The sequence below is a fragment of the Fodinicola feengrottensis genome (genome assembly GCF_010993775.1).
Lineage (GTDB): Bacteria > Actinomycetota > Actinomycetes > Mycobacteriales > HKI-0501 > Fodinicola > Fodinicola feengrottensis.
In genome coordinates this window covers 53,965-110,888 of sequence record NZ_WOTO01000021.1, presented here as the reverse complement: position 1 = coordinate 110,888, position 56,924 = coordinate 53,965, and the positions used below count along the sequence as shown (strand labels likewise).

General features: G+C 66.0%; 53 protein-coding genes and 15 pseudogenes (1 of these 68 running past the window's edge). 27 read left to right on the top strand and 41 right to left on the bottom strand.

All coding sequences use genetic code 11. The features are described from left to right. The 9 genes and pseudogenes from pstA to GNX96_RS20545 form a co-directional block, all read left to right on the top strand. Nucleotides 1-371 carry the end of a phosphate ABC transporter permease PstA gene (gene pstA, locus GNX96_RS20585; protein WP_279580948.1) on the top strand. It extends 733 nt beyond the left edge of the window, so the window shows 371 of its 1,104 coding nt (coding positions 734-1,104); the start codon falls outside the window, past its left edge; the stop codon is at nt 369-371. Between the two features lie 111 nt (nt 372-482). Then, nucleotides 483-1,244: pseudogene (locus GNX96_RS20580) on the top strand (phosphate ABC transporter ATP-binding protein). 278 nt (nt 1,245-1,522) lie between these two features. After that, nucleotides 1,523-1,969, top strand: a complete 447-nt coding sequence (locus GNX96_RS64245) for a substrate-binding domain-containing protein (protein ID WP_390624078.1) — start codon at nt 1,523-1,525, stop codon at nt 1,967-1,969. Further along, entirely contained in the window at nt 1,966-2,565 is a 600-nt protein-coding gene (locus tag GNX96_RS64240) for a substrate-binding domain-containing protein (protein ID WP_163569328.1), read from the top strand. The genes GNX96_RS64245 and GNX96_RS64240 overlap by 4 nt, the downstream gene beginning before the upstream one ends. Before the next feature lie 335 nt (nt 2,566-2,900). After that, nucleotides 2,901-3,422: a hypothetical protein gene (locus GNX96_RS20565; protein ID WP_163569327.1), complete on the top strand. Its 522-nt coding sequence runs from the start codon at nt 2,901-2,903 to the stop codon at nt 3,420-3,422. Continuing rightward, the gene (locus GNX96_RS20560; protein WP_279580946.1) at nt 3,338-4,072 is read left to right on the top strand and encodes a substrate-binding domain-containing protein; all 735 of its coding nucleotides are present in this window, start codon (nt 3,338-3,340) and stop codon (nt 4,070-4,072) included. The genes GNX96_RS20565 and GNX96_RS20560 overlap by 85 nt, the downstream gene beginning before the upstream one ends. An 80-nt stretch (nt 4,073-4,152) precedes the next feature. Further along, nucleotides 4,153-5,157 (top strand): hypothetical protein, encoded by a 1,005-nt coding sequence (locus GNX96_RS20555; RefSeq protein ID WP_163569325.1) that lies wholly within the window; start codon nt 4,153-4,155, stop codon nt 5,155-5,157. A 264-nt stretch (nt 5,158-5,421) separates the two neighbouring features. Further along, nucleotides 5,422-6,207: a hypothetical protein gene (locus tag GNX96_RS20550; RefSeq protein WP_163569324.1), complete on the top strand. Its 786-nt coding sequence runs from the start codon at nt 5,422-5,424 to the stop codon at nt 6,205-6,207. Nucleotides 6,208-6,314: 107 nt separating this feature from the next. Beyond that, nucleotides 6,315-7,328 carry an aldo/keto reductase gene (locus GNX96_RS20545; protein ID WP_279580945.1) on the top strand — a complete coding sequence of 338 codons (1,014 nt, stop codon included), beginning with the start codon at nt 6,315-6,317 and terminating at the stop codon, nt 7,326-7,328. Here GNX96_RS20545 and GNX96_RS20540 read toward each other — a convergent pair. From GNX96_RS20540 to GNX96_RS20530, 3 genes are read right to left on the bottom strand one after another with little or no spacing between them, the layout of a single operon-like run. After that, nucleotides 7,325-7,537: a Rossmann-fold NAD(P)-binding domain-containing protein gene (locus GNX96_RS20540; protein WP_163569323.1), complete on the bottom strand. Its 213-nt coding sequence runs from the start codon at nt 7,535-7,537 to the stop codon at nt 7,325-7,327. The genes GNX96_RS20545 and GNX96_RS20540 overlap by 4 nt on opposite strands. Continuing rightward, nucleotides 7,522-8,184 carry an SDR family oxidoreductase gene (locus tag GNX96_RS20535; protein ID WP_279580944.1) on the bottom strand — a complete coding sequence of 221 codons (663 nt, stop codon included), beginning with the start codon at nt 8,182-8,184 and terminating at the stop codon, nt 7,522-7,524. The genes GNX96_RS20540 and GNX96_RS20535 overlap by 16 nt, the downstream gene beginning before the upstream one ends. A gap of 42 nt (nt 8,185-8,226) precedes the next feature. Further along, nucleotides 8,227-8,808 carry a chloramphenicol phosphotransferase CPT family protein gene (locus GNX96_RS20530; protein WP_163569321.1) on the bottom strand — a complete coding sequence of 194 codons (582 nt, stop codon included), beginning with the start codon at nt 8,806-8,808 and terminating at the stop codon, nt 8,227-8,229. Nucleotides 8,809-8,897: 89 nt separating this feature from the next. On the opposite strand from GNX96_RS20530, the gene GNX96_RS20525 reads away from it, so the two are divergent. From GNX96_RS20525 to GNX96_RS20515, 5 genes and pseudogenes are all read left to right on the top strand, one after another. Beyond that, entirely contained in the window at nt 8,898-10,271 is a 1,374-nt protein-coding gene (locus tag GNX96_RS20525) for an NHL repeat-containing protein (RefSeq protein ID WP_279580969.1), read from the top strand. A 16-nt stretch (nt 10,272-10,287) separates the two neighbouring features. After that, nucleotides 10,288-11,111: pseudogene (locus tag GNX96_RS53540) on the top strand (alkaline phosphatase family protein); the annotation flags it as partial. A 62-nt stretch (nt 11,112-11,173) separates the two neighbouring features. After that, nucleotides 11,174-11,272 (top strand): annotated as a pseudogene (locus GNX96_RS64235) (alkaline phosphatase family protein); the annotation flags it as partial. Between the two features lie 57 nt (nt 11,273-11,329). Beyond that, the gene (locus GNX96_RS53535) at nt 11,330-11,545 is read left to right on the top strand and encodes a hypothetical protein (protein ID WP_279580943.1); all 216 of its coding nucleotides are present in this window, start codon (nt 11,330-11,332) and stop codon (nt 11,543-11,545) included. A gap of 66 nt (nt 11,546-11,611) precedes the next feature. Continuing rightward, nucleotides 11,612-12,049, top strand: a complete 438-nt coding sequence (locus tag GNX96_RS20515) for a YdeI/OmpD-associated family protein (protein ID WP_163569319.1) — start codon at nt 11,612-11,614, stop codon at nt 12,047-12,049. 180 nt (nt 12,050-12,229) lie between these two features. Here the strand turns inward: GNX96_RS20515 and kdpC are convergent, their stop codons facing one another. The 4 genes and pseudogenes from kdpC to kdpF form a co-directional block, all read right to left on the bottom strand. Further along, nucleotides 12,230-12,853: a potassium-transporting ATPase subunit KdpC gene (kdpC, locus tag GNX96_RS20510; protein WP_163569318.1), complete on the bottom strand. Its 624-nt coding sequence runs from the start codon at nt 12,851-12,853 to the stop codon at nt 12,230-12,232. 5 nt (nt 12,854-12,858) lie between these two features. Next, nucleotides 12,859-14,919, bottom strand: a pseudogene (gene kdpB, locus GNX96_RS20505) (potassium-transporting ATPase subunit KdpB); the annotation flags it as partial. Between the two features lie 108 nt (nt 14,920-15,027). Further along, nucleotides 15,028-16,599, bottom strand: a pseudogene (gene kdpA, locus GNX96_RS20500) (potassium-transporting ATPase subunit KdpA). 83 nt (nt 16,600-16,682) lie between these two features. Then, nucleotides 16,683-16,775: a K(+)-transporting ATPase subunit F gene (kdpF, locus tag GNX96_RS20495; protein WP_163569343.1), complete on the bottom strand. Its 93-nt coding sequence runs from the start codon at nt 16,773-16,775 to the stop codon at nt 16,683-16,685. Between the two features lie 287 nt (nt 16,776-17,062). On the opposite strand from kdpF, the pseudogene GNX96_RS20490 reads away from it, so the two are divergent. Continuing rightward, nucleotides 17,063-19,597, top strand: a pseudogene (locus GNX96_RS20490) (ATP-binding protein). Here GNX96_RS20490 and GNX96_RS20485 read toward each other — a convergent pair. Continuing rightward, nucleotides 19,579-20,255, bottom strand: a pseudogene (locus GNX96_RS20485) (response regulator). The pseudogenes GNX96_RS20490 and GNX96_RS20485 sit on opposite strands and share 19 nt — an antisense overlap. 161 nt (nt 20,256-20,416) lie before the next feature. Between GNX96_RS20485 and GNX96_RS20480 the strand changes: the two are divergent. Next, nucleotides 20,417-20,986, top strand: coding sequence for a nitrilase-related carbon-nitrogen hydrolase (locus GNX96_RS20480; protein WP_279580940.1), 570 nt, complete (start codon nt 20,417-20,419; stop codon nt 20,984-20,986). Between the two features lie 108 nt (nt 20,987-21,094). On the opposite strand, the gene GNX96_RS20475 is transcribed toward GNX96_RS20480, so the two are convergent. Then, nucleotides 21,095-21,535 carry a hypothetical protein gene (locus GNX96_RS20475; protein ID WP_163569317.1) on the bottom strand — a complete coding sequence of 147 codons (441 nt, stop codon included), beginning with the start codon at nt 21,533-21,535 and terminating at the stop codon, nt 21,095-21,097. 173 nt (nt 21,536-21,708) lie between these two features. On the opposite strand from GNX96_RS20475, the gene GNX96_RS53530 reads away from it, so the two are divergent. Both GNX96_RS53530 and GNX96_RS53525 read left to right on the top strand, forming a co-directional pair. Continuing rightward, complete coding sequence (locus GNX96_RS53530; RefSeq protein ID WP_279580939.1) at nt 21,709-22,884, top strand: Sua5/YciO/YrdC/YwlC family protein; 1,176 nt, start codon at nt 21,709-21,711, stop codon at nt 22,882-22,884. A 9-nt stretch (nt 22,885-22,893) separates the two neighbouring features. Next, on the top strand, nt 22,894-24,210 hold the full coding sequence (locus GNX96_RS53525) for a Kae1-like domain-containing protein (RefSeq protein WP_279580968.1): 1,317 nt from the start codon (nt 22,894-22,896) through the stop codon (nt 24,208-24,210). Here the strand turns inward: GNX96_RS53525 and hypB are convergent. The 19 genes and pseudogenes from hypB to GNX96_RS20390 all read right to left on the bottom strand — a co-directional run. Beyond that, nucleotides 24,114-24,961: pseudogene (gene hypB / locus GNX96_RS20465) on the bottom strand (hydrogenase nickel incorporation protein HypB); the annotation flags it as partial. The gene GNX96_RS53525 and the pseudogene hypB overlap by 97 nt on opposite strands. A gap of 3 nt (nt 24,962-24,964) precedes the next feature. Then, nucleotides 24,965-25,294, bottom strand: a complete 330-nt coding sequence (locus GNX96_RS20460; RefSeq protein ID WP_163569316.1) for a hydrogenase maturation nickel metallochaperone HypA/HybF — start codon at nt 25,292-25,294, stop codon at nt 24,965-24,967. After that, nucleotides 25,295-26,304 (bottom strand): annotated as a pseudogene (hypE, locus tag GNX96_RS20455) (hydrogenase expression/formation protein HypE). A 194-nt stretch (nt 26,305-26,498) separates the two neighbouring features. Next, nucleotides 26,499-27,650 (bottom strand): hydrogenase formation protein HypD, encoded by a 1,152-nt coding sequence (gene hypD / locus GNX96_RS20450; RefSeq protein ID WP_163569315.1) that lies wholly within the window; start codon nt 27,648-27,650, stop codon nt 26,499-26,501. A gap of 25 nt (nt 27,651-27,675) precedes the next feature. Then, complete coding sequence (locus GNX96_RS20445; protein WP_163569314.1) at nt 27,676-27,948, bottom strand: HypC/HybG/HupF family hydrogenase formation chaperone; 273 nt, start codon at nt 27,946-27,948, stop codon at nt 27,676-27,678. Nucleotides 27,949-27,982: 34 nt separating this feature from the next. Further along, complete coding sequence (locus GNX96_RS64230) at nt 27,983-28,063, bottom strand: DUF6893 family small protein (RefSeq protein WP_390624085.1); 81 nt, start codon at nt 28,061-28,063, stop codon at nt 27,983-27,985. 50 nt (nt 28,064-28,113) lie between these two features. Continuing rightward, nucleotides 28,114-28,617, bottom strand: coding sequence for a hydrogenase maturation protease (locus tag GNX96_RS20440; protein ID WP_279580938.1), 504 nt, complete (start codon nt 28,615-28,617; stop codon nt 28,114-28,116). Further along, the gene (locus GNX96_RS53520) at nt 28,614-29,093 is read right to left on the bottom strand and encodes a hypothetical protein (protein ID WP_279580937.1); all 480 of its coding nucleotides are present in this window, start codon (nt 29,091-29,093) and stop codon (nt 28,614-28,616) included. The genes GNX96_RS20440 and GNX96_RS53520 overlap by 4 nt, the downstream gene beginning before the upstream one ends. Further along, nucleotides 29,036-30,055 carry a hypothetical protein gene (locus tag GNX96_RS20435; protein WP_279580936.1) on the bottom strand — a complete coding sequence of 340 codons (1,020 nt, stop codon included), beginning with the start codon at nt 30,053-30,055 and terminating at the stop codon, nt 29,036-29,038. Before GNX96_RS20435 ends, GNX96_RS53520 begins: the two co-directional genes overlap by 58 nt. Next, entirely contained in the window at nt 30,052-30,450 is a 399-nt protein-coding gene (locus GNX96_RS53515) for a DUF6084 family protein (RefSeq protein ID WP_279580935.1), read from the bottom strand. The genes GNX96_RS20435 and GNX96_RS53515 overlap by 4 nt, the downstream gene beginning before the upstream one ends. Before the next feature lie 79 nt (nt 30,451-30,529). Then, nucleotides 30,530-30,718: pseudogene (locus GNX96_RS64225) on the bottom strand (DUF6084 family protein); the annotation flags it as partial. After that, nucleotides 30,711-31,343: a DUF5947 family protein gene (locus GNX96_RS20425; protein ID WP_163569313.1), complete on the bottom strand. Its 633-nt coding sequence runs from the start codon at nt 31,341-31,343 to the stop codon at nt 30,711-30,713. The gene GNX96_RS20425 and the pseudogene GNX96_RS64225, both read right to left, overlap by 8 nt. After that, nucleotides 31,340-31,921, bottom strand: a complete 582-nt coding sequence (locus GNX96_RS20420; RefSeq protein ID WP_163569312.1) for a NifU family protein — start codon at nt 31,919-31,921, stop codon at nt 31,340-31,342. The genes GNX96_RS20425 and GNX96_RS20420 overlap by 4 nt, the downstream gene beginning before the upstream one ends. Then, nucleotides 31,843-32,280, bottom strand: a complete 438-nt coding sequence (locus GNX96_RS20415; protein ID WP_163569311.1) for a polysaccharide deacetylase family protein — start codon at nt 32,278-32,280, stop codon at nt 31,843-31,845. The genes GNX96_RS20420 and GNX96_RS20415 overlap by 79 nt, the downstream gene beginning before the upstream one ends. 57 nt (nt 32,281-32,337) lie before the next feature. Next, the gene (locus tag GNX96_RS20410) at nt 32,338-34,134 is read right to left on the bottom strand and encodes a nickel-dependent hydrogenase large subunit (protein WP_163569310.1); all 1,797 of its coding nucleotides are present in this window, start codon (nt 34,132-34,134) and stop codon (nt 32,338-32,340) included. Between the two features lie 31 nt (nt 34,135-34,165). Then, a pseudogene (locus GNX96_RS20405) lies at nt 34,166-35,241 on the bottom strand (NADH-quinone oxidoreductase subunit B family protein). Nucleotides 35,242-35,253: 12 nt separating this feature from the next. Further along, the gene (locus GNX96_RS20400; protein ID WP_163569309.1) at nt 35,254-36,006 is read right to left on the bottom strand and encodes a D-sedoheptulose-7-phosphate isomerase; all 753 of its coding nucleotides are present in this window, start codon (nt 36,004-36,006) and stop codon (nt 35,254-35,256) included. After that, nucleotides 36,003-36,314 carry a HypC/HybG/HupF family hydrogenase formation chaperone gene (locus GNX96_RS20395; RefSeq protein WP_163569308.1) on the bottom strand — a complete coding sequence of 104 codons (312 nt, stop codon included), beginning with the start codon at nt 36,312-36,314 and terminating at the stop codon, nt 36,003-36,005. The genes GNX96_RS20400 and GNX96_RS20395 overlap by 4 nt, the downstream gene beginning before the upstream one ends. Before the next feature lie 124 nt (nt 36,315-36,438). Then, nucleotides 36,439-36,933, bottom strand: a complete 495-nt coding sequence (locus tag GNX96_RS20390; protein ID WP_390624077.1) for a D-sedoheptulose-7-phosphate isomerase — start codon at nt 36,931-36,933, stop codon at nt 36,439-36,441. Nucleotides 36,934-37,129: 196 nt separating this feature from the next. Between GNX96_RS20390 and GNX96_RS20385 the strand changes: the two are divergent. Further along, nucleotides 37,130-38,195 (top strand): annotated as a pseudogene (locus GNX96_RS20385) (maleylacetate reductase). A 71-nt stretch (nt 38,196-38,266) separates the two neighbouring features. Here the strand turns inward: GNX96_RS20385 and GNX96_RS20380 are convergent. Beyond that, nucleotides 38,267-38,719, bottom strand: a complete 453-nt coding sequence (locus GNX96_RS20380; protein ID WP_279580933.1) for an SRPBCC family protein — start codon at nt 38,717-38,719, stop codon at nt 38,267-38,269. 172 nt (nt 38,720-38,891) lie between these two features. Here GNX96_RS20380 and GNX96_RS67280 point away from each other — a divergent pair, with 172 nt between their 5' ends. Next, entirely contained in the window at nt 38,892-39,710 is an 819-nt protein-coding gene (locus GNX96_RS67280) for a GNAT family N-acetyltransferase (protein ID WP_313885723.1), read from the top strand. On the opposite strand, the pseudogene GNX96_RS20370 reads toward GNX96_RS67280, so the two are convergent. From GNX96_RS20370 to GNX96_RS20335, 9 genes and pseudogenes are all read right to left on the bottom strand, one after another. Beyond that, nucleotides 39,676-40,286: pseudogene (locus tag GNX96_RS20370) on the bottom strand (alpha-ketoglutarate-dependent dioxygenase AlkB). The gene GNX96_RS67280 and the pseudogene GNX96_RS20370 overlap by 35 nt on opposite strands. A 78-nt stretch (nt 40,287-40,364) precedes the next feature. Then, nucleotides 40,365-41,348 carry an aldo/keto reductase gene (locus GNX96_RS20365; RefSeq protein WP_163569307.1) on the bottom strand — a complete coding sequence of 328 codons (984 nt, stop codon included), beginning with the start codon at nt 41,346-41,348 and terminating at the stop codon, nt 40,365-40,367. Between the two features lie 45 nt (nt 41,349-41,393). Further along, a complete protein-coding gene (locus tag GNX96_RS20360; RefSeq protein WP_279580932.1) occupies nt 41,394-41,864 on the bottom strand; it encodes a MerR family transcriptional regulator in 471 nt (156 codons plus the stop codon). 34 nt (nt 41,865-41,898) lie between these two features. Beyond that, the gene (locus tag GNX96_RS20355; RefSeq protein WP_279580931.1) at nt 41,899-43,182 is read right to left on the bottom strand and encodes a sigma-70 family RNA polymerase sigma factor; all 1,284 of its coding nucleotides are present in this window, start codon (nt 43,180-43,182) and stop codon (nt 41,899-41,901) included. Next, nucleotides 43,179-43,445, bottom strand: coding sequence for a YciI family protein (locus tag GNX96_RS20350; RefSeq protein WP_279580966.1), 267 nt, complete (start codon nt 43,443-43,445; stop codon nt 43,179-43,181). Before GNX96_RS20350 ends, GNX96_RS20355 begins: the two co-directional genes overlap by 4 nt. A 203-nt stretch (nt 43,446-43,648) precedes the next feature. Further along, a complete protein-coding gene (locus GNX96_RS53500; RefSeq protein WP_279580930.1) occupies nt 43,649-44,338 on the bottom strand; it encodes an ATP-dependent DNA ligase in 690 nt (229 codons plus the stop codon). Nucleotides 44,339-44,523: 185 nt separating this feature from the next. Next, a pseudogene (locus tag GNX96_RS53495) lies at nt 44,524-44,736 on the bottom strand (DNA polymerase ligase N-terminal domain-containing protein); the annotation flags it as partial. A 5-nt stretch (nt 44,737-44,741) separates the two neighbouring features. Further along, nucleotides 44,742-45,617: a hypothetical protein gene (locus GNX96_RS20340; RefSeq protein ID WP_163569305.1), complete on the bottom strand. Its 876-nt coding sequence runs from the start codon at nt 45,615-45,617 to the stop codon at nt 44,742-44,744. 49 nt (nt 45,618-45,666) lie between these two features. Next, on the bottom strand, nt 45,667-46,587 hold the full coding sequence (locus GNX96_RS20335; RefSeq protein WP_163569304.1) for a DMT family transporter: 921 nt from the start codon (nt 46,585-46,587) through the stop codon (nt 45,667-45,669). A gap of 202 nt (nt 46,588-46,789) precedes the next feature. Here GNX96_RS20335 and GNX96_RS20330 point away from each other — a divergent pair, with 202 nt between their 5' ends. Continuing rightward, nucleotides 46,790-47,884, top strand: a complete 1,095-nt coding sequence (locus GNX96_RS20330) for a phospholipase D-like domain-containing protein (protein ID WP_163569303.1) — start codon at nt 46,790-46,792, stop codon at nt 47,882-47,884. Here the strand turns inward: GNX96_RS20330 and GNX96_RS20325 are convergent. The 3 genes and pseudogenes from GNX96_RS20325 to GNX96_RS20315 form a co-directional block, all read right to left on the bottom strand. Beyond that, a complete protein-coding gene (locus GNX96_RS20325) occupies nt 47,868-48,212 on the bottom strand; it encodes a hypothetical protein (RefSeq protein WP_163569302.1) in 345 nt (114 codons plus the stop codon). The two genes, GNX96_RS20330 and GNX96_RS20325, sit on opposite strands and share 17 nt — an antisense overlap. A 179-nt stretch (nt 48,213-48,391) precedes the next feature. Next, nucleotides 48,392-48,796, bottom strand: coding sequence for a hypothetical protein (locus tag GNX96_RS20320; protein WP_163569301.1), 405 nt, complete (start codon nt 48,794-48,796; stop codon nt 48,392-48,394). Between the two features lie 29 nt (nt 48,797-48,825). Beyond that, a pseudogene (locus GNX96_RS20315) lies at nt 48,826-49,487 on the bottom strand (NAD(P)H-binding protein). Between the two features lie 178 nt (nt 49,488-49,665). On the opposite strand from GNX96_RS20315, the gene GNX96_RS20310 reads away from it, so the two are divergent. From GNX96_RS20310 to GNX96_RS20285, 6 genes are all read left to right on the top strand, one after another. Continuing rightward, the gene (locus tag GNX96_RS20310) at nt 49,666-50,847 is read left to right on the top strand and encodes a 4-hydroxybenzoate 3-monooxygenase (RefSeq protein WP_279580965.1); all 1,182 of its coding nucleotides are present in this window, start codon (nt 49,666-49,668) and stop codon (nt 50,845-50,847) included. A 206-nt stretch (nt 50,848-51,053) separates the two neighbouring features. Then, nucleotides 51,054-51,371, top strand: a complete 318-nt coding sequence (locus GNX96_RS20305; protein ID WP_163569299.1) for a GNAT family N-acetyltransferase — start codon at nt 51,054-51,056, stop codon at nt 51,369-51,371. Nucleotides 51,372-51,422: 51 nt separating this feature from the next. Further along, nucleotides 51,423-51,908, top strand: a complete 486-nt coding sequence (locus GNX96_RS20300; RefSeq protein WP_163569298.1) for a GNAT family N-acetyltransferase — start codon at nt 51,423-51,425, stop codon at nt 51,906-51,908. A gap of 177 nt (nt 51,909-52,085) precedes the next feature. Then, on the top strand, nt 52,086-55,133 hold the full coding sequence (locus GNX96_RS20295) for a glycoside hydrolase domain-containing protein (RefSeq protein ID WP_163569297.1): 3,048 nt from the start codon (nt 52,086-52,088) through the stop codon (nt 55,131-55,133). A 65-nt stretch (nt 55,134-55,198) separates the two neighbouring features. Next, nucleotides 55,199-56,134, top strand: a complete 936-nt coding sequence (locus tag GNX96_RS20290; protein ID WP_279580929.1) for a PfkB family carbohydrate kinase — start codon at nt 55,199-55,201, stop codon at nt 56,132-56,134. 236 nt (nt 56,135-56,370) lie between these two features. Next, entirely contained in the window at nt 56,371-56,799 is a 429-nt protein-coding gene (locus tag GNX96_RS20285) for a hypothetical protein (protein ID WP_279580928.1), read from the top strand. Nucleotides 56,800-56,924 lie beyond the last annotated feature (125 nt).

Genomic DNA, 56,924 nt, shown 5'->3' with positions numbered 1-56,924 from the left:
TCCTGCGCCTGGTGCCGGACGGACTGCGGGAGGCGTCGTACGCGCTCGGTGCTTCGCAGGCGCGTACCATCTGGTCGGTCGTACTGCCGACCGCGCGTTCTGGACTGGGCACCTCGGTGGTGCTCGGCATCGCCCGTACCGTCGGCGAAACCGCGCCGCTCATTTTCACCGCGTTCGGTACGAACCTGCTGAACGCGAACCCGTTTTCCGGGCCACAGGACAGTTTGCCGCTGTTCGTCTACAGCCGGGTCCGGTTGCAGTCCGAGGCGATGCAGGACCGCGCGTACACCGGTGCCTTTGTCCTGATGGTGCTGGTCCTGTTGTTGTTCGTGATCACCCGAGTCATTGCCCGTAAACGGCACCGAAACTAGAGGGACTCCGCGACGATGAGTACGACCACCGAGCTGCCAGCCGCCCCCGATCCCGCGCCGCCGCCCCGGCAGATCGTGCTGACCGGCGGTGCGCCGGCCGGCGCGGCGGCGGTGACCGCCCGCGCGGTCAGCGCCTGGTTCGGCGACCACAAGGTGCTGGACCGGGTGAGCCTGCACATGCCGGCAAACGAGGTGACCGCGCTGATCGGCCCGTCCGGCTGCGGGAAATCCACGTTTCTGCGCATCCTGAACAGGATGCACGAGCTGGTGCCGTCGGCCGCGCTGGCCGGCGAGGTGCTGCTGGATGACCAGGACATCTACCGCGCCGAGGTGCGGCCGGCGCAGGCGCGGGGTACGGATCGGGATGGTTTTCCAGCGCCCGAACCCGTTTTCCGGCGATGACCATCCGCGACAACGTGCTGGCTGGCTTGAAACTTGCCGGGATCACCTGCAACGACCGGCCGTCGCTGCTGGAAGAAAGCCTCACCAGGGCCGGCCTGTGGAACGAGGTACGCGGCCGGCTCGGCACCCTTGGCGGCGCGCTTTCCGGCGGCCAGCAACAAAAGACTCTGCATCGCCAGGGCGCTGGCGATCCGTCCACAGGTCCTGCTGATGGACGAGCCGTGTTCGGCGCTGGATCCGACCTCGACGAACCGGATCGAGGAAACCATCCACGAACTCAAAAAGGACGTGACAGTCGTGATCGTCACGCACAACATGCAGCAAGCACATCGGGTTTCGGACTCCTGCGCTTTCTTCCTGGCGGGGGAGAACGAGCCCGGCCGAATCGTGGAGGCCGACCAGACGGAGAAAATGTTCAGCGACCCAGCCGATCCGCGTACGCTCGACTATGTCTCGGGTCGGTTCGGCTGATGTCGAGACTCCGCAGTGTCGCCGCCGCGATCCTCGCGTTCGTCCTGGCCGTCGGCTGGCTCGGCGCCGTACCAGCACACGCCGCGGGGGCCTGATGACCGGCGCCGGATCCACGTACGCGGCGCTGGCGATCCAGCAGTGGATCGGCGACGCCAAGCGTTCCGGGCTGAACTTCTCGTACAACACCAACGGCTCTCCGGCGGGCGTGCAGTTCTTCCTGGACAGCACCATCGACTTTGCCGCCACCGAGGCGGAAATCGCGTCGGTGAACGAAGGCAGTGCCACCACTTCCAAGAGCTACCAGTACATCCCGGACGTGGCCGGCGCGACCGCGTTCATGTACAACCTGCACGACACCGCCGGCCGGCAGTACACCGGGGCTCAAGCTGACCAGGGACGTGATCGCCGGGATTTTCACCGGAGAGATCACCTCCTGGAACGATCCGGCCATCACTTCGCAGAACGGTGGCATCCGATTCCAGGAGGACGCGATCAAAGTGGTGATCCGGTCGGAGCGCTCGGGCACCACCGGCTTGTTCTACGACTTCGTGCAAAACACCGCGCCAGCCCGTTTCGCACGATTCAAACAGAAGCAGAACATCGTCAGTCCGGACGGGATCCGGATCATCCAGATCCCGACGCCATACCCCGCGAACTGGACCGGAATCGAGGGTTCGGACAAACTCGCGCGCAGACGATCGCGAGCAGCAACGGCGCCGGCATGATCGGGTACGACGAATTCGGCTATGCGATTGCTTTTGGCGCACAGTCCGCGTGGGTGCAGAACGCGTCGGGCAACTGGGTGCAGCCGTACGCGGCAAACATCTCCAAGGCGCTGGAAAGTGCGCAACTGCGCCCGGATCTCACCCAGGACCTGCGAAATGTATACAAAAGCGCGGCTCCGCAAGCGTATCCGGTGTCGGCGTACAGCTATATCATGACGCCCTGCGCTCCGGCGTCGGACCGCAACACCTGCAAGAGTCCCTATTACGACGATGCCCGCGCCCAGCAGATGGCGAAATGGCTCGACTACATCGCCTGTGACGGCCAGGTCAAGATGGCCCAGATCGGCTACTCGCCACTGCCCCCCAACCTGTCGCAGGAAATTCAGAACTCGATCACCAGAATGAGCCCAAAAGCCAAGGGTCGGACATTGAACGCAGGCAACTGCCGGAATCCACAGTTCAGCGGGAGTCTCGGTGCCGGTGCCACCGGTCCGCCGCCGCCCGCCGCGGGCAAGAAAAAAACCGTCGGCAACACCAACAAACTCCGCTTCGCCGGGCGCGAATCCCAGCGCCTCGGCGGGAGGCGCTGGCAGTAGCGGCGCGGGCGCGACGCGGTCGTCGGTGGTGGATCTGGACGGTGGCGGGACGACAAACCAGTCGCGTACGGCGGCCTCAGTCCGGCTGGTATCAGTGGCCTCACGGCCCTGCTTCTCATTCTGCTGGTCGGAATTCCACCCTTGGTCGGTGCTTTCGCGCAACGGATCAAAAGCCGTGTGAGGTGAGAGAGTTTCCTTGCCGGCACTAAAAATCCATCCAAGGTCCGCCATGGATTTTTATTACCTGCATTGCAACGTTTACGAACCGCAGGAGTGAATGAATAGAGGTGAGCCGCCCGGCACGGGGCCGAGCGGAATCTACCCGGAGGTTGACGATGGGCAGAAACGCCCTCGCAACAGGAATCATCGCTACCGCCGCCGCCGCGGTCCTCGCGCTCAGCAGCGCTCCCGCTGCTGCTGCTGCCGCACCGCCGTCGGACGGTGTTCACCAGACGATTTCATTCGTCGGATCGGACACGATCGAAGACTTCACCAACGCCTACGTCAACGGCCTCACCAAGAACGACAACACGTCGGTCTACGGCGGTTGGAACAACGACGGTGTGGCCAACCCCGGCCACGAGGACACCGCGGTGAACGTGGTCGCTCGGCTCGATGCCGGCCAGAGCATCTCGGTGCCGGTCGACGGCTCCTGCACCACGCCCATCACGTACGACAGCACCAACCCGCCGCCGGACGGCTCCGGCGCCGGCCGCGACGCGCTTTTTTTGCGGCCAACAACCGCAATGCGGGCACCACCAGCTGCATCGACGTGGCCCGCTCCTCCGGCGGCCCGCGGGTGGGTACGGACCCGTCCGGTAATGCGGTTTACGACCAGTTCGCGCTGGACGCGGTGAGCTTCGCGACCTTCGGCAGCGCGCCGCTGAACCTGACGTTGACGCAGATCCGCAGCATTTACAACTGCAATGTCACCGACTGGAGCGCCATTGCGGGCAGTGGCAAGACCGGTACGATCCACCGGTACCTGCCGCAGGCAGGTTCGGGCACCCGGTCGTTCTTCATCGCCACCATTCTGGGCGGCACCTTCGCCCCGAACTCGGCCACCTGCCCGCTGGACGAGAGCCTGCAGGAGAATGATGCGACCGGTGTCGCAGCCGCCAACCAGAGCACCGCGTTGATGGCGTATTCGGCCGGTCAGTGGGTTTACCAGAACGTTGGCGAATTCCACGCTGTCGACAAGACCGCGGGCAACTGGATCGGCACCATTGCCGGTGTCGCCCCGGCCACTGGTGACGGGGCCACCGCCACCATCAATGCCAGCGCGGTCAAGGACGGCTCGTTCGTTGGCTCGCGTGGCCTGTTCTTTGTGACCGACAACCGGCTGGGTGCCAACTTCACCGCCGCCCAGCGGGTGGTTGGACTCAACCAGACCGGCGTCAGCCCGCTGTGCAACGGCGACGTGTCATCGGTGATCACCGATCTCGGCTTTGTGCCGCTGGACCAGCAGGAGGATGGCACCTTCTGCGTGGAGACCGTCGTCTCCTAGTGCCGCCGGTGTGCCGGAGCCGAGGGCGGCTCCGGCACATCACCATTTGTCTGTGCCAACGAAGGGAAAAGGGAGTGCACATGAGGAGCCTGACGAGGTGTGCCGTCGCGGTGCTGACGATCGCGATCCTCGGCGGGTCCGTGCCGATTGTCGCGTCGTCGCCCGCGTACGCGGCCGATCCCACCCTGACAATAGTGACGGCCGAACAGAAAGACTTCGCCAACGGCGACACCATCACCGTCGCCGGTGCGAATTTTCCAGCCAACACCCGGGTCGAGTTGGGTCAGTGCGTCGGCACCCGCGGATATCCCCATGGTGAGCGACTGTGGGACACCGAGACGGTGAACGCGCACCCGTACCGGAAAAAGGCGCTCTACTGCAGTGCTGGCGCGCCGACCAACAAACAGGGTATTGGCACACCGTACGTCGCGACGACGGCCGCCGACGGCACCTTACTGGCGCGGCTCGTGCTTTTCCGAGGCAACGGCTCGTTTCCGTTGACGTCGACGGATGGCACCGGTACGACGACGGTGACGCCGGCCTTTGACGCCCAGCATCCGGCAGTGCTGGTCGCAAGGAATGCCGTGACGTCGGCGATCACCGGCAACATCGTGTATGCCAGTGCGGCGCTCACTTTCGCGCCGGACGGCACCAGTGTCTGTGGCGCGGGGGACAAAGACACGGCGGTGGCGTCCGGTGGCTCCGGGAGTACGTCGGTCTACCTCTCGTTGGTCACCGGAATGTGTGGCACCGGCGGCAAAGGCCTGCCGGTCGACGCGACCGAGTCCGGTGAGGTCACCGCTCTGCAGGCATTCCAGAGCGGCCAGTCGGACCTCGCTTTCTCCGCGACCGGTTTTACCCCGCCGGGGGCACAAAGGTCAGCGGGACCCGCAAAGCAGTCTTCATCCCGATCGCTCTGCAGGCCGCGACCATCGCTTTCGCGGGGAACGCCCGGTTTGGCACCAACCCGAACTTCGGCTACCGCTCGGTCAGCAAAATCCAGGCAACGCCGGCCGAGTTGGCGGACTTCCTGCGCGGTGGTTCCGTCTTTCCGCCGGAAAGCGCGATCGCTACCGCTTTTGTGACGCGGAACGCGGAGATGCCGCAAAATCCACCGCAGGGCGCGGTCCGCTCTTTCGCCGCGCTGGCCACCGCGGATTCGTCGACGTTGGCGACCACCACGACTTTCGCCGCGTACGACACGACGGCAGGTCACAGCCTCTGGCCGGCTGGTGCTGTGTCCAGCCTGCCGCTGCCCGGCGCCGGCGTACCGATCGCGAACTCGCTCAGCCTCGCCAGCAATTTCACCACCCTGCGCAACACCGTGCTGGGAAATCTCCTTGAACCCGATGCGGGCACGCCGAATTGTTGGCCTCAGCGTCACGATCACCGACACCTCGTCGGCCAGCGGCCTCGGGCTGACCCCGATGGCGCTGCAGAATGCCGCCGGAAAGTTCGTCCCTCCCACCAAAGAGTCGCTGGAGGCGGCCGTACCACAGATGACGAAACTGCCGGACGGGACGCTTTTCCCCAATCCCAAGGCGACTGGCGATGGTACGTACGTGATGCCGCTGGTGCTGTACGCGGTCATCCCAGCAGACGACTCGGCTCCACGGCGGGCCAATGTGGTGAAATTCTTGGACTACGCGCTGGGGGACGGGCAGACGAAGTTGCCTGTGGGCGCGTACCCGCTGCCAACCGATGTGCTGGCAGCCGCGAAAAAGGCGTTGCACTCGGCGGTTTCGCCCTCGCCTACACCGAAACCGTCGAACCCGTCGAACAATTCCTCCAGCACCCCGAACTCCACGTCACCCACCGCCTCGCCAACGCCGTCACCGGGGGCTGGCGCAGCGCTTGCCGGCAGGCAGCAAACCCGTGTCGGCGGCCAGCGCACGCAACGCGGCGAACGTTGTGACCGGCATTCCGCTTTTCGGCAGCCTGGCGGCGGCCGCTGGCTGGTTGGCGCCGATCGGATTGGCCTTGCTGGTTGTCCTGTCGAGCAGTGCCCCGTACATTTCCTCCGGGCGTCCACTTCCGGGTCCGCTGCGGACCGTTTTGGACGCGATGGCAGAAAAAGTGGGCGCTGTCCGGCGACGCGTCCCAGGCCTGCGCTAATTGACCGAGTTGCCCAGTAAGTCGTCACTAGTCATCTCGTGGAGGTGGGTTGCGTTCGTCGTGTCGGAGGTCTTCTTCCACCCACTCGCCTCTATGTTTTCGAGTCAGTACTACTAGGATCGTGGATGTGCAGAAACGAATCGCGAAGCGGCGGGGCCGCGAGGTCAGTGTGGTCGGGCTGGGCTGCTGGCAGCTCGGCGCGGACTGGGGCACCGTCGACGAGGCGGACGCGCTGGCCGTGTTGCACGCGCACGCGGCGGCCGACCATGGAGTGACTTTCTTTGACACCGCCGATGTTTACGGCGACGGCCGGAGCGAGACGCTGGTGGGCCAGTTCCTGCGCGAGCGCGGTGACGGGATCACGGTGGCCACCAAGATGGGCCGGCGCGCGGAGCAGACCGTGGCCAACTACAGCCGCGATCATTTCCGGGCCTGGAACGACCGGTCCCGGACCAATCTCGGCGTTGACATTCTCGATCTCGTGCAGCTGCACTGCCCGCCGGCGGCTCTCTACGACACCGACGAGGTTTTCGACTCGCTCGACGAACTGGTCGACGAGGGTCGCGTCGCCGCGTACGGCGTGAGCGTCGAAACGGTCGACGAGGCGCTGAAGGCCATTGCCCGTCCGCATGTTGCCAGCGTCCAGATCATCCTGAACGCGTTCCGGCTGAAGCCGTTGGAGCAGGTGCTGCCGGCTGCCGACGCGGCCGGGGTCGCGATCATCGCCCGAGTGCCGCTCGCATCCGGGCTTTTGAGTGGTCGCTACACAAAGGACACCACCTTCGGACCGGACGACCACCGGACGTACAACCGGCACGGCGAGGCCTTCGACGTGGGCGAGACCTTCTCCGGCGTCCCGTACGAGGAAGGCCTACGCGCCGTCGAGCGGCTTCGTCCGCTGGTGCCGGACGGCGCCACTATGGCGCAGTTCGCGCTGCGCTGGATCGTCGACCTGCCGCAGGTGTCGGTGGTCATTCCGGGCGCCCGCAATGCCGAGCAGGCGGCCGGAAACGCCGCTGCGGCAGCGCTGGCGCCGCTCGCGCGCGCTCGGCGACGACGTACATGCCGAGGTGAAGGCGGTCTACGACGAGCTGATCCGGCCGTACGTGCACGACCGTTGGTGAACCCCGACAGGGCCTAGGCGAAAGCCTCCCGATGATCCTGAACGAACCGCTCCAGTGAGATCGGCTCGCGGCCGGTGAGGTCCTTCACGGTGGTGGTGAGCCGGTCCGCACCACCATGCTGATGATAGGCCAGGCTGACCTCCAGCAGGATGTCCGCGAACCCGGCCGGGATCCCGTCGGCGAGCATCTCGGCGCGGGCCTGCGCGGCGGTCAATCCACGGAACACGACCGGCTGGCCAAGCACCTTCCCGATCGCCGTGGCGGCCTCGGCGTAGGTGAGCGCCGCCGGGCCGGTGAGTTCGTATGCCTGCTCGTCGTGACCAGGCTCGACGAGCACCCGGGCGGCCACCGCGGCCACATCCCCCGGGCGTCCACGAAGGCGATCGGCGCGTCGCTGGCCAGCTGGGCGAAACCGCCGGTATCCCGGATCGACGCGGCCAGCCTGCGGGTGAAATTCTGCAGGTAGAAGTTCGGTCGCAGGAATGTCCAAGCCAGCCCGGAGGTCCGCACGGCCTGCTCGCTCGCATGGTGGAAGCGCCCGATCGGAGTCAGGTCCTCGTCCGCGCGCCACGCGGACAGCTTGACGATCCGCCGCACGCCGGCCGCCCGAGCCGCGGCGACCATGTTGCCCTCGTGTTCAGGCTGGCTCGGACCGCTGGTCCCGAGCAGGAAAACCGTCTGGACGCCGGCCATCGCGGCGGGAAGGGTGTCTGGTTGGCCGAAGTCGATGGTGACCGCGTCCAGGCCATCCGCGCTGGCCAGGGCCGTCTTGGCGGGGGAGTGGAAGGCCCGTCTCGGCTGGTGGCCGAGAGCGCTCAGCTCGTCGAGGAGGGCGCTGCCAACCGTCCCGCCCGCACCCGTCACCAAGATCATTCGCGCCACTCCCATGCTCGTCCGTGGTCAGTCAAGGACACTCTACGAGCCGGGTACGACAGTTCCGCTCCGCAGGAGGCCAGTGGCAGCCTCGGTGGGTAGCTGGTGGGTGGTGTCGATGGTCGCGTCGTACCGCATGCCGTCGTGCACCCGCTCGTACGACCACCGGCTGAGCCCGGGCGGGTTACCGCGCAGCCGCTCCCGCCGCTCCAGTTCGGGCAGCGCGCAGTCGACTCGTACGAACAGTGTTCGCATCGGCGCGAGCACGCCCAGCCAGTGGTCTCGGACTCGGCCGTCGAGCAGCATCTCGTCCACGATCACGTTGTTGCCGGCCTCGACCAGCGCCGCCACCGCGAGGTGGAAACCGGACAACATGGTCCATCCCGCCTCGCCATAACCGATGCCACGGACCGAACATCCATCCTGGTCCGGCAAATCCTGATAATGGATGCCCAGATGCCGGTACGGTCCGACCGGGCCGCCGGCCCATTTCTCCGGCACCATCGCGAAACACGTGTCGAGACCGAGCAACAAATACGGCTCGTCGAGCTGGTTCTGCAGCGCGCGGCCGAGGCTGGTCTTGCCGGCTGACGACGGCCCGTTCAGGAAAACAATGGTCGGCACCGGTCGACAGTATCGGGGCAAATGTTTTCCCTGCGTTCGCCTGGGGTGGTTGACCAGCCGGTACTGCCGTACGTAGCGTCTTGGCGGCCGTGCGGGTGCGGCCTGGAGCGAGAGGGCGCGCCGGATGCTGGTCGAACGTACGAGAGCCACGAAGGCCATCGCCATCGGGGGGGACGCTCACGGTCACCCCGCCGAGTGTGGAGCAGGGCGAGCAGGTGACTTTCACGTACGCGACGACCGCGGACAGGGTCACCTCGACGAACTGGGTGGGCATCTATTCCGACCCGGGCAACGGGCCGGTCGACGGCTCGTACGTGGGACCGTCCACCACCTGGCAGTACGTGACCCAGCAGGCCGGCAGCGTCGACTTCGGCAGCGGCTCGCTGACGCCTGGCAAGTACCTCGCGTTTTACCTTTACAACGACGGATACACCGCTCTCGCGGACCCGGTGCGATTCACCGTGACGCCGGTTCAACCCATGGTGCCGCCGGTCTATGTGAGCCAGCTCCGCGGCCAGCTGCGGGAGCCGGCCGGGGTCGCGGTGGACTCGCGCGGTTTCGTGTGGGTTGCTGACACTGGTCACCACCAAGTGGCGGTTTTCGCGCAGAGTGGCCGATCCCTGCTGCGGTTCGGCCGCGCGGGCACTGGACCCGGCCAGTTCTGCAGCCCGCAGAGCGTCGCGGTCAGCGCCACTGGGCGAGTTTTCGTCGCCGACACCGGCAATGACCGGGTGCAGGAATTTTCCGCGTACGGCCGGTATATCGCGACCTACGGGCAGGGCCAATTGCTCGAGCCGCGGTCAGTCGCGCTGAGCGGTGACCTTTTGTACGTCTCAGACAGCGCAAACGTTCGGGTCGCGGTGTTTTCCACAGTGGATCGTACGTACCAGCGGGCGATCACCGCGAAAATGGGCGGCCCGCAAGGCATCGCGGTCGGTCCGGACGGCACGCTGTGGGTCGCCCAGAACGGCACCGCCGGCAATGGCGACGACGCGGTGGTCAGCTATTCACCAGCTGGAGTTGCGAAAACCACGCTTGGCGCCGGCCAGAACAGTCAGTACGGCGGGATGTCCAACCCGGCCGCGGTCGGCGTCGATCCGGCCGGCCACCTCCTGGTGAGCCAGCAGGACTACGGCTTCGTGCAGATATTTCGGGCCAGCGGCCCGTTCCTCGCCCAGTTCGGCGACAGCACAGACGCCGGCATGCTCAAATTCCCGCAGGCGATAGCTTTCGCCGCCAACGCCGACATCCTGGTCGCCGACTCTGGCCATGACCGGATCGCCGTCTTCCGCCCACAAAAAACTAGGGGATCCGTTGTCCACCACGCCTGTCCCGATCACCCGTCGGCGGCTGCTTGGCGCGGCCGGCGCCGCCGCGTTGGCGTCCCCGCTGTTGCCGACCAACGTTCGCAAGGTGCTGGCCGCCGCGCCGAGCCGGCCGCGCCCGCGCCTTCGCGACATTGAGCACGTGGTCATCCTGATGCAGGAGAACCGCAGCTTCGACCACTATTTCGGGAGCATGCCTGGCGTACGCGGCTTCTCCGACCCGACCGCGATCACCCTTGGCACCGGGAGGTCGGTGTTCCACCAGCCGGATCCGACCCACCCCGACGGCTACTTGCTGCCTTTTCGGTTCGACACCACCAAAACCAGCGCGCCCAGGCCACGCCCGGCTGTGCCCACAACTGGCCGGACCAGCATGTGGCTTGGAACAACGGAAAGATGGACGCCTGGATCCCGGCCAAGGGCCGCAACACAATGGGCTATTTCACCGCCGAGGACATCCCGTTCCACTGGGCGCTCGCCGAGGCTTTCACCTTGTGCGACAACTATCACTGCTCGGTGATCGGCCCGACCAACCCGAATCGGCTTTACATGTGGACCGGCATGATCGACCCGCAAGGCAAGGCCGGCGGACCGATCTTTGTCAACACTCCGGCGTACAACAACCCGATCTGCCGCTGGACCACCTATCCGGAGCGGCTGGAGAAGGCCGGAATTTCTTGGCAGATCTATCAGGAGCACGACAACTACGACGACAACGCGCTGGCCTGGTGGTTCCGGCAATATGCCGATGCGCCGCGGACGTCGCCGCTCTACAAGCGGGCGATGGTCAAGAAGTCCGCCGGCTGGTTCGAGTCGGACGCGAAGAAGAACGACCGGCTCCCACAGGTTTCCTGGCTGGTCGCCCCGTCGGCGCAGACCGAACACCCGAACTGGATGCCGGCCGCCGGAGCGCAGTACATCGCGTCGAAGATCGACGCCATCGCGTCCAACCCGGAAGTCTGGGCGAAGACGGTTTTCATCCTGACGTATGACGAAAACGACGGCTATTTCGACCACGTCGTGCCGCCGACGGCGCGCCACTGGGCACTCCCGACGAGTATGTCCTCGGTGTCCCGATCGGCCTCGGGTTCCGGGTTCCGACCACGATCGTCTCGCCCTGGACGGCCGGCGGCTATGTATGTTCGGAAACCTTCGATCACACCTCGCTGATTCGCTTCCTGGAGGCCCGCTTCGGCGTGTCCGAACCGAATATCAGCGCCTTCCGCCGGAAGACCGCCGGTGACCTGACCTCCGCCTTCCGGTTTGACCGCCCCGGCTCTCACTTTCCCAGCGAAAACGCCCAACTCCGCTATCCGAGCACGGTCGCCAGCTTGCGTACGGCCCAGAACGAGGTCCGCGACAATCCGGCCCCGGCGGCTCCCACCGGCCACCAGCAAATGCCCACTCAGTAGGCGTCGGTGCGTGACATGGTCCCGCCTTGGCGGCATGATCGTGGTCACGTACGCGAGGGGGATACGATGACATTCGAGGCGACCGTTGAGCTGGGTGGCAAAACGGCGACCGGCATCCAGGTGCCGGACGACGTCGTGGACGGCCTCGGGGCGGGTAGACGGCCGCCGGTGAACGTCACCGTCAACAGCTACACATATCGCACGACGATCGCCAGCATGGGCGGCCGCTTCCTGGTTCCGCTCAGCGCCGAGAACCGTACGGCCGCCGGCGTCGCCGCCGGTGACCTGGTCACCGTCGAGGTGGAACTCGATACCGAACCCCGTACGGTCACCGTGCCCGACGATTTCGCGGCGGCCCTCGACGCCGAACCGGTGGCCCGGAAACGCTTCGACGCGATGCCCTACACCCATCGGAAAGAACACGTACGAGCCATCGAAGAAGCCAAAACCACCGCCACCCGCGAGCGCCGCATCGCCAAAGCGGTGGAAATGCTCAGCCGTTAGAAATCCTTCGCGAACTGAGCGGCGTCCGGCGGCTCATGCTGGCCTGTTCTGGCTGTCCTTGCAGTGTGAGTGCGTCTAGATAAGCAGGTACGCGGTTGACCTTGAGAAGTTGGCCCGGCTGGCCGGGCGATTTCCGGCTTTCGACCGGTCAACTTCTCAAGGTCGCCTCCATTTTTGGGTTTACGGCTGCAATTTGTCCAAAGCGAGATTCAACTGCAGTACGTTCACGTGCGGGTCGCCGATAAAACCGAGGTTACGTCCGCTGGTGTTGTCGTCGACCAACTGCTGCACCTGGGCTACCGAAAGGCCGCGGGTTTTCGCTATCCGGGCCACCTGGATGGCCGCATAGGCCGGACTGATGTCCGGGTCCAGGCCGGAGGCGCTGGCGGTGACGGCGTCGGCTGGTACGGCCGATTCGGGTACGCCGTTGAAAGCCGCCAGCTCCGCACGCCGTTGTTTGATGGCCTTCACCAGGTCGGCATTGTTTGGTCCAAGGTTGGAAGGGCCGCTGGAGGTTGGGTCATAGCCGGTCTTGCCTGCCGCCGACGGGCGGGACTGGAAATACCGGGGGAGCGGGTTTCCCTTGTCATCGGTGAAGTTCTGCCCGATCAACGATGAGCCGACCACTTTGTCGCCGGAGGTGAGCTGGGATCCGTTGGCCGCGCCCGGAAAGACCAGCTGCGAGATGCCGGTGATGAGCAAGGGGTACGCGAGTCCGAGGAGCACGGTGAAGACCAGCAGCGCCCGCAGCGCGGCCAGGTGCCGGCGCAGCCAGGCCGGCATGGTGGAGGTGGAGGTTGCCATGGTGGTCACCGAATTCCGGGGATGAACTGGACGATCAGGTCGATGATCTTGATGCCGATGAACGGCGAGATCAGCCCGCCGACGCCGTAGACAAGCAGGTTGCGGCGCAGCATCGACGCGGCCGATGCCGGTCTGTAGCGGACTCCGCGCAGCGACAGCGGGATCAGCGCGACGATGACGATCGCGTTGAAGATGACCGCGGACAGAATCGCCGAAGTCGGGCTGTGCAGCCGCATGATGTTCAGTGCGTCCAAACCTGGGTACGCGACTGCGAACATCGCCGGGATGATCGCGAAATACTTCGCCACGTCGTTGGCGATCGAGAAGGTCGTCAACGCGCCGCGGGTGATCAGCAACTGCTTGCCGATCTCCACGATCTCGATCAGTTTGGTCGGGTTGGAGTCGAGGTCGACCATGTTGCCGGCCTCTTTTGCCGCCGACGTACCGGTGTTCATCGCGACACCGACATCGGCCTGCGCGAGCGCCGGCGCGTCGTTCGTGCCGTCGCCGGTCATCGCGACCAGCTTGCCACCGGCCTGCTCCCGTTTGATCAGTGCCATTTTGTCTTCGGGGGTGGCCTCGGCGAGAAAGTCGTCGACGCCGGCCTCGTCCGCGATCGCCTTGGCCGTCAACGGGTTGTCGCCGGTGATCATGACCGTACGGATGCCCATGGCCCGCAACTCGTCGAACCGCGCCCGCATGCCGGTCTTCACCACATCTTTGAGGTGAATGACACCGACTACGACCGCGCGGCCGCCGGTTTTCTCGGCGACCACCAGCGGAGTGCCGCCAGAGCCGGAGATTCCGTCCACCGCCTCACCAAGGGTGGCTGGTACGACACCGCCTTCGTTGCGTACCCAGTCGGCGACCGCGGCCGCCGCGCCCTTACGGACCTGACGTCCGTCGGGTAAGTCGATGCCGCTCATCCGGGTCTGGGCGGTGAAAGGCACGAATTCGGCGCCCGGCAACTCGCCCGGGGCGCGCTCGCGCAGCCCGAACTTCGTCTTGGCCAGTACGACGATGCTCCGGCCCTCCGGGGTTTCGTCGGAAAGGCTGGAAAGCTGCGCCGCGTTGGCGACCTCGTCGGGCGTCGCCGCGCCGACCGGCAGGAATTCCACCGCCTGCCGGTTGCCGAGCGTGATGGTTCCGGTTTTGTCCAGCAGCAACGTGTTCACGTCACCGGCCGCCTCGACCGCGCGCCCGGACATCGCCAGCACGTTGCGCTGGACGAGCCGGTCCATGCCGGCGATGCCAATCGCCGACAGCAGCGCGCCAATCGTGGTCGGGATCAGGCAGACCAACAGGGCGACCAAAACAATGAGCGACTGTGGTGCCTTGGAATAGATCGCCAGCGGCTGCAGCGTGACGACCGCCATCAGGAAAATGATGGTGAGGCTCGCCAGCAGGATGTTCAGCGCGATCTCGTTCGGCGTCTTCTGTCGGGATGCGCCTTCGACCAACGCGATCATCCGGTCCACGAAGGTCTCGCCGGGCCGGGAGGTGATTTTTACCACGATCCGGTCGGAAAGTACGCGCGTACCACCGGTCACCGCGGACCGGTCGCCGCCGGCCTCCCGGATCACCGGCGCGGATTCGCCAGTGATCGCCCACTCGTCGACGCTCGCGATGCCTTCGACGACATCGCCGTCGCCGGGAATGATCTGGCCGGCCTCGACCACCACATGGTCGCCGAGCGAGAGGTCGTTGGCGCGGACCTCCGTCTCAGGGATGTCCGTACGACCCTTCTCCCAGCCCGAAAGCCGGCGGGCGACGGTGTCCGTACGGGTCTTGCGCAGGCTGTCGGCCTGCGCCTTGCCGCGGCCCTCGGCGACCGCCTCGGCGAGGTTGGCCGCCAAAACCGTCAACCAGAGCCAGATCGCGATGACGATCCCGAAAACACTGGGGTCGATGATCGCCATCACGGTGGACAGCGCCGACCCGATTTCGACGATGAACATCACCGGGTTGCGGTACAGCGTCGCCGGGTTGAGTTTGCGCAACGCGTCCGGGAAAGAGGTCACCAGCTGCTTCGGATCCAGCAGCCCGGCCTGTACGCGGTGCCCGGAGTCGTCCGGTTTTTCCTTCTGTTCCGGGGTCCGCGTGGGCGCCGGTGGTAGGGGTGGTCATTTCACGCACGTCCTCAAGGAATTCAGTCTCGAAGTCTCAGTCACAGGTCACAGGCCTTCGGCCAGCGGGCCCAGCGCGAGCGCCGGGAAGTACGTCAGCCCCACCACGATCAGCACCACCCCGACCAACAGGCCGACGAAGAGTCCCTTGTGGGTGGCCAGTGTGCCGGCGGTCTCGGGCACCGCGCTCTGCTGTGCCAGCGATCCGGCCAGCGCGAGGACGAACACCATCGGAACGAACCGGCCGAGCACCATTACCAGCCCGAGCGCGGTGTTATAGAAGCCGGTGTTCACGGACAGGCCAGCAAAAGCTGAGCCGTTGTTGTTGGCGGCTGACGTAAAGGCGTAAAGCACTTCGGAAAGACCATGCGCCCCGGGATTGAGAATGGAGCCGGTGCCGGCCGGGATGGCGATCGCCACCGCGGTGCCGATCAGCACCAGGGCCGGAGTGGTCAGAATGTAGAGGGAGGCGAGCTTCATTCCGCGCACTGATCTTCTTTTTCAGGTATTCCGGCGTACGCCCCACCATCAGCCCGGCGACGAACACCGCGATGATCGCCAGGATCAGCATTCCGTAAAGACCCGAACCGGTGCCGCCGGGAGCGATCTCGCCGAGCATCATGTCGAAAATCGTGATCCCGCCACCCAACGCGGTGAACGAGTCGTGGAACGAGTTCACCGCACCAGTGGAGGTCAATGTCGTGGAACTGGCGAAAAGCGCGGACAATGGTACGCCGATCCGCACTTCCTTGCCCTCCATCGCCGAGCCCGCCAGCTGCGGCGCGAGGCCCGGGTGCGCGGTTTCCACCCAGGTCAGCAGGCCAACCGAGGCCGCCCAGAGAATGCCCATCACGCCGGCGATCGCGTAGCCCTGCCGGGTGTCGCCGATCATCTTGCCGAAGGCGCGTGGCAGCGAGAACGGGATCACCAACAACAGGAAAATCTCGAACAGGCTGGTCCAGGCGCGCGGATCCTCGAACGGTGCGCGGAGTTCGCGTTGTAGAAACCGCCCCCGTTCGTACCCAACTCCTTGATCGCCTCCTGCGAGGCCACCGGCCCGCCAGTGAGATGCTGGGTCGCACCCGCGAGGGTGTGCGCGTCCGTACCGGCGGAGAAGTTCTGGATCGTGCCGGCGGCGACCAGCACCAGCGCGGCGACGATCGACAGCGGCAGCAGGATCCGGAAGCTGGCCCGAAAAAGGTCGACCCAGAAATTGCCGAGCCGGTTCGTCTTGGCCCGCGCGAAGCCGCGGATCAACGCGACCGCGACCGCGATGCCAACGGCAGCGGAGGCGAAGTTCTGTACGGCGAGCCCAGCCATTTGGACGAGATGCCCCATCGTCGACTCACCGGAATACGACTGCCAGTTGGTGTTGGTGACGAAACTGGTCGCGGTGTTCCAGGCCTGGTCGGGTGCGACCGGCGGGAACCCGAGCGACAGCCAGAGTTTGTCCTGCAGCCGCTCGAAGGCGTACAGAAAAAGCACTGAGACCGCGGAGAAGGCCAGTACGCTACGAAGGTAGACCGGCCAGGCCATGTCGGCCTCCGGGTCGATTCCCATCACCCGGTAAAGTACACGTTCGATCCGCCCGTGTTTGACGGCCGTGAACGTCCGGGCCATGAAATCGCCCAGCGGCCGGTGCGCCGCTACCAGCGCGGCCACCAGTACCAGAACCTGCAGCCATCCGGCTGCCGTTGCTGACATCAGAATTTCTCCGGGAACAGCAGGGCTATCACCAGATAGCCGATCAGCGCGACGGCCACGATCAGGCCGACGATATTGGCGAGAAACTGCACGCTCACAACCGCTCGACTCCTCTCGCCACGAGTGCGATCAGAGCGAACACGGCGACCGTGAGTACTACGAAGATCAGGTCGCTCATCGCGACTGACCCCCCTCCGGGGGAAAACGCAGGACGCGGTCGGCGGGTGCCTCCGCGACCACGACGGTAAGGACTACCGACAGGGCACAGAGTGGCGTTGACGGTCCCTTGACGCCACTTGGCAGATGTCTTGACGCGTCCTTGACGGGCAGTGTGACGGCGCTCGCTCGAAAGCGCGGCGGCGCGAGGGAAACTGGAGCCATGGCCGGTGGACTGCTGCGAATCTATCTGGGCGCGGCGCCCGGAGTCGGCAAGACGTACGCGATGCTTGGCGAGGCGCACCGCCGCCTCAAGCGAGGGTGCGATGTCGTCGTCGGATTCTGCGAGACGCACGGCCGCGAGCTCACCGCAGGCCAGCTCGAAGGGCTGGAAACTGTGCCGCGTCGGCTGGTTGACTACCGCGGTACGTCGTTCACCGAAATGGATCTCGCCGCGATTCTGGAACGACGGCCCCGCCTGGTCGTCGTTGACGAACTCGCGCACACCAACATTCCGGGCGTACGTCACGAGAAACGGTGGCAGGACGTCGAGGAGTTGCTGGCTGCCGGCATCGACGTGTTGTCCACGGTGAACGTGCAGCATTTGGAGAGCCTCAACGCGTAGTCGAACACATCACCGGGGTGCCGCAGCGCGAGACCGTTCCGGACGAGGTGGTTCGCCGTGCCGACCAGATCGAGTTGGTGGATATGGCACCCGAAGCGCTGCGAAAAAGAATGTCGCACGGCAACATCTATCCGCCCGAGCGGATCGACGCGGCCTTGTCGAACTACTTCCGGGTCGGCAACCTGACCGCGTTGCGTGAGCTCGCGCTGTTGTGGGTAGCGGACCGGGTGGACGAGGTTTTGAACCGCTACCGTACGGATCACGACATCCGCCGGGTCTGGGAGGCGCGTGAGCGGGTCGTGGTGGCGCTGACCGGCGGGCCGGAAGGCGAGACGCTGATCCGCCGGGCGGCCCGGATCGCGTCCCGGTCCGCCGGTGGTGAGGTGCACGCGGTCCATGTTCTGCGCAGCGACGGGCTCACCGGCGCCTCGCCAGCCAAACTCAGCCGACAGCGCGAGCTGGTGGAAAGCCTCGGCGGCAGTTTCCACACCGTCGTTGGCGACGACATTCCCGTCGCCTTGCTGGATTTCGCCCGCGGTACGAACGCGACGCAGCTCGTCATCGGCACCAGTCGCCGATCCCGGGTGGCCCGCGCCTTCGACGAGGGGATCGGGGCGACCGTCATCGCCGACTCCGGCGACATCGACGTACACATGGTCACCCACGGCCATTCCGGTGGGATTCTGCGGCGCCGGCTGCCCAAGCTGACCGGTGGGCTGAACTGGCGTCGGCGTACGGCCGCCATGGTCGTGGCCGCGGTGGGACTGCCCGCGTTGACGATGGTTTTGCTGGCGCTGGGCACCAATGTCACGCCGGCCTCGGCGCTTTTGCTGTTCTTGCTGGCAGTGGTCGGGGTGGCCTTGGTCGGTGGCCTCTACCCAGCGCTGCTGGCGGCCATCGCTGGCGGGTTGATCGTGAACTGGTTTTTCGTACCGCCGGTGGGAAGCTTCACGATCGGTGAGCGAAACAACGTGGTCGCGCTGCTGGTCTACATCGCGGTCGCGATAGCCGTGGCGACAGTGGTGGACCGGTCCGCCCGGCGGGCCACCCAGGCGGCTCGGGGGCGCGCCGAAACCGCGATGCTGGCGTCCCTTTCGCGCAGCGTACTGGCCGGAAACCGGGGCGTGCCGAGCCTTCTGGAGCAGATCCGGGAGGCCTTCGCGCTGACTTCGGTCACCATGCTGGAGCGAGATCGGGATGAGCGCGAGCACTGGCAGGTGGCCGGCTTCGCTGGCCCGAGCCCGTGTCACAAGACCGCCGACGCGGACGAGGATATCCCGATCACCGACGATTTGCGGCTGTTGTTGCGGGGCCCGCGCGCTGGCCGCGGCGGACCGCCGCGTGCTGGTGTCATTCGCCGAGCAGGCGGCCGTCGCGTTGCAGCGCGCCCGGCTCGCCAAACAGGCCGCCGAGGCCGACAAGCTGGCCGAAGGCAACAAGATGCGGACCGCGCTGCTCGCGGCGGTGAGCCATGACCTGCGTACGCCGCTGGCCTCGATCAAGGCGGCGATCGCGGGCCTGCGTGCGGAGGACATCGAGCTCGACGAAGCCGACACCAAGGAACTGCTGATCACCATCGATGACTCCGCCGACCAACTGACCGATCTGGTGGCGAACCTGCTGGACATGAGCCGGCTGCACACTGGTTCGGTGACGGCGACCTGCCAGCCGGTGGGCTACGACGAGGTCATCTCACGCGCGCTGCGCGGCATAGACCAGCACGACCTCGGCCGGATCCAGGTGGACATCCCGGGCATCCAGCGTCCCGTCTTCGCTGACCCGGGTCTGCTGGAGCGGGTCGTCGCCAACGTGGTGTCCAACGCCGTACGACATGCGCCAACCGGTCTGGTGACAGTGACTGCCAGCGCCCACCTCGACCGGGTCGAGCTGCGGGTCATCGACCGCGGACCGGGCATCCGCGCGGACGATCGAGAGCGGGTTTTCGCGCCCTTCCAGCGCCTTGGTGACCGAGACACGACCACTGGCGTTGGGCTCGGTCTCGCGGTCGCCCGCGGGTTCACCGAGGCGATGGGCGGGACGCTGACACCCGAAGACACCCCGGGAGGTGGCGTGACGATGGTGATCGCGCTGCCGGCCGTACGAGCCGAAGCCGCTCAGGCGTCCAGCCGGTAGCCCAGGCCCGGTTCGGTCACCAGGTAGCGCGGCCGAGCGTGGTCGGGCTCCAGCTTGCGGCGCAGCTGAGCCACGTAAACCCGCAGGTAGTTGGTCTCGGTGCCGTACCGCGGGCCCCACACTTCCTGGAGCAGTTGACGTTGGCCGACCAGCTTGCCGCGGTGCCGGGCGAGGATGGACAGGATGCTCCACTCGGTCGGCGTCAGCCGGATCTCGCCGGCCTGGGTGACGACCCGTTTTCGCGCGCCAGGTCGATGCTGAAGTCGGCGGTGGTGATGACCGGCCGTTCGTCGGCGACCGTGCCGCGGCGCAACGCGGCCCGCATCCGGGCCAGCAGCTCGTCCATACCGAATGGCTTCGTCACGTAGTCGTCGGCGCCCGCGTCCAGCGCTGACACCTTGTCGGACTGTTCGGTACGAGCCGACAGCACGATGATCGGAACACTGGTCCAGCCGCGCAGCCCGCGGACGACCTCCACACCGTCGATGTCCGGCAGGCCGAGGTCCACGATCACCAGGTCCGGTTGTCGTTTCGCGGCGACCTCCAGGGCCGTACGGCCATCCGCGGCGGTTTGTACGTCGTACCCGCGGGCCCGCAGGTTCACCCGCAGCGCTCGCCGCAGCGGAGCCTCGTCGTCGACTACCAATACGGTGTCCATACGTCCCGCCGACCGCCGCTTGTTCTCCATTTCAGGCCAGTGCCGATGGAGATTCTTTTGCTGTCACGCCGCACATCGTGTGTCGGGCGGGCGCCTTCGGTGAGAGCCCCTAACGCGTTCTTGACACCGACGCCAAATTCCTGACGTGTTCCTGATATCCGATGTGTCCATATTCACTGGCGCGTACGGTCGGACGTCATGAGGCCAGCTCGCTGGTGATCGCGGTCGCCCAACCGGCCCTGGTGTCGTACGACGTGAGCGCGAACGCCCAAACGCAGGCCGCGGTCGTACGGCGTGCCGGTGCGCGGGTAGTGGTCTTTCCTGAGCTGTCGCTGACCGGGTACGAGCTGGACGCGCCGTTGGTCAGCCCCGACGACCCGCGGCTGGCGCCGATCATCCAGGCATGCGTCGCGGCCGGCGCGCTGGCGCTGGTTGGAGCGCCGCTCGCGGGGCCATGCATCGGGATGCTGGCCGTCGACAGCTCCGACGCCACCGTGGTGTACCGGAAGATCAACCTCGGCGCGGCAGAGGCCGAGCGGTTCGTGCCGGCGCAGAACCCAGCGGTGCTGGCCGTGGACGGGTGGCGCCTCGGACTCGCCCATCTGCAAAGACACTGGCCATCCGGAGCACGCCGCGGACACCGCCGCGCTCGGCATCGACGCGTACGTCGGCGGCCTCGTCGAGAACGCCGCCGATGTCATCGAATCGCGGGCCCGCCGGATCGTTGCTGACCACCGGGTCTGGGTGGCCTTCGCGAGCTGCGCGGGGTCGACCGGCGGCGGGTTCTCCAAGACCGCGGGTCGTTCCTCCATCCGTACGCCCGAGGGCGTCGTCGTCGCTCAGGCCGGTGCGGAGCCGGGCGCTGCCGTACGCGCGACCCTCACCTGACCTGACAAACCCCGAGTGAAAGGCTGGCGGGCGGCCCGGCTCAGTCCGGTGTGGGGCGGTGTGAGCCGGGCCTCGCCGAGGGCGGCGAGGCCGCCGGGGGACGGCAATGGATCGGTGCCGGTGGGGAGCGGGAAAACCGGTGTGGTCTCGATGATCCGGAGCAGGATGTCGGTCAATCGGTCGGGGGTCATCCGGGTGAAGACGGCCGCCACACCGGCGGCGGGCGTCCACCGGATGCCGAGGCTCGCGGCCCGCTGCTGAAGCTCGATGCACCAGTGCTCGTAGTGGCGCTGCCGTGAAGGTTCGGACACTGGCTCGACGATGGCCACGTCGAAAAGCGCGAGCATGCCGTCGGGCGACAGCGGACCGGACAGCGCGTGGTCGTAGCGCATTCTCCGCCCTCCTTGTCGAATCGACAGGGTAGGCCCGTGTTGTCGCGACAGTCATTGTTATGCGTCAGGCGCAAGGAAAACCAGGGAATTTCTGGCTTTTATCAGACCGCTGCCATCAACGCGGTGCATTCTGGGCGCTGGACGGCGGGGCCGGCAGGGAGCAGACTGCGGCTATGTCCGGGCGGGAGCGCAGGCTGGTACGGGTTGAGGGTGTCGTGCAGGGCGTCGGTTTTCGGCCGTTTGTCTACGCATTGGCGAACCGGCTCGGGGTGACCGGACAGGTGCGCAACGATTCTTCCGGCGTCCTGTTGGACGTGGAGGCCGATCCGGACACTTTGGCGCGCTTCATCGCGGCCGTACGAGCGCAGGCGCCGCCGCTGGCGGTGGTGGAAAAGGTGGAATCCACTGTCGCCGACCCGGTCGGTTGGCCGGCTTTCGCCATTGTCGCCAGCCAAACGCAGGCCCAGCGCAACACTTTGGTGTCGGCGGACAGTGCCACCTGCGCGGACTGCCTTGCGGAGCTGGACGACCCAGCCGACCGGCGTTACCAGTATCCGTTTGTCAACTGCACCAACTGCGGACCGCGTTTCACCATCGTCAAGGACGTCCCGTACGACCGGCCTTTCACCACCATGGCTAAATTCCCCATATGTGCCCGGTGCGAGACCGAATACCATGATCCGGCGGACCGGCGGTTCCACGCGCAGCCGGTGTGTTGTCCTGACTGTGGGCCGCGGTTGGATCTGCTCGACTCCGCCGGCCAGCCGTTGGCCGGGCCGAGTTTGCCCACCGCGGCTGAGATGTTGCGGGCCGGGGCGGTTTTGGCCATCAAGGGAATCGGCGGCTATCACTTGGCTGTGCTGGCCACTGACGAGCCGGCGGTGGCAACCCTGCGCAGCCGCAAACACCGTGAGGACAAGCCTTTCGCGGTGATGGTGGCCACAGTGGACGATGCCCGCGAATGGTGTTCGCTGGACGCGGCGGCGCGGAAACTGCTCAGCGGTTGGCGGCGGCCGATCGTGCTGTGCGACCGGAGGGAGGGCACCGCGCTAGCGAAATCCGTCGCGCCCGGCAACCGCCAACTCGGCCTCATGCTGGCGTACACGCCGCTGCACCACCTGTTGCTGCGGGCGGTCGGCGGCCCGATCGTGCTGACCAGCGGCAACACTTCCGATGAGCCCATCGCCTACGAGGATGCCGACGCGCTGGCCCGGCTCGGCACCATCGCCGACGCATTCCTCACCCATGACCGGCCGATCCACATCCGTACGGATGACTCGGTGGCTCGCTCGGTCGGCGGCCGCCCCATGATGATCCGCGCTCCCGCGGATACGTGCCGGAGCCGCTGACTTTGCGTCCTGAGACACCACAACCGCTGCTGGCCTGCGGAGCAGAGCAAAAAAACACCTTCTGCCTGGGCCAAAGGGCGGCACGCCTTTGTCTCGCACCACATCGGCGACCTGGAGAACTATCAGACCCTGCGCTCGTACACCGAAGGCATCGCACATTTTGGCCGCCTCTTCGACATCGAGCCAGCGGTGGTCGCGCACGACCTGCATCCCGAATACCTGTCCACAAAATACGCTATGGAGCTGGAAAACGTCGAGCTTGTTGGAGTCCAGCATCACCATGCCCACATCGCGTCCTGCCTGGCCGACAACGGTGAGTCGGGGCCGGTCATTGGGGTTGCCTTCGACGGCACCGGCTTTGGTACCGATGGGACCATCTGGGGTGGTGAGTTCCTGCTCGCCGATCTGGTCGGCTTCACCCGGGTCGGCCGGCTCGCGCCGGTCGCGATGCCCGGCGGCGCGGCCGCGATCAAACAGCCGTGGCGGATGGCCGCCGCCTATTTGGACGCGGCCGGCATCGACGACTTCTCGGTACTCTCGCAGCGACATGAGGGCGACTGGTCCACTGTGGTCACGATGGCCAGGCGTGGGATCAACGCGCCACTGACCTCCAGTGCTGGCCGGCTGCTGGACGCCGTCGCCGCGATCGTCGGCGTCCGGGAGGCGATCAATTACGAGGGTCAGGCCGCGGTCGAACTTGAACAACTCGCTGACCGTACCGAAAAGGGCCACTATCGGCTCGCGGTGCTCGATGGTGAGACGCTCGAAGTCCAGGGGGTCGATCTCGTACGAGCGGTTGCTGACGACGTACGTGCCGGCGTCCCAGGACCGGTGATCGCCGCTCGTGTCCACAATGGACTGGTCGACTTGGTGGTACGGGTGTGCGGCCAACTCCGAGACCGTACTGGCGTGGACGTGGTGGCGTTGTCCGGCGGGGTCTTCCAGAATTTACTGCTGGTGGAAGGCGTGGTGGCGGGTCTCGGGGGTGCTGGGTTCCGGGTGCTGACGCATTCCCGAGTGCCACCCAACGACGGCGGCATCAGCTTCGGCCAGGCGGCCGTCGCCGCAGCGCGACCTTTCCGGCCGCCCGTAGTCGGAGCGTCGACTGCGGGACAAAACCCCACACTCGACGTCGAGTGCGGGATAAAGTCCCACACTCGACGAAAGTCCAGCCCTGCCTACCGCGAGAGTGACGTTGCGGGGTCCTACGTGGACGTGAGGACGGCTCGGCGGTTGCGGAGCCAGTCGTACCAGCCCTCGACGCCTTCGCCGGTGGTGGCCGACAGGTGCAGGATTTCCACACCTGGCTGGACTTGCCGCGCGTAGGCGGCGAACTTCATCAGGTCGAAGTCGACGTACGGGAGCAGGTCGAGCTTGTTGACGACCACCAGATCCGCGCTGCGGAACAGATGCGGGTATTTCAGTGGTTTGTCGGCGCCCTCGGTGACCGACATGACCGCGACCCGGCTGTGCTCCCCGAGGTCGAACAGCGCCGGGCAGACCAGGTTGCCGACATTTTCCACCAGCACCACCGAACTGTTCGGTGGGCCGAGTGTTTTTTCAGGCCGCTGGCCAGCATCGACGCGTCCAGGTGGCAGCCGGCGCCGGTGTTGATCTGTACCACCCGACAGCCGGTCTCGCGGATTCTTTCCGCATCCAGCAGGGTTTCCTGGTCACCCTCGATGACCGAGATCGGCAGCCGCGCCGCCAACTCGCGAATTGTCCGTACCAGCAAGGTGGTTTTGCCGGAGCCGGGAGAACTCATCACGTTGACAGCGAGGATATCCCGCTCCGACAGCCACTCGCGGTTTTGGACGGCCAGCAAGTCGTTTTTGGCCAGTACGCGTTGTTCCAGCAGGATCGTCTGCGCCGCGGCCGCATCCTGTTCGTGGTCGTGGTCGTGGTCGTGGTCGTGGTCGTGGTCGTGGTCGTGGTCGTGGTCGTGACCGTGACCGTGACCGTGGCCATGTCCATGTCCATGCCCGTGCTCGTCGTCGTGGGAATGTACGTGTGGGGGGGCATCCGGGTCGATGACCCGTACGCCCGCGTCGTCCGAACAACCGCAGGTCGAACACATCGCTCACACCACCTCCACGGACCGGATCCGCAGTTCGGTTCCCTCGGTCACATCGACGTCCGCGCTGCCGCAGTCGCAGAGCACGATCAGAGTGGTCAGCTCCAGGTCGGCGCGGCAGCCGCGGCAGGTGCCGCGCCCGGCCTTCTCCACGATATCGAGCCGCGCACCGGCCAACGTCGTTCCTTCGGTGACGAGTTCGAAGCAGAACAACACCGAGTCCGCGACCACCCCGGCGAGCTTGCCGACCTCCAACTCCACCCGGCGGACTTGGCGGTCACCGGTTTTGTCAGTGACCGCCTCGACAATGCTCTGGGTGATCGACAGCTCGTGCATTCAGCAGATCCTCGGCAGCGGGTCACCCACCAGCAGGTCGACGATCCGGGTGCCGCCGAAGGTGGTGTTCAGCAGCACCAAACCTGGCGGGTCGTCGACGACTTTGCCAATGACCGCGGCCTGTTCGCCGAGTGGATGCGACCGCATCGCGGCCAGCGCCTCGTCAGCGCAGTCGCCGGCCACGATCACCACGATCCGCCCTTCGCAGGCCACGTAAAGCGGATCGATGCCGAGCAACTCCGATGCGCCGCGGACCTCGGTGCGTACGGGCACCGCTGCCTCGTTGACGACGACCGCGACGTTCGCGCCTTTGGCCACTCGTTGAGAATGGTCGCCACCCCGCCGCGGGTCGCGTCCCGCATGGCCCGGACACCGTTCGTACCAGCCAAAAGCCGGGCCACCAGACCGTTCACCGCGGCCGTGTCGGACGTGATGTCGGACATGATGTCGAGCTCGCCGCGAGCCAACATGACAGTCACGCCGTGGTCGCCGATCGGTCCGGAGACGATCACCACATCGCCGGGTTTGACTTGGTCGACACCAAAGTCCGTGCTGTGTTCGCGGACGCCGACGCCTGAGGTGTTGATATAGCAGCCGTCCGCCTTGCCACGCTGCACAACTTTGGTGTCACCGGTGACAATCTGTACGCCGGCGGCCGCCGCGGCGGCCGCCATCGAGTCCACGATCCGCTGCAGGTCGGCTACCGGAAAGCCTTCCTCCAGAATGAAACCGGCGGACAAATAGAGTGGCGTCGCGCCGGCCACCGACAGGTCGTTGACCGTGCCGTTCACCGCCAGGTCGCCGATGTTGCCGCCGGGGAAAAAGATCGGCGACACGACGTACGAGTCGGTGGTGAAGGCCAGCCGGGCGTCGCCAACGGTCAGCGCGGCGCTGTCCTCCATCTTGTCCAGCAGGGGGTTGCTGAAAGCTGGCGCGAAAATCGCCTCGATCAGGGTGTGCGTCGCTTTGCCGCCGGCACCGTGGGACGAGGTGATCCGCTGTTCCTTCATTTTTGGCCGGCGCCGCCGGGCCTTGTCGATCCGGTCCAGCACCTGCTGCTCGCGGCTGGCATGGCGAGTGCCCGGAGTGGGCACCAGTTCGTGCTCGGTCGCGTGATGCTCGGCCATCGCCTCCTCGACCCAGTTCGCCGCGGGCGGCTGGTCGGTCGGGTGTTCTTGTACGCCAGAGGACTCCGGCACGCCGCTCACACCTTGCTCGCTTCCGTGGTGGCTACCGCGGTGGCCTCTTTGACGCGCTGGCGGGTGAACCGGCCGAAGTTGTAATACGCCGCACAGGCGCCCTCAGGCGAGACCATGCACGTACCGATGGGTGTCTCCGGCGTACACGCGGTGCCGAACACCTTGCATTCCCACGGCTTCAGCACGCCCTTGAGAACTTCGCCGCACTGGCAGGCCTTTGGGTCCGCGACTCGCAGTCCGGGCATGTTGAAGATCCGCTCGGCGTCGAACCTCGCGTACTTTTCCTTGACCTGCATGGCGGACTGCGAGATGAAGCCGAGCCCGCGCCATTCGAAATACGGCCGCAGTTCCATCGTCTCGGTGATCGCCTTCAGGGCGACCAGGTTCCCGTCCCATGGCACCACCCGCGAATACTGGTTCTCGACCTCGCAGCGCCCCTCGGACAGCTGCAGCATCAGCATGTAGATGGACTGCAGAATGTCCAATGGCTCGAATCCCGCCACCACGATTGGTTTGTGGTAATCGGTAGTGATGAACTCATAGGGCCGGCATCCAATCACGGTGGAAACGTGGCCGGGGCCGATAAAGCCGTCGAGCCGCAGGTCCGGCGAGTCCAGAATCGCCTTGATCGCCGGAATGATCGTCACGTGGTTGCAGAAAACGCTGAAGTTCTCCAGGCCTTCGGCGGCCGCGCGCAGGATCGTCATCGCCGTCGATGGCGCGGTGGTCTCGAATCCAATGGCCATGAAGACGACTCGCTGGTCTGGATTCTGCCGGGCGATCTTCAGCGAATCCAGCGGTGAATAGACCATCTTGATGTTGGTGCCCTCGGCATTGGAGTCGAAGAACGACCCGTTGCCGCCGGGCACCCGCATCATGTCACCGAAGGACGTCATGAGGACGTCCGGTTGCCGGGCGATGTAGATCGAGTCATCGACCCGGCCCATCGGGATAACGCAGACCGGGCAACCCGGTCCGTGCACGAGTTCGATGGTTTCCGGAAGGTAGTCTTCGAGGCCGTGCTTGTAGATCGTGTGGGTGTGCCCGCCGCACACCTCCATGAATTTGTAGTGCCGGCCGGGTTCGCACAGGCTGGCTATGCGAGCGGACAGGGCACGTGCCTTCTCCGCGTCGCGGAACTCGTCGACGTATCGCACGCCGGCACCTCCTCAAATCTATGGCTCAATCTATGGACGATTCCAGCAGGGCGGCTATCTCGTCGGCGTACGCCTGACCGATGCCCTCCAGGAATTCCAGCGCGGCTTTGGCTTCACCCTCATCGATTTTCGACAACGCGAAACCGACGTGGATCAGGATCCAGTCGCCCGGCACCGGCGGGTCGTCCTCCAACAGGCCGATGTTGATGGCCCGGCGTACGCCACTGACGTCCACCATGGCGAGATCCGGCTTGTCGTGGAGAATCTCGATGATCTCTCCAGGGATGCCCAAGCACATATGACTGCCTCCATACCTACGGCACTGCTTGCGACTACATCTGGCTGATCTCGAGATAACGCTTGACGTCCGGGGCAACTAATTTGTAGACCACGTATCCGATGCCTCCCAGCATCACCAAGGTCATAAATCGACGTAACATTCTTTACACCTCCGATCCGGCATTCAGCCGACGGTCACTGCCGTCGTGTTCGCGAATGAGTCCTTTGACCGCCTCGACCGCGCCGGGCACCGCGGCGGCGACCGCCGGGGTGAGCCCGATTTCCGGTTCGAGTTCGGCCGGTTCACAACCAACCACCAACACCCGCCCGGCTTTTTGCCGCCGAGCAGGGTAATCAAATCCAAAACGACATCCGGCTGCATTCCGTGCGCGTCGATCGGGCTGGACGGCAGAACATAGTCCGCCGGCCGTTCCGGATCGACCTCCAGCACGCTGACGGTGCCCGGCTTTTCGCCGCGGGCCATGGCATCGACCAGGATCATGGTCTCCAGCCCGTCGCCGCGACTGGTCACGTCGTACGCGAGGTGCATGCCGCGAATGCCGTAGTCGGCGACGTCGACCCAGTCGGGCAACGTTTCGGCGGCCAGCCGCCGGACCACCTCGACGCCGAATCCGTCGTCGTTCAGGAAAATGTTGCCGACACCCGCAACCAGCACTCGAGCCGTCATCGCGACTCTTCCACGGCGGTGTACGGCTCGACCTCGTCCGGGAAGAAATAGCGGAACCGGCCGTGGCTGGTCTGCAGGTCCGCGGCCGGGTCGTCGTCGAGCGACACAGCCATGTACTGCTCGCCATCCACGTCCAGCACGACCGCTTGGACGGTGGCCACCATTCCGGCGAGGAACATGTCCTGCGCGTCCGTACGGCGGGCTCCGGGCCGGAGCACGACCTTGCTGCCGCGGCGGACCTCCACCCCCCCGTTGATGACCACCGCGTCGGTGTCCGGATCGACCGAGCTGTCCGCCTCCGGATTCCACCAGGGGGCGTCGGTGGTGAATGCCGGTCCCGGATCCAACTCACGCCCGCCATTCAAGGTGGGGTCGTCGGTGAGCTCCCGAAGCTCAATCGGCGCGTCCGGCTCGCCGGTCACGCCACGCAGATAACGAACTGTGCCGTGCAGTCGCTCCAACAACTCACCCGGCATCGAGTCGACCCGGTCGACGAGCGCGCGAGCGCGCGCGCGGCGCGGGTCGCCCTTGCCTGCCGCTTTTCCTCGTCCGTCATGGCCATCGTACGAAGGGTCAGGATCTCATCGATTTCTGTTCCGTCGAACAGATCCGCAGGGCTTTCCGGCGCGATGGTGGGGAAGTCGTAAAGAATGATGGGGGAGGCCATCACGGCGTCGCCTGCACCTAACAAGACGGGCCAGCAGCGTACGTTCGTGCACTCTTGGACGGCGACCTTCGCCCACTCCGGCGGATCGAGCAGAGACAGGAAAGCTCCGCTGGAAACGCCGATCAGGGCATGGGTGGCAACAAAAGCCGCGTGTAAGGCCGCGTCCCGGTACGGGTTCGGATGCTGCCACGGCGTCGTGTTACGGATCTCCGCGTGGATTTTCACGCCACCGAACGGGCCGTCCAGTTCCTCGGCGTGCAGTCGCAGCTCACCGTGCAGCGCCGCCCGTGAGCGTACGACCCGGCCAACGAGTTCGCCTTCCGCGGAACGCAGCGGTTCGCTTTCCTGCCCGTACGGCACGTCCAATGCGGTCGTCGAATCGGCGGCAATAAGGTCGGCGACCGGGATCTTGACGCTGACCTCTTCGGCGACGGCCTCGACCCACGTGGTGATTTCACCCTCGGCGGCATAAAGCGACGGCACGTCCTCATAGACATCGCCAGGTCGAAGGGCCTGCGCGGTGCGCTGCTGCAGCCGCAGGAATCGTACGAGCACCTCAAGATCGGCATCCTTGCCCGGCTCGGCAAGACATTCGCACTGACACGTGTCGTATTCGCCGCGGACGGGGGAGGCGAAACCAGGAGGCATCAGTACGCCGAACTGCCAGCGCGCCTGGTTTTTCGCCGCGGACGCTCGATACGGGTAGAGCAGATAGCCCTCGTAGAGAACGGTGTCAGCAATGGCCTTGGCTGAGGCGAACCGGTCGGTCATGGCGTCTTCTCCCCGCCCTGCTTCAAAGAACTCTGCTCCAAAAGCGAGGTGATGACCGCGTCGAGGCCGGGCAGCGCGTGCACCGCGTTGTATTTGAGCAGCGCGTCGAGAGTGTCCCGGCGGACCCGGAGCCAGCTGGTGTCCGGGAAATACCGGTCCATCAGCTCCTTCCAGGTCTTGACCGGCAGCCGGAAATTCGCCTCCTGATGCCACGGCACCTGGCTGACCGAGAAGCCCTTGGCGCCGCCCTTACCGAAAATGGTGCCGCTGAACAGGAAAACCAGCGGCACGACACCGTCCTGGAGCGCGTGGAAATAGCTTCCCGCGGTCACATCCATGTCGTACGTGCATGGCACCGGCACGTCGATCTCGGTGCTGCCGGTGAAACTCGGCACCAAGACCGACAGCAGCACAGCAGGCGAACTGGATCGGCTTGAGTGTGTCGCCCCACCGCGACCGGTCGCCGAACAGGGTGCCGAGCAGCTCGCCTTCTTCCTCGTCGTAGCGCCGGCGCTGCGGCTCGATCCGGAGCTGGCAGCGCAACGCGATGGCATGCACCGGCTGACCGTCCGGATCGGTGATGCGCAGCTTGAAAAGCAGCGTGGGACTCACGCCGTACTTGTCCGGCTGAGCGTCGACGCACTCGAAGATCAGGTCAGCCATCGTGGCCATCCACTGGAATGAGATCCGAGCGACCGCGCAGGTTCTCGAAGAAGGCGTCGATTTTGTCCCGAGCCTCGGTGCCGCCGTCGAAGCCGCGCCAGTTCACCTTGACCAGCCCAACCAGCCCGTAGCAGCTGTCGATAGGCACCAGATAGCACTCGACACCGCTTTCGGTGCGCCGCATCAACAATGCCTCGACGTCCTCCGTGACGTCTTTGAAGGCAGGGTTGGCGGTCAGCACCTCGTCCCACATTTCCATCGTCAGCAGTGACTCGGTGGCACCGGCCGGACTCGGATAGAACGCGATCGGAGCTTCCTGAGCGGAGCTGGTGAAGAAGAACGCCATCCCGACTGGGATCCCAATCGAGTCCCAGAAAGCGATGCCGTCGGCGAGTTCGGGAGAGTAACGATACCGCTCCGGTACGGCCCGGAACTTGCCGGCATTTCGGGCGGTGAACAACAAATAGCAACCCCGGCAGGCACAGAGGATCTGCCGGGATTCCACGTTGACCAGGTGCGGATGGTCTTCGGCGAGAACCTCGGTGCACATCTCGCACTTCTCCACCACCGCCGCCGGATCCAGCGGTGGCGGCAGCTTCATAAACCGTCGAAGGCCCTGTGTCATCGGGCCGCCGCCGTTGCCGCCACTCGAATATGCCCGTCATCGGATAACAACGGGAACGGATCCAGGTGATCGGACGGTGTCGTCGTACCACGGCCGGCGATGCGTACGTCATAACCGTGCCCACACCGCGGACATTGCAGGGTTTGACCGGTCAGTTCACCGCGGGTCAGCCCGGAACCGCAGGACGGGCACTTGTCGCGGTACGCGTACAGGTCACCGCCCACATTGCAGACAACCGTGTGGACGCCGCTGACCTTCGCGGCGGTGACCTTGCCCGGCGCGAGGCCGGACAGCCCGCCGACCTCGACCCAGGCCGGCGCCGATGCGGCCAGCGGTTCCTGTTGGACGGGGATGGTGAGTTTTCCCTGTGGCACCCCGGAAAGCGGTAGCATTTTCCGGCCACCAGCGTCGACCGGGCCAGCCGGCTCGACCATCCCTTCGACCTCGACCTTCACGATTTCCGGCGCCGTCTCGGAAATCGCCTTCTCGATGGCGAGTTTCACGGTGACCGTGGAAGACGGGCAGCCGTCGCAACTGCCCGCCAACCGCAGGAAAACAATGCCGGCCTCCGCGTCCACCCCCAGCAGCTCGACACCGCCAGAATGCGAACCCAGGTACGGGCGTACCCGCGCTCCAGCGCCTCGACAACCCGTTCTTCGGTCGTGGACGGATGCAGGTCGTGCAGGACCAGAATGCTGCCGACCAGCTTGTCACCGACGAACTTGGGCACCACCGACTCGGCGACCACGTCGTCCTCGAAGACCAGTTCCATGATGCGTTCCAGGCCGCTGCCATAGAACTGGATCAGGGTACGGACGAGTTCCTCCGCGGTGGCCCGTACGGTCGGATCCGTCGCCGAATCCAACCGTACGAGCAATTCCTCGATCCGCGCGGCCACGTCCTCGGTCGGGAGTTCTTTGCCGTCTACCTGCGTCATTCGGCAGTCCTTCGTCGAGTTGTGGTGGGACGGATGGCCGGAACGCGCGGACGCCGGTTATCCCCCGGAGTTGAAGGCGTGCGGCGTGTGCAGCAGCTTCTTCACCGTCCTGCCTTCGCCGGTGTACATGTGTACGCCACAGGGCAGGCACGGGTCGAAACTGCGGACCGCGCGCATGATGTCGATGCCCTTGAACTTGTCCGGCGGGTTCTCCTCGAAGATCGGTGTGTTCTGCACCGCGTCCTCGTACGGGCCAGGGGTTCCGTAAACGTCCCGGACGCTGCCGTTCCACGGGGTCGGCGGATACGGGTGGTAGTTCGCGATCTTGCCGTCGCGGATCACCATGTGGTGCGACAGCACGCCGCGTACCGCCTCGGTGAAGCCGCAGCCGATGGCGTCCTTCGGTACGTCGAACTTCTCCCAGGTTTTGGTGTGCCCGGCTCGGATCTCGGCCATCGCCTGCTCGATGAAATAGACCGCCGCGGCCGCGCAGTACGCCTGGAAATAGGTCCGGGCGCGGTTACGCTCAATCGCGTTGCTCCACTGCGGGATCTTCCACTCGAACGTCTTCTCCGGCTTTGTCGCGGACCGGGGAAGGTTGATGACGACGCTGTGGCCGGTGGCCTTCACGTACCCACCGATGTCGACCAGGCCGGAGAGCGCCGTGGACCACAGGCGCGCGATGGGGCCGCCGCCGGTGTCCATCGCCAGGTAGTCCTTGCCATCGAACCAGCGCGGCGACATGGTCCACGAGTATTTGCTGTCGAAGTCGCGCTTGGCCGGCCGCGGAATGGTGTGCTGGTTCCACGGGTGTCGACGGTCGACCGGATTTCCGAGCGGGTCATGGGAAACGAACGTCTCCTGACCCTCCCAGTCGTCGTAGTACGAGCTGCCGAGCAGGATCCGGATGCCCAGGTTGATGTCGACCAGGTTGTTGGTGACGAGCTTGCCGTCGACCACGATGCCCGGCGTGACGAACATCTTGCGGCCCCACATGGCCATGTTCTCGTACTTGAAGTCGCAGTACTCCGGGTCGTTCAGGCTTCCCCAGCAGTTCAACAGAATTCGCCGCTGGCCGACCTGCTCGTAGCCGGGCATGGCCTGGTAGAAGAAGTCGAAGAGGTCGTCGTGCATGGGCAGACAGCGCTTCATGAACTCGACATACCGCATCAACCGGGTGAGGTAGTCGGTGAAGAGCTGGATGGTCGCTACGGTGCCGACGCCGCCCGGGTAGAGCGTGGACGGGTGGACGTGCCGGCCTTCCATCAGGCAGAACATCTCGCGGGTTTCCCGGCTGACCCGCAGGGCCTCCCGGTAGAACTCGCCTTCCAGCGGGTTCAGCGACTTCATGATGTCCGCGATGGTTTTGTAGCCGTGGTCCTCGGCGTGCGGCGCCTCGGTGTGCCTGGCCAGTTCCAGCACGCCCGGGTTGGTCTCGGCGACCATCTTCTCGCAGTAGTCAACGCCGACCAGGTTCTCCTGGAAGATGTTGTGGTCGAACATGTATTCGGCAGCCTCGCCGAGGTTGATGATCCACTCACCGAGATTTGGTGGTTTCACGCCGTAGGCCATGTTCTGCGCGTACACCGAGCAGGTCGCGTGGTTGTCACCACAGATGCCGCAGATCCGGCTGGTGATGAAATGCGCGTCCCGGGGATCCTTGCCCTTCATGAAAATGCTGTAGCCGCGGAACACCGACGACGTGCTGTGGCATTCCACTACCCGCTTGGCGGCCCAGTCGATCTTGGTGTAGATGCCAAGGCTGCCGACGATCCGGGTGATCGGATCCCAGTTCATTTCCATCAGGTTGGAGTCGGACTTGCTGCTCTTGCCCGACCGCGTTGAGGATGTCATTTGTCAGTGCCTTCCTGTAAACGCGTACGGGCTAGAACGTGGTCGCCTTGTAGCCGGTCTTGAGGGTGCGCCCCTTTTCCCGCCACTTCGGTTCCTTGTTCAGGGTGTTCGTGGTGATCGTGCGCAGTTTCCGGATGAAGCCGCCGTAAGCCGTACTCGCCGCCGACGAGAGCTTGCCGCCGGGCGGCTCGTCCATGAACGGCATGAACTTGTCCGGGAAGCCGGGCATCGTGCAGCCGATGCAGATGCCGCCGACGTTCGGGCAGCCGCCGACGCCGTTGATCCAGCCGCGCTTGGGCACATTGCACTTGACCACCGGACCCCAGCAGCCGAGTTTCACCAGGCACTTGGGGGAGCCGTACTCGGTCGCGAAGTCGCCCTGCTCGTAGTAGCCGGCCCGGTCGCAGCCTTCGTGGACGGTCGCGCCGAACAGCCACTGCGGACGCAGCTGGTCGTCCAGCGGGATCATCGGCGCCTGGCCGGTGGCCATGTAAAGCAGGTAGAGGATGGTCTCGGACAGGTTGTCCGGGTGGGTCGGGCAGCCTGGTACGCACACGATCGGGATGCCGGCCTTGGACTTCCAGTCCCAGCCCAGATAGTCCGGTACGCCCATCGCGCCGGTCGGGTTTCCGGCCATAGCGTGGATTCCGCCGTAGGTGGCGCACGTACCGATGGCCATCACCGCGAGCGCCTTGGGCGCGAGCCGGTCCAGCCACTCGCTGGTGGTCATCGGCTGTCCGGTGGCCGGGTTGTTGCCAAAGCCGCACCAATAGCCCTCGGACTTGATCGCCTCGTTCGGGATCGAGCCCTCGATGACCAGCACGAACGGTTCCAGCTCGCCGCGTCGGCCTTGTGGAACCACTCGATGAAGTTGTCCGCGCCCTGCTCGGGACCGCACTCGAAGTCGATCAGCGGCCAGTGCACCGCGATCTTGGGCAGCCCAGGAAGCGCGCCGAGCACGATCTCCTCGATGCTGGGCTGGGTCGCGGCGGTGAGCGCCACGGAGTCGCCGTCGCAGCTCAGTCCCGCGTTGATCCACAGAATGTGGATAGGCGCCTCTTCCTCCTGGGGTGGCGCGGCGTCAGGCTTGGCGGTCGCAGTTGTCACGGCGCACGCTCCTTAGAATTTGGTCGGCCCCATGGTGATTGACTCGGAGCTGGCGACGGTGCGGTCCGCGACGGCCTGGGCGTCGAAGGCCGCGAGAGTGAGTTCCCACAGCGCGTGGTAAATCGTGGTCTGCGCTTCCTGGATCCGGTGCACGGAAGCGGACGGTACGACGAAGAGGTAGTCGATGCTGTTCAGCTCGGCCATCTTTCCGCCTGTGTAGCCGGCGATTCCGACGGTGAGGATTCCTCGCCGCTGCGCCTCGTCGAAGGCACGCAACAGGTTGTCGGAGTTACCACTCGTGGAAAGTCCGACGGCGATGTCGGCCTTACGCCCGAAAGCGGCAATCTGCCGGGCGTAGACCACGTCGAACCCGATGTCGTTGGACAGCGCGGTCACCACTGCGATGTCATTGGTGAGGCTGAAGGCCGGCAGCGGCCGGGATTTTCCGCCTGGGCTCAGGAAGAGGCTCGCGACTTCCTGGGCATCGGTGGAACTTCCGCCATTGCCGAAGGACAACAGCCGCCCGCCCGCGCCGAACGCTGCGGCCATCGCCGCGGCGCATTCGACCAGCCGGTCACCGTCCTGCGCCAGCACCGTTTCCCGCAGCGCGATGATCTCCTCGGTCTTGTCCACAGTGGACTGACTGACCTCCCGGAGCACCGCCTGCAGATCACTGGCCCCCGATGAGAGGAACGGATACAGCGCGTCGGTCGGATGCGCGCCATTGCTGGCGCTGCCGTTCCGGAAATGCCCGTTGCTGGTCACCGGAGATCACCTCCGACCGCGGCCGGTGCTGCCTGGCTGGGATCGATGACCGCGATGGCTTCCTTCGCGTGCACCAAAATCGTATCGCCGACGCGGGCGCTCACCAGCGCGACGCTGACTTCTTCATGGCTGACGCCGGTGTCCACCACGGCCAGCTCGTCAGGCAGTAGTTCGACCACGGTGACCGCGACGGCCTGGTCGGAGCAGGTGATGCAGACGTCGTCGTAGCAGACCGGAGCTCTTGGGATGGGTGGCGAGGTCAGGGCCGGGGGAGGAGGGGTCGGACAGCCACCTGGTGTGTCGGTCATCCGGTCATCACCGCCGGCGGGAGGACACCTGGGCGTTCGAAGAACACGTGCACCAGCTCCCAAAGGATGTGATACGTCGTGACGTGCACTTCTTTCACGACCCGCGGGTCCGGCGAGTCGGCGATCAGGACGTGGTCCAGGCCCGGCTCGGCCGCGACGGAGCCGCCGCCCGCGCCCCCATGCCAATGGTGAGCAAGCCGCGATCACGCGCTTCCCGGAGCCCGCGCAGCACGTTGCCGCAGTTGCCGTCGGACGACAGCCCGAGGGCGATGTCAGCCGGCTCGGCCAGGTAGTCGATCTGGTGCGCGAAGACCTCGTCGATCCCTTTGTCGTTGGCGATTCCGGTGAGGGTGGCAACGTCCGAGGTCAACGAGATCGCCGGCAGGGCGCGCTTGCCGACGATCACCGGATGGACGAACTCGACGGCCAGGTGCTGGGCGTCCGTACTCGGTCCGCCGTTGCCGAAAACCACCAGTTTGCCGCCTCGGTGAAAGCGCAGGCTCATCGCGTGGCAGGTCCTCGCGACCTGGTCGGCGGTGCCGGCCAAGGTCCGTAGCGGTGCCTCGCGACGTTCGAACAGCCTTCTCACCTGGCTGCTGTCGATCCCGTACGCAGGCACCAATACCACGTCCCAGATGGTGGGAGCAAGATCGACTGAAGCTACCGCTGTCGTTTAGGTCACACAAGCATGGATAGCCTAAGTCGATCTTTCGTGGTAATGGGCAGCGAGGGAGACCGGTCGTTATCGTCCGTTGGCGGCCAAGGCCGCTACCTCCGTGGATGATGGGTGAAGGGTCGACGACAGGAAGTCACGAATGTCGAGAAACTTTACTTACGAGGCACTGCCAGGGCGGGTCGTTTTCGGCGCCGGTACGGCCAGCCAGCTCGCCGCTGAGACGGACCGGGTCGGTGGCCACCGGGTCCTGGTCGTCGCGTCGAACCGCGACCAGCGGTTGGTCGACCAGTTGGTCCGTCCGCTCGGCGATCGGCTGGTCGGCCGCTTCACCGACGTACGCCAGCATGTCCCGATCGAGGTTGCCGCGGCGGCCCGGGAGATGGCGGCCGAGCTGGCCGCGGACTGTGTGGTGTGCGTCGGCGGCGGGTCCGCCATCGGCACCGCGAAGGCGATCGCGCTGGTCCGGCCGGTGCCGATCGTGGCCGGTGCCCACCACGTACGCGGGCTCGGAGATGACGCCGGTCTGGGGCCTCACCGAGGACGGGCGCAAAACCACCGGCCGGGACCCGGCCGTACAGCCGGCGACGGTGATTTACGACCCGGAGCTGACGCTGTCGTTGCCGCCGGCGATCGCCGCGCCGAGCGGGGTGAACGCGCTGGCGCACTGCGTCGAGGCGATGTGGGTGCCGGCCGCCAGTCCGATCACCACCCTGATGGCGGCCGAAGGCATCCGGACGCTGGCCGGCAGCCTGCCGGCGGTGGTGGCGGACGGCGGTGACCTGGAGGCGCGATCGGGTGCGCTCTACGGCGCGTACCTGGCTGGCGCGGCCTTCGCGACCACCGGGTCTGGCCTGCATCACCGGATCTGCCACGTCCTCGGTGGCGCTTTCGACCTGCCGCACGCCGAGACTCACACCATCGTGCTGCCATACGTGGTCGCGTTCAACGAACTCGCGGTCCCGGAGGTGATGCGTACGATCGCCGCGGCGTTGGGGACCCAGTCAGCGCCGGCTGGGCTTTGGGCGCTGACCGGGCGGCTCGGTACGCCCCGAGCCCTACGCGACATCGGACTGTCTGCCGAAGACGTCGACCGGGCGGTGAAACTGTTGCTGGAGAAGGACTACTCCGACAACGCGCGGCCGGTCACCGAGGCCGACCTGACCGCGATCGTACGAGCCGCCTTCGCCGGCGACCCGGTGGTTTGACCGCGGGCCGAACGCCGATGCGGATGTGACTACTGATCGGAGCTGAGGCTGGAGTGACAAACCGCCGCAGCTCACGGCAGCCGGTCTAAGCAGCGCTGAACCGCTTGACCAGGGCGGCCAGCCCGCCGCCGAAGACGCCGTTCCCCGAAGAGCTCGTTCATCGCGGCCTCGTCGGCGGCTTCGGCGTCGTACACCGCGGACCACTCCACGAAGGCCTGGTTGGTGGCAGTCACCGGGGCGACCCGGAAGACCGAGACGTAGCTGCGGACCGGAAAGGGGCTCTGCGTGAAGGTGTACGTGTACGTACGATTCCGCTCATCCCGGGCGATCTGCTCCTCCTCGATGAGGCCGCCGTCCGGGGTCTTCAGCTCCCGTACCGCGCCGATCGACGAGGCATCCCCAGCGGTGAGCCTGCTGTCGGCGATGGCCGGATGCCAGCTCGCGAGTCCGTTGAAGTCACCGGCGAGCCGCCAGACCTGATCGGCGTCAGCCGGCACGATCGCGCTCGCATAGACCTTGGGCATGCGGTGCCCCTTTCGGCAGAAAATGGGTGGTCGTACGGAGTCTGCCCAACCGCCGGCCCCGAGGAAACCTCGATCTTGAGGTGGGAAGGCCGACATCTGGAATCAAGAGCCGGTGGGACGACGTTCCACTGGATTGAGGCGAAGTCTGCGGAGGGCGGTTGGATGAGCGCGGGTGGTCGATGAGGTCGGGACACATCCGCTGGACAACCCCGGCTGGGGTGCTTTGACGGGCCCGCATCGCGGCGTGGCGCAGGTGTATGGGCGGGCCGCGCGTTATCTGTCCGAGGTCTCGCCTTTCGTGTCGCTGGAAGACAACCGCGACGAGGCCTGCTGGCAAGACCTGGCCGCGCTGGTCGGCGCCGGCCAAGTAGCCGTGTTGCCCGGCATCCTTGAGCCCGCCCCGGTGTCGTGGGAGCAGGTCTTCCAGATCTCCGGAGTGCAGCTGGTGGACACGTCCGTCGCCGCCGAACCGGACACTGAGGCGGTCAGGCTCGGGCTGGAGGACGTGCCTGAGATGCTCGACCTGGTGGCTCGTACGGACCCAGGACCATTCCGGGCGCGGACCGTGGAACTCGGCACGTACCTGGGCATCCGGCACAACGGGGCGCTGGTGGCGATGGCCGGCGAGCGGCTCCGGCCGCCCGGCTGGACGGAGGTCAGCGCGGTGTGTACGGACCCGGCCTACCGCGGACGTGGGCTCGGCGGCCGGCTGGTCAAGGCGGTCGCCGCGGTGATCCGGGAGCGAGGTGACGACGCCCTTCCTGCACACCGGTGCCACCAACACAACCGCCATCCGGCTCTACGAGTCTTTGGGCTTCACCCTGCGGCGGCACGCGCTGTTCACTGGTGTCCGAGTGCCCGCCATCCAGGAATAAGGAGAGCGGGTGTCCCACGTCCGCCTGCACATGGTCCACCAGGTGGGAATCGTGGCCGAAGCGGTCCACATGATGGGAGCCTCAGCGGACTCCACGCGGGCGGAACTGAATGCTGATGCGCGGCCCGACCGGCTGCGCGGTTTTCGGGATGGCGTGCTCCCAGCTCCGCTGGCAGGAGCCGCCCATAGTAATAAGGTCACCGTGCCCAAGGGCGTGCCGAACGATGCCCCCGCCGCCTTTCGGCCGTAGAGCCAGGGTCCGCGGCGCGCCGACCGAGACGATGGCGACCATGGTGTCCTGCGTACGGCCGCGGCCGATGGTGTCGCCGTGCCAGGCCACGCTGTCCTTGCCGTCTCGGTAGTAACAGAGCCCGGCCGTCGGAACGGCTCGCCCAACTCGTCGGCGTAGTGCCGGCTGAGCGCGGACCTGGCGGCGGCCAGCACCGGGTCGGGCAGGGGCGCCGGCTCGTCGTAGAAGCAGAGCAGCCGCGGCACGTCGACCACCCGGTCATACATCCGGCGGCGCTCGGCCTGCCAGGGCACTTCGGCGGCGAGCCGCGAGAACAGCTCGTCCGCGCCGGTCAGCCAGCCGGGCAGCACGTCCACCCAGGCGCCTCGGGTCAGCTCGGTGCGCCTGATCCGGTCCAGCGATCCCAGCCCGACCCCGATGTCATCGAAAAGGCTCGTCTGCAGCACGGTCCGAGCGTACCCGATCTCTCGAACATATGTACGCAGCGAACCGTCGAGCGCGCTCGACGGTTCGCCGGTGGATCAGGCCGAGACGGATTCGCCCTTGACCCGGCCCATGTCGCGGTAGCGGTCGCCGGCCGGGGTGAGGCTGGAGAGCTCGGCCAGCTGCTCGGCACTCAGCGCGATGTCCACGGCGCCGAGATTCTCGGTCAGGTACGAGCGACGCTTGGTGCCCGGGATCGGCACCACGTCGGTGCCCTGGGCGAGCAGCCAGCCCAGTGCGACCTGACCAGGCGTGCCGCCGACCTGGTCCGCGATGGCCCGGATCCGCTGCACGAGCGCGAGGTTGGCATCCAGGTTCGCCGCGTCCCAGCGGGGCAGCGTACGGCGGAAGTCGTCGTCGGCGAGGTCATGGGCGGCCGCCGCCGCGCCGGTCAGCAGGCCCCGGCCGAGCGGGCTGTAGGGCACCACGCCGATGCCGAGCTCACGGGCCGCCGGCAGCACCTCGGCCTCGATGTCTCGGCTGAAGATCGACCACTCGGTCTGTACGGCGCTGATCGGGTGCACCGCGTTCGCCCTGCGCAGCGTGGTCGCCGAGGCCTCGGACAGGCCGAGGTGACGGACCTTGCCGGCCCGTACCATCTCGGCCATCGCGGCGACGGTCTCCTCGATCGGGGTGACCGAGTCGACGCGGTGCAGGTAGTAAAGGTCGATCGTGTCGACGCCGAGCCGGCGCAGCGAGGCGTCGACCGAACGAGCCGCGTACGCCGGGCTGGCGTCGATGCCGGTGACCTGGCCGTTCTCGTCCATGACGATGCCGAACTTGGTGGCGATCCTGACCTCGTCACGGCGAGTACGCAGCACCTCCGCGAGCAGCCGTTCGTTCTCGCCGTTGCCGTACATGTCGGCGGTGTCGAGCAACGTGACACCGTCATCGATGGCCTGGTTCAGGGTCGCCAGCGACTCGTTCCGGTCGCCGGGCCCGTACGCGAAGCTCATCCCCATGCAACCGAGGCCGAGGGGGGAGACCTGGAGATCGCGCAGGTTCCGGGTGTTTTCTGGCATGGCAAAGCCTTCCTTGGAGCGGTGAGTGAGTCTTGGTGAGAGGTGTCAGTCGGAGCGGGTGCCGCCGTACACGGTGATCTTGTAGTCGATCACGGCCATGGTGAACTTCAGTTCCTCCAGCTGGCGGCGGATCTTGTCGCGGTGCCGACAGAGCAACGCCAACCGCTCGTCAACGGTGGAGTCGCCCGTCTCGACCAGTGCGATGTAGTCCGTGATGTCACTTATGGACATGCCGGACAGGCGCAGGCGGGTGATGAAAAGGACCCGGCCGATGGCCTCCAGGTCATATTGCCGGTGCCCGGAGCTGGTGCGGTCGACGGTGACCAGACCGATCCGTTCGTAGTAGCGCAGGGTGTGGCTCGACATGTTGAGCAGCTCAGCCACCTGTCCGACCGCCAGCGGGAGTTCCGGCGCGTCGTCCAGGTTGAGGGTGCACGCGAGGATCTCGGCGAGGTCGGGAAGACCGTCGTTGCTGGCCCGGTCGATCATCGTGTTCAGGAGCTCTGTCGTGGTCACGGGTACGACCCTAGAACTGTGAGTGCGCTCAAAGTCAAACACCAATCTCGCCGGTATGGCGCAGGTCACCGGTGGTCGGGGCCAACCGAGCGGCCCTGCCTTCGAGGTAGAGCTGTTCGGGGATGCTGGTCGTGCGTCGCGCGGCCTGCTGGTAGAGCCGCAGGGCCTCGATGTGGTCGCCGGCCATCTCGTACAGGTGCGCTCGTACGGCGTCGAGGCGGTGGTGTTCGGTGAGCCGGGTGTCGCCGTCCAGCGGCTCCAGCAGGGCGAGGCCGGCCCGCGGGCCGTGCACCATCGCGACCGCGACAGCGTGGTTGAGCGTGACCATGGGGTTCGGCGCGACGCGTTCGAGCAGTTGGTAGAGAGCGACGATCTGTGGCCAGTCGGTGTCCTGCGCGGTGCCGGCCTCGTCGTGGACGGCCGCGATGGCGGCCTGCAGCTGGTACGGCCCGAGGGGCGCGGCGGTGAGCGTACGGGTCAGCAGGTCGACGCCTTCCTTGATGGCGTCGGCATTCCAGCGCCCGCGGTCCTGCTCGGCCAGCGGGACCAGGGTGCCGTCCGGGCGGGTCCGGGCCGGCCGCCGGGCATCGGTGAGCAGCATCAGCGCGAGCAGGCCGCTGACCTCGCCGTCCGCCGGCAGCAGCACCCGTACGGCCCGGGCCAGCCGGATGGCCTCCGCGGTGAGTTCGGTGCGGTGCAGGTCTTTGCCTGAGCTCGCCGTGTAGCCCTCGTTGAAAATCAGGTAGAGAACGTGCAGGACGACTCGTTGCCGCTCGGTGCGCTCGGCGGCCGGCGGCAGCTGGAAACGGGCGCCGGCGGCCTTGATCTTCTGTTTGGCGCGGCTGATCCGCTGGCCCATGGTCGACTCCGGCACCAGGAACGCACTCGCGATCTCGCCGGTGGTCAGGCCGCCGACCGCGCGCAGGGTCAGCGCGACCTGCGAGGCCGGCGACAAGGCCGGATGGCAGCACAGAAACAGCAGGGTAAGAGTGTCGTCGCGATCGTTGGCCGGCTTGTCGTCCGAAGCCGGCGCGAGCAGGTCCTGGGTCGGCGCCATCGCGGCGACCGTCAGTTCGCGCCGCTGCCGGGCCGTCTCGCTGCGGATCTGGTCGGTCATCCGGCGGGCCGCGACGGTGATCAGCCAGCCCCGCGGGCTCTCCGGGACGCCTTTCTCGGCCCACTGCGTCGCGCCGGCGAGCAACGCCTCCTGGACGGCGTCCTCGCAGGCGTCGAACTGGCCGTACCGGCGGATCAGCGCGCCAAGGACCTGCGGCGCCAACTCGCGCAGCAGGTCCTCGATCCGACGCTCCTGGGTCACATCTCCATGCCGCATGGCTCCATGATCGGCCTGACCTCCACCCCGGCGAACTTCGCGTCCGGGAAACGCGCCGCCACCTCGGTGGCTCGCTCGACGTTCTCACAGTCGATCACGAAATAGCCGGCGAGCTGTTCCTTCGCCTCCGCGAACGGGCCGTCGGTGGCTTCCTCGACGCCGTCCTTCAATCGTACGATCCGGCTGGTGCTCGGGTCGGCGAGCGCGGCCGAGTCGATCAGCTCGCCGGAGCTGTGGATGTCTTCCAGGAGCGCTTCGAAAGCCCGCCAGTCGGCTCGCCCGGTCGCGTTCGGTCAGCTCCTCGTCCTGGTGCAGGAACATCGGGTGTGCCCAGGTCGCCGGGTTGCTGTAGATCAGCAGCATGTATTTCATGCTTCGCCTTTCGGTGCCGGCACCTCGTCACGGGCGCCTCTCGTGGGAGACATCGAAACAGATCCCGCGCATTCGACGCTCAAAGGTGGACTTCGATCCACTTGCGGGTGCGTTGGCCGGGGTTGTACGGGGAGTCCAGGCGTTTGGCGACAACGCCGGGCATCCGCTGTTCGCGGGCCGCGGTCAGCACCGGCTCGGCGGCGGCCGGGAAACTCGGCGCCAGTTGCCAGCCGGCCTTGCCGATCGGCAGCGCTTCCAACAGCTCCCGCCGCCGCTCGTACGGCAGCTTCAGGGTCGACTTCCCGTCCAGGTGCAGGAGGTCGTAGACCAGGTACGTGACTGGCAGGTCCTTGGCGAACTGCCGGGCCCGCCGCTCGTCGGTGACCTCCAGCCGGCGATCCAGCGCCGCCCGGTCCGGCCGGCCGCCGACCAGCGCCACCAGCTCGCCGTCCAGCCACCCCTCGGTGCTGCCCATCCACTCGCTTTTCGCTCGTACGTCCGGAAAACCCGGGATCGTCTCACCGGTCTCGGAGAACAGGTCCAACCGGCCGCCGGTGACCCGGCCGAGCGCCCGCAGGCCGTCCCAGCCGAACTCGTACGCCCAGTGGTCCGGATCGGCGGGCAACTGGCCGCGGGTGGCCCGCATCGCGGTGTGGGTCTCCGGCAGCGGCTCCCAGCCAGCCCGCCGGGGCGGGTCGGACCGGCGGACCATCCAGTCCTTGGTGTCCCGACTTTTCCCGCCGGTGAAGAAGACGTACCGGCCGTCCACCCTTTTCTCCGTGCAGCACCACCGAAACCTCGGTTGGGCTCCACTTCACTGTCTCGTACGTGCCGCGGTCCCAGATGAACATCCGCCCGCCGCCGTATTCGCCATGCGGGATATCGCCAGAAAGAAAACGTGGCGTATTCCAGCGGATGGTCCTCGGTGTGCACGGCCAGTCGGATGCTGCCCGGTTCGGCCGGCAGACCGCGCGGCACGGCCCAGCAGACCAGCACGCCACCGCGCTCCAGGCGTACGTCCCAGTGCAGCCGGCGGGCGTGGTGTTCCTGGATCACGAAGGTGTCGTCGTTGCCGCTGGGCAGCGCTTTGTCGTTCGCCGGGATCGGTTCGGGCGTACGGGCGGGGTCGCGTTTTCGGCGGTATTCGTCAAGTTTGCGCGCTGGCATCACGATCAGCCGCCGCTGGCCCGGACGGCCAGCTCAGCTGCCCGCAGCTCCCGGTCGGCGGCCTGATCGGCGCGCTCGGCCTGTCGCAGTGAGCGGCGAGCGGTGTCGGCGTCCTGTGCGGCCTGGGCCTGCGCCTCCCGCGCGGCCTGCAACTCCTGACGAAGCCGGTCGACGTCCGCGGCGGCTTCCTCGGCGCCTTGGACGGCCTCGTCGGCCGCGATCCGGGCCACATCCACCGCGGTGCTCGCGTGTTCGGCCGCTTTTTGGGCCGTGGCAAGCCGTTCGCGCTGCTGCTGAGAGGGGCCGTCCGCGGGCTTGCGCCGCTCAGCGGCCGGCCGCAAGGTGGTCGGCGGTTTCTCAGTGGCCGGCGCTTTTTCGGCGGCGAGCGGGGCGAGAGCTACCAACGAGGCCGGCCATTCGGTTTGGCCGGCGCCGGCCGACTCCAACCGGCCGGCGCGCAGAGCCTCAGCCGCCTCCGGATCGGCCAGCGCGGCGACCAGGCTCTCTTCGAGTTGGCGCAGCGTCGCCTCGCTGGCCGGCTGCCCGCTCGTACCCGCCAGGGCCTGGCCGAGTTTGCGCAGGCCCTGGACCTGCCGCTGGCGGTCCTTGGACAGCTGCTGCAGCTGCCGGCCGTCCAACCGGGCGTGCGCCCGGCGCAGGTGCCCGCCGAGCTCCAGCAGCTCGCCGATCTCGGCCGGATGCTCGCGAGCCAGCTGGTTGGCCAGCCAGGCCGCGACCGATGGCTTGCGCAGCCGGCTGAGCCGTTTGGCGCCCAGCTCGTCGCCCTGGGTGCGGGCCTGTTTGACCTTCGCGGCGCGGGCCGCGATGAAGTCCTCGCGGGGCAGCGCGTAAAGCTCGTCGATGGTGCCGTCGACATCCACCTCTGTATGGAGCCCTGTCCGGTGCCCAGCCGTCAATCAGACAGGCCGGTCAACCGGGTTCTTTCGCGAGGATCGGCACCGGCGCGGGTCGCTTGCGCAGCCGAGTGACGGCGACGCCGGTGAGGCAGAGCGCTCCACCGGCGAGCGCGAGCGGCGCCGGCACCTCGCTGAGCACCGCCCAGGACAACAGGGCAGCCACTAGCGGCACCAGATACGTGGTGGCGCCGAGTTTGCCGGCGTCCGTACGAGCCAGCGCGTACGCCCAGGTGGTGAAGGCGACGGCGGTCGGGAAGACCCCGAGATAGACCAGCCCGGCGATGGCGCCAACGGACGCGTGCGCGGTCTCGGTCCACAGTTGCGGCGCGAACGGCAGGCAGCCGACCATGCCGATCGCGCAGCCCATCCAGGTGACCTGCAGTGCCGGGAGCTCCTTGAGTGCCGGTTTCTGCGCGGTCACGCCGACGGCGTACGCCACCGCGGCGACCAGGCAGAGACCGACGCCGAGCAGGTCGCCGTGCCGGCCGCCGGCTGTGCTGGTGCCGATCACCAGCGCGCCGCAGACCGCGATTCCGCTGCCGATCAGCAGCCGCGGCGGAAACCCCTCTTTGAGGAATGTCCCAGCCAGGATCGCGAGCACCACCGGACCGACATTGACGAGCATCGCGGCCGTACCGGCGTCCAGGTGCCGCTCGGCCGCGTTGAGGGCCACGTTGTAGAGGCCGAACCACAGCAAACCAGACAACAGAATGAGCAGCAGCGTACGCCTGCTGGGCCGGACGAAACCACGCCGCAGCAACAGAACGCCGAGCACGAGGGTGCCGATGAGCAGCCTCCTCCCGGGGGCCAGCGGGCCGGCCGAGAAGGTGCCGCCGATGCCGCGAATGCCGACGAACGCGGACGCCCAGAGCAAGACGGTGATTCCGGCCGCCGCCAGCGGGGCGGCGGTGCTCAGCCGCGGGTGGGTGATCATGAGGCTGAGACTAGGTCACCGACGTTTCGGCTCGCACCGAAGTTTTCGGACCTTGTCTTTTATGCAATATTCTTGGCTTTAATGGCTGACTGCCGGTAATACGGCTATTTTTTTACGTTTGGTGGGCGGAAAGACTCGTCCTTACGGGCACATTCACGCTGTGTTTGTTGTCGGCTGCTGGTGGTAGCGCTTCCATCCTCTTATGAGTACGACCATCGGTACGATTTTCCTTCGCGACGCCGCCCATGGTGGCGCCGCCGGGCAGCCCACCGCGGTCGCCGCGGCGCTCGCCGATTTCATCGCATCCGCCCAGATTTCGCTGGAACTCGCGATCTACGACTTCCGGTTGTCCGACGCGTTGGCCGCAACCGTCGTCGGTGCGTTCACCGACGCGGCAAAAAGGGGTGTGCGGGTCCGGATCGGTTATGACGCGGGTAAACCGGAGGCTGGCACCGCGGCTGACTTCGCGCTGCTCGCGGCCGACCCGGCGCCGCCCGGCACGGCCTCCTGGGTGCAGGAACATTTCGGTGGCACCAGCGTACAAATCCAGCCGATCAAGGCCGCGCCGCAGCTGATGCATTCCAAATACCTGATCCGGGATTCGGCGGCGGTGTGGACCGGCTCGACGAACTTCACCGACGATGCCTGGACGTTGCAGGAGAACAACATCCTGCAGGTGGAGTCGGTGCCGGTCGCGGCCGGTTATCTGGCCGATTTCGAGGACCTGTGGTCAACCGGCGCGATCAAGAACACCGGCAAGAACGAAAGCGGCAGCACCGACGCGGTCGGTGGCACCGTGGGCTGGAATTTCGCCCCCGGCGGCGGTGCGCAGCTGGACGCTGAGTTGTGCACGCTCATTCAGGGCGCGAGGTCGCGGATCGTGATCGCCAGCATGGTCATCACCTCCCATTCGGTGCTCGCCGCGCTGTCCGCCGCGATCGACCGAGGGGTTCCGGTCAGCGGCATTTACGACGCCGGCCAGATGGACCCGATCGCTCGGGACTGGGCCAAAGTCCCGCATGACCAAGCGGTCGTCGCGGACTGGAGGAAGCTGACCCAGCACCTCGTGCCCAAGCACTCCACGCCGTACAGCCCGACCGGGCCGCACGACTTCATGCACAACAAAATCCTGGTCACCGATCAGGTCTGTGCTACCGGCAGCTACAACTTCTCGGCGAATGCGGAGAAAAACGCGGAGAACCAGCTCCAGATCGCTGTTCCGGAGCTGGTGCAGTCGTACGCTGACTACATCGCCGCGCGATCGCCGAGGCCTACCGCATTTAGGGAACGGTGCTGACGCTGGCGACCAGCCAGGATCCGGACACCAGTCGAAGGGTGGCCGAGAAACGGTTGCTCCGGCTGACCGGCGAGCTGGTGGACGTTGTCGTCATAGTGTCCGCCGCGATCATTATCTGGCTGGTGGTGGCGCCCAACGAGGTGGCGGCGACCGTCGAGACAGCGACGGTCGTCCGGATTTGGTTCTGGGTGATTTGGGGGCGTTCCCGGGCCACCGTCGCCCGGTAGTCGGCGGCGAACTCGCTGGTGGCGCAATGTGAGACCGTGGCCAGGTCGGCATCGATCGTCAGGTAGTCGACCTTCAACAGGGCAAGGGCGCAGGTCCGCATCGCTTCCAACGGCACGCGGCTCGTCGCGTTCGGCCAGTCGGCGGTAGGCGGGTGCCATTTGGACGCGTCTGTCGTCAGGTCACTGATCAGCCACTTTCCTTTTTGGTAAGACAAAGTCGCCCAGATGCGGGATTGGGTCAGAAAGTTGCCCGGGGTGGTTTTGGACGTAGCGTTCTGGTTCAGGTAGATGAGCAGGTCTGCGCTGCCGGCGCGCGCGAGGAGATAACGCCGCTCTGGACGACCGATGCTGAGATGACGATTTGCTGGGCCGGTGCGCTTGCCTTGATCTGAGCCATCGTTTGTGCGTACCGCTGGCGAAAAGGTCCGGTGGTGACAGCGAGTCCGGCGGCGAGGTCGGCGTCGAGATGGCGGTAGTCGTACGAAAACAGCCGCCTCATCAGATCCGCCGCGGTGGTCACGGCCTGCTCGGCCTGCGGCGGGATGCCTATCTGCGCGGCGGTGATGCGTTTGTTCACCGCCCAAAGACCGACGCCGACGACACCGCCGCAGACCAGGAGCATCACGATCGCAGCGGCTGCGACAATCCACCAGATCCGGCGGCTGGGCGGCGCGGGTGTCGACATGCGGTCGAATGTAGCGAAACAACGCGCGTTCAGGGTTTGCCGGTGTAGCTGGCGACGGCGTCCGCGATGGGTGTCGGCCCGCCGATCACTTCGAACTGGCGGCCCACGGTGGCCGGGAAGTCCAGGACGTGCAGCAACACCGCGGCGACGTCCTCGCGGGAGATCGAACCGCGCGGCACCGAGTCGCCGAGGCTGATCTCGCCGGTCCCGGCCGCGGTGGTGAGGCTGCCGGGGCGTACGACCGTCCAGTCCAGGTCGCGGCCGCGCACGGCGGCGTCCGCCTCGGATTTGGCTCGCAGGTAGACCTGGAAAACGTCGGTCGAGGCCGGATCGTAGTTGTCCGCATTGTACGAGGACACCATCACATAGCGGCGTACTCCGGCCGCCTCGGCCGCGTCCGCGAGCAGGACCGCCGCGTCGCGATCGACGGTGTTCTTACGGGCCGCGCCGCTGTTGGGTCCGGCACCGGCGGCGAACACCACCGCGTCAGCGTCGGCGGCCGCTTCGGCCACCTGCTCGACGGTGCTGTTCTCCAGGTCCAGAACGACCGGCACGGCACCGACTTCCCGCAGGTCAGCCGCGTGATCTGGGTTCCGGATCAGACCCACCGGCTGGTCGCCGCGAGCGGCCAGCAGCCGCTCCAGATGCAGCGCGATCTGTCCGTGCCCGCCCCCGCGATCACCACGCGCATGTCCCACCCCTTGTCGACTAAGTGGATCTTAGATGGCGGATGCGGCTGGATTTTCGTCGAGTGCGGGACTCTATCCCGCACTCGACGTCGAGTGCGGGCTTTGGTGCCGCAGTCGACGGTGGACCTGATGAGATCTAGTGGACCGCTGGGCGCACCAGCGAGGAGAAGGCGGGCGTACGTGCGGACACAGGTGGGGATCATCGGGGCCGGGCCGGCCGGGTTGCTGTTGGCGCATTTGTTGCACCTGGCCGGCATCGATTCCGTGGTGGTGGAGGCCCGTGATCGCGGGTACGTCGAACAGCGGGTCCGCGCCGGCGTGTTGGAGCATCCGACCGCCGAGCTGCTCCGTGAGGTCGGCGTCGGCGCCCGCATGGATGCCGAAGGGCTGCCGCACCACGGGCTCGTCCTTCGGTTCGACGGCGCCGACCACCGGATGCCATTGACCGAGCTGACCGGCAAGACAATCACCGTTTACGGCCAGCAGGAGGTCGTCAAGGACCTGATCGCGCGGCGCTTGGCCGACGAGGGTCAGATCCTTTTCGCATCCACCGACGTACGGCCGCATGACCTGACGAGCGATCAGCCGCGGATCACTTTCACCGACGCGGCGGGAAAGCCGCAGGAGCTGCGGTGTGACGTGGTCGCCGGCTGCGACGGTTTTCACGGTGTCAGCCGACGAAGCATCCCTGCCGACCGGATACAAGCGTACGAACGGCTCTATCCGTTCGCATGGTTGGGAATTCTGGCCAAGACGCCACCGTCTCACGAAGAGCTGATTTATGCGTACCACGAACGCGGATTCGCCTTGCACAGCATGCGGTCGCCAGAGTTGACTCGGCTGTATCTGCAGGTCGCACCCACCGAAAGTCTCGCGGATTGGCCGGACAGCCGGGTGTGGGACGAGCTGCACGCCCGACTGGAGCTGGCCGGGAGTGAGTTTTCCCTACGGGAAGGGCCCGTTGTTGATCGACTGTTGGCCGGCATGCGCAGTTTCGTGGTCGAGCCGATGCGGTACGGGCGATTGTTCCTGGCCGGCGACGCCGCGCACATCGTGCCGCCGACGGGCGCCAAGGGAATGAACCTCGCGGTGGCCGACGTGCGCTTGTTAGCTCGTGCTTTAACTGTTTTCCTCAGCGGTGGGGGAAGTGCGTTAATCGATGACTATTCGCGAGCGTGTTTGCGGCGAGTGTGGAGAGCGGAGCATTTCTCGTGGTGGATGACGTCGATGCTGCACGCATTTCCGGACGACGATCGATTCGGGCGGCGGTTGCAGCTGTCCCAGTTGCGATATGTGGTGGAGTCCGAGGCAGCTGGGCGGAGTATGGCGGAGAATTACGTGGGGCTGCCCTACGAGTTCTGACAGTAGCAACCGCGGACGTTCGCTGACGGAATTGGCGTGGACCAGTGGGTGGGCCGTTCTTGCCTGTGACAGCCGATTTTGATGGATACATCGCAGCGACTGGTCTAGGCGAGTTTGGGTCCGCCCGGCTTTGTTGTCGGCCCAACGTTGGATTTCGGCATTGCTGGGCTTATAACAGTCAGCACGCCGACGGACGGGATATTGTGGTGAATGAGTCTCCGATTATCGCCGATGGCCTTGTCTTGCGAAAACCTGAGGCCGCCGACCTCCCGGAGTTAGCCGTGGCATCCGCGGATCGGGAGATGCGGCGCTGGCTTCCAGGTCTGGCGAATTCAGCTGCCAAATCAGGTGAGCTGACCTGGTCGGTGGTCGATCAGGCGACTGGCAAGCTGGTCGGTGGGGTGGCTCTCTCGCGGGTCGACGAGCACAACGGGACGGCTGAGTTGAGCTTCTGGGCGGCGCCGTGGGCGCGACGGCAGCGGATCGCCAGCCGGGGGTGCGGTGGTCACCCAGTGGGTGTTTGACCGCGGATACGACCGGGTGCAGCGCCGAACGGAGTCCGTGGTGACGTTTTCGTGTGGAGGCGGCTGTCCGGCGACCGGCCTGGTCCGGGCGTACGGCTGCTCCCTGTTCCGCCGGTCGAGGGACTGACGGATGGCATGGTGACGATCCGGCCGCAGCGAGAGGCCGACGCCCAGAGCCTTGTCGAGTGCTGGCGGGATCCGCAGACCCGCCGTTGGCTGAACCAGCCGGCCGACCAGACCCTGGAGCGTGCGCGGGAGGAGATCCGTCGGGCGCCCGGAGATCTTTTGACTGGGCAGGCAGCGCATTTCACCGTCGTGGAAACGGCCACCGGCTCGGCGTGTGGTGATTGCACCGTCGGTATGGCGGTGCCGGATATGGGCATCGCCGCTCTTGGCTACATGATCCATCCGGCTTTTCGCGGCCGCGGTTACGCCGCCCGGGCCGCGCGGCTGGCCGCCGACTGGGCGATGACTGTGCCGGCGATCGGCCGGCTGGAGGTCAGTGCCGCGGTGGCGAACAATGCAGTCTTCGAGTGATCGAGAAGGCCGGTTTCGAGTTCGAGGGCGTCATCCGCGGCCACCTGCCCCAGCCGGACGGGCCGCGGCTGGATTCCCTGCAGAGCTCACGCGTACGCGACTGACCTGCCCTCTCATCCCGCACAACTCGCTTCTCGGCGACGGGAGAAATCGATGTCTGCCCTTAGGTTGTTAGCGATGATCAGTGTGGCCGCGGCCGTGGTGGGAACGGTGGGCGTCGCCGGTCCGAGCCTGGCAGCGGCCGTGCCAGTCACCAGTGTCTGGACCGAAAACTCGTCAGTCAACGTTTTCCAGGACAGCCTTCCGGCACCTGGTTCGGCGACCGCGGTCGACCTGACGATGGCCAAGAACGAATACGAGGCCGCGCAGATCGCCATCCGCAAAAGCTCGAACTTCACTATTCAGAAGGTGAGTTTCGGCGACCTCAGCAGCGGCGGCAACGTCCTCGCCGCCGCGAATCTGGCGTACCAGTTCGTCGAATTCGAGCATCTGGACGAAAACAGTCGCGCCGGATTCGAGAACTGGCCGTTGGACAATCCGATCCGGACCGCTCCGGGTGACTTTCCGGACGCGCTGTCCAACGACGCGTCGACCGCTGTGCCGGCCAACCAGACGATGCCGATCTGGATTCGGGCTTACGTCCCGGCCGCCACACCCGCTGGAGTTTATACCGGTACGGCCACAGTTGTCACCGACGTGGGAAGCTCCAACGTGCCGGTCACTGTGGACGTTCGCAATGTGACCATTCCCGATTCCAACCAGAGCACCTTCACCACGGCCATGTGGATGAACATGCTCGGATTCCTGAGCCCGGACAACACCCAGGACCCGATCAAGAAGGAATACGGCATAGACAAATACAGTGACGGGTGGTGGTCGCTGATGGACAATGTCGCCGCTTCCATGCGTGCGTACCGCGAAAACAGCCTTTCGGTGCCGTTGGTTACGCTCCTGGTCGACGGTGGCTCGTACCAGGATGGCGCCACCTACCATTTCAACTGGACCTTGGTGGATCAGGTCATCGAGCGCTTTATGGACAGGGACCACGCGATCAACCAGATCGAGGGATTCTGGTGGTTCTACGAGATTTATGGTGACACGGGAGCCAAAACCGAGATCATCACCGGCACCCCGACCAGTCGAAGCCGTGACTACGTGGGATCGGACACCGCTACGGTGAAGCGATGGAACACCCAGTTCCTCACGTCCTTGCGGGATCACGTACGCGCGAAGGGATGGGAGGACAAGTTCTGGGTGCACATCGCTGACGAGATCACCGACGACCAGGTGTCCCGCTACCGCGCCGCCGCCGACACGATTCACGCCATCTGGCCGCAGGTCCGGATCGCCGACACGAACAACGTGCAGTCGCCGATGGAGGCCGTCGCCGACAAACGGAACATTCTCATTCCGAACCTCAACCTGACGAGCGACCACGCCGACTACTACACCCATTCGGGAAAACCGTTCTGGCTCTACACCTGCAACATTCCGACCGGGTCATATCTCAACAGGCTCATCGACCAGCCGGTCTATTCGCAGCGGGAAATGATGTGGTACGCGTACCAAACCGGCGCGACTGGCTATCTGCACTGGGCGTACGACGCGTGGGACTACCCGATGAACGGCGATGGCGGGCAGGATTCCAAGGGCGACGGCTGGATTGTCAAACCGGACAAGGACCATCACACCATCAAGCCGACGATCCGGTTGGAGTCGCTGCGCGACGGCATCCAGGACTGGGAACTGCTGCGAATTGTCGGGCAGACGAAACCGGCACTTGCCCAAGCGATCAGTGCCGCCCTGGTCACCAGCGCGACCCGCTACAACGAGGACACCGGTTTTGTCAGTCGAATGCACAACGCGTTGGTCGCCGCGGCGGCTGGTGGCCGCACTTTTGTTGCTAACCTGACCATCGCGTCGGTGGCATCCGCGTCGACGAGTGCCGCCGGATCCGGCGCGGGCAACGCCATCGACAGCGACGCGTCGACGGGCTGGAAGTCGGCGGCGGGGGGATCCCAGTGGTGGCAGCTCGATCTCCGCGAACAGGCACAGGTGGACGCGATACAGCTCACCTGGGGGAGTGGCTTCGCGAAGTCGTACAAGATCCAGCTTTCCTACAACGGCACGGACTGGGCCGACGCGTACGCCACGACTTCCGCCGGCGGCGGTGACACTTTCGCCGGAATCAACGGCAAGGCTCGGTACGTACGCATCGCTGCCAGCAACTGCCCAACGACCGGATGCGTGATCAATGACGTGCAGGTCGGCGGCTCGTACCTGGCCAGCCAAAACCTGGCCGGCGGCAAGTACTACGACGAGCCGGACCCGGATGCGGCCTACCCAGACCTCGGATTCTCTACCGACGGCGTGTTGGCCGGCCACTACGACGACCGTCGGTCGTACGGCTATCACGTTGGCACCAGCGGTAGTTTCACCGCGACCGTCACCATCGACCTGGAAGCGCTGAGAACGCTGGGAAGCGTACGAATACACCGCTACCAGAATTATGAAGAGCATTACGATCCGGACTCCGTCGTCGTCTCCACCAGCACCGACAACCAGGCCTACACGCAGAAAGGCAGCGTCGGGAAAGCGGACGGGCTCTGGTACGACCTGACCTTCCCACCATCCGCGACACGCTATTTGCGGGTGACTTTCAGCAAGAACGGTGGCGACCTGGCCGACTGGCTCTTCCTCGACGAAATCGAGGCGTACGCGCCGCCAGCCGGCGAGGCCGTGAATATCGTGCAAGGAGCCGCTTACACGATGTCGGAGGAGCCTGATCCCGGTTATCCCGACACCGATGGTCACGAGGCGACCGATGGAGTCATCGCCGGTGGCTACGGCGACGGTGACGGATTCGGTTTTGTCGTCCAATACCTGACCGCGGAACCGGTCACGGTCGATATCGCGCTGCCGGCGGTCCGGGATGTGAATCTCGTCAGGGTCGCGAGATTCGAGGATGGAAAAAACACAACTACGCGCCGGACCGGGTCGACGTCTACACCAGTACGAATGGCGGCTCCTACCAATATCGAGGAGCCGCGACGTGGGCAACCGGCCAGTGGTACGAGATCGCCTTCCCCGACACGACGGCCGACCACATCCGGATCGCCGTCAGCAAAACCGGCGGCGACCAGGCCGACTGGCTCTTCCTCGACGAGATCAGCGCCTACGGAAGTCAGCTCGCCGCACGATAGTCGAGCGGGATCACCAGAGTGACCTATCGCTCGCTAAGATTGCGATCGCCCTGACCCTGTCCGGTCAGGATGAGAAAAGGAGGCGCTGTGACCGCGCTCCCTCGGCTGGTGCATGTCGGCTCGGTTGTCGTCGACATCGTGATGCATGTGCCGGCATTTCCCGAGCGCGGCGGTGACGTGCTCGCGACCCGCAGCGAGATCACCCCCGGCGGCGGGCTGAATGTGATGGTCAGCGCTCGTCGGCAGGGCTGTCCGGTCGCGTACGCCGGACTCTGCGGCACCGGGCCGTTTGGGGACATGACCCGCAAAGAGCTGGAAAACAATGGTATCGAGCTGCTGCAGGGGACGTACGAAGGCGCGGACACCGGCTATGACGTGGCGCTGGTCGATCCGGCCGGCGAGCGGAGTTTCGCCACGTCATTGGGTGCTGAGAGCCGGCTGGACACCGAGCACCTGGAAAGAATCGAGATCTTTCCCGGCGATGTTGTCTACGTGTCGGGATACGGATTGATCGCTCAGCACAATGGGCCCGCGCTGGCCGGGTGGCTGCCGAAAGTGGACCCGCTGGCGAGGGTGATCGTCGATCCTGGACCGCTGGTCGCCGATATCGCCGACGAGGTGTTGCGGCCGGTTTACCAGCGCGCCGATTGGTGGAGTTGCAACCAGCGAGAGGCGACCCTTTCCACCGGTATCCAGGCACCGGTCGAGGCGGCGGTGGCGTTGGCCGGCGAAACCGGCCGGGCCGGCGTGATCGTACGCACCGGGCCGGCCGGCCGCGGCTGCGTGCTGGTCGAGGCCGGTCGCCCGCCCTTGCTGGTGCCCGGAAACCGGGTGTCCACAGTGGATACGAATGGCGCCGGCGATGCCCACGTCGGTGCGTTCGTGGCCGGCTTGCTGGCTGGCCTTGGCTCGTACGAGGCGGTCCGGCGGGCGAACGCGGTGGCCGCCCTCGCGGTGACCAGATATGGCCCGGCGACCGCGCCGGCCGCGGCCGAGGTCGATGCCTTTCTGGCCGGAATATAGTCACTCGGTAAGACACCCTCCGTAGTTTTTCCTAAAGATAGGACGTCCGAAACACCGAAATGTCCTCCCCAGGCCAACGCGAACATCGTTCGCGAACACTTTGGCTATGTCCGATTTGCTGACCATCGTTACAGTGCTGGGATGCAGATACGCAGTGCCCCGCCGCGGACTTTGAACCTCCCGGCGATTCTGGAAGCATCCCGGCGGTTGGTGGACACCGAGGGGCTGAGCGCGCGTTGACCTTGCGCCGGGTGGCCCACGAGGTGAACACCGGCCAGGCCTCGCTCTACCGGCACATTGTCGACCGGGACGAGTTGCTTCAGTTGTTGGTAGACGGATTCGCCGACAGCTATCCGCTGGCCTCCAGCCGCGGTGCCATTGAGCAGCGGTTGATCCGGCAGTGGCGGCTCACCCGCGACCATCTCGCCGCGCACCGCTGGGTGGTGCGGATCGCCGCGGAGGGACGCGTACGTGCCTTTGGCTCGGACGCGCTCGGCAAGCACAACCGGGCGTTGCTGGCTGAGGCCGGCCTCGCCGCGGCGCAGGTTTCCAAGGCCGAGCGGGCATTGTGGAACCTGACCGTCGGCGACCTGCTCGATGCGAACCAGCAGCAGTCCGACTACAACTGGGCGCTCACCCGGCTGGTACGCGGCCTACTCGCCTAGGACTAGGGCGCGTCTCCTCATTCCAGGCGGCGAGGGCCGAGCCCAAGCGCCGTCCTGCGAGCACCGGACGATCACACCCATACGACAGAGGTATGAGCGCGACCGCCCGGCACTCGCAGGACGAC

Coding starts and splice junctions, on each gene's coding strand:
- GNX96_RS20320 (WP_163569301.1), bottom strand. CDS start 48,796: ATGTCGACACCCGCGCCGCCCAGCCGCCGGATCTGGTGGATTGTCGCA.
- GNX96_RS20445 (WP_163569314.1), bottom strand. CDS start 27,948: ATGTGCTTGGGCATCCCTGGAGAGATCATCGAGATTCTCCACGACAAG.
- GNX96_RS64230 (WP_390624085.1), bottom strand. CDS start 28,063: ATGCTGGGAGGCATCGGATACGTGGTCTACAAATTAGTTGCCCCGGAC.
- GNX96_RS20410 (WP_163569310.1), bottom strand. CDS start 34,134: ATGACATCCTCAACGCGGTCGGGCAAGAGCAGCAAGTCCGACTCCAAC.
- GNX96_RS20475 (WP_163569317.1), bottom strand. CDS start 21,535: ATGCGCTACGACCACGCGCTGTCCGGTCCGCTGTCGCCCGACGGCATG.
- GNX96_RS20325 (WP_163569302.1), bottom strand. CDS start 48,212: ATGCGGACCTGCGCCCTTGCCCTGTTGAAGGTCGACTACCTGACGATC.
- GNX96_RS20335 (WP_163569304.1), bottom strand. CDS start 46,587: ATGATCACCCACCCGCGGCTGAGCACCGCCGCCCCGCTGGCGGCGGCC.
- GNX96_RS20460 (WP_163569316.1), bottom strand. CDS start 25,294: ATGCACGAGCTGTCGATCACCCAGAGCATTGTCGAGGCGGTCACTGAC.
- GNX96_RS53530 (WP_279580939.1), top strand. CDS start 21,709: ATGTCCGGGCGGGAGCGCAGGCTGGTACGGGTTGAGGGTGTCGTGCAG.
- GNX96_RS20480 (WP_279580940.1), top strand. CDS start 20,417: ATGTGTCCATATTCACTGGCGCGTACGGTCGGACGTCATGAGGCCAGC.
- GNX96_RS20395 (WP_163569308.1), bottom strand. CDS start 36,314: ATGACCGACACACCAGGTGGCTGTCCGACCCCTCCTCCCCCGGCCCTG.
- GNX96_RS20365 (WP_163569307.1), bottom strand. CDS start 41,348: ATGCCAGAAAACACCCGGAACCTGCGCGATCTCCAGGTCTCCCCCCTC.
- GNX96_RS64240 (WP_163569328.1), top strand. CDS start 1,966: ATGATCGGGTACGACGAATTCGGCTATGCGATTGCTTTTGGCGCACAG.
- GNX96_RS20555 (WP_163569325.1), top strand. CDS start 4,153: ATGAGGAGCCTGACGAGGTGTGCCGTCGCGGTGCTGACGATCGCGATC.
- GNX96_RS20440 (WP_279580938.1), bottom strand. CDS start 28,617: ATGACGGCTCGAGTGCTGGTTGCGGGTGTCGGCAACATTTTCCTGAAC.
- GNX96_RS20415 (WP_163569311.1), bottom strand. CDS start 32,280: ATGACGCAGGTAGACGGCAAAGAACTCCCGACCGAGGACGTGGCCGCG.
- GNX96_RS20380 (WP_279580933.1), bottom strand. CDS start 38,719: ATGCCCAAGGTCTATGCGAGCGCGATCGTGCCGGCTGACGCCGATCAG.
- GNX96_RS20435 (WP_279580936.1), bottom strand. CDS start 30,055: ATGACCGACCGGTTCGCCTCAGCCAAGGCCATTGCTGACACCGTTCTC.
- GNX96_RS20295 (WP_163569297.1), top strand. CDS start 52,086: ATGATCAGTGTGGCCGCGGCCGTGGTGGGAACGGTGGGCGTCGCCGGT.
- GNX96_RS20565 (WP_163569327.1), top strand. CDS start 2,901: ATGGGCAGAAACGCCCTCGCAACAGGAATCATCGCTACCGCCGCCGCC.
- GNX96_RS20535 (WP_279580944.1), bottom strand. CDS start 8,184: ATGATCTTGGTGACGGGTGCGGGCGGGACGGTTGGCAGCGCCCTCCTC.
- GNX96_RS53520 (WP_279580937.1), bottom strand. CDS start 29,093: ATGCCGGGTGAGTTGTTGGAGCGACTGCACGGCACAGTTCGTTATCTG.
- GNX96_RS20550 (WP_163569324.1), top strand. CDS start 5,422: ATGCGGGCACGCCGAATTGTTGGCCTCAGCGTCACGATCACCGACACC.
- GNX96_RS20425 (WP_163569313.1), bottom strand. CDS start 31,343: ATGACACAGGGCCTTCGACGGTTTATGAAGCTGCCGCCACCGCTGGAT.
- GNX96_RS20330 (WP_163569303.1), top strand. CDS start 46,790: ATGAGTACGACCATCGGTACGATTTTCCTTCGCGACGCCGCCCATGGT.
- kdpC (WP_163569318.1), bottom strand. CDS start 12,853: ATGGCAACCTCCACCTCCACCATGCCGGCCTGGCTGCGCCGGCACCTG.
- GNX96_RS20515 (WP_163569319.1), top strand. CDS start 11,612: ATGACATTCGAGGCGACCGTTGAGCTGGGTGGCAAAACGGCGACCGGC.